Here is a 55983-nt window from a genome sequence, read left to right as displayed (position 1 = left end):
CACCTGGAACGAACCCGTCACCGACGAGCAGTACCACCGCCCCCGCAGCCGCTGACCCGCGCCGAACCGACAAGGACCTCCGATGACCGACCAGCCCCTCCAGACCGGCGGCGGGCGCCGTACCCTCGGTGACTTCGCCCCGAAGCTCGCCGAGCTCACCGACGACGTCCTGTTCGAGGACGTGTGGAACCGCCCCGAGCTCGCCGCCCGCGACCGCAGCCTGATCACCGTCGCCGCGCTCGTCGCCGGGGGCGACGCCGACCAGCTCCGCTTCCACCTCGGACGCGCGAAGGAGAACGGCGTCACCGAGACCGAACTCATCGAGGCGATCACCCACCTCGCCTTCTACGCCGGCTGGCCCAAGGCCATGACGGCGATCACGACCGCGAAGCAGGTCTTCGCAGCCTGACAATGGGGAGGAGCCGCCGGGCTCCTCCCCTCCCGGCAGCGTATGCGCACACGGACCCGGCACCCGGACCGGCCCGGGGACCGGCCCGGACGGAAGGAGGCATTCCCATGCGAGGAGCAGTCCGGCACGATACCGAAGCGGCCCTCACACTCCCAGCGGTGGCGTCCTCCCGGACATCGCGCGGACGGCAGGAGGTGCGGCCTTGAGCCGGATCCTGGTGACCGGCTCCGCGGACGGCCTCGGACGTGCCGCGGCCGACTCGCTGCTGTCCGCCGGACACGAGGTCGTGGTGCACGCCCGCAGCGAGGAGCGCGCGGCGGCCCTCGACCCGCTGGTCGGCCGCGGGGCGCGCCTCGTGGTCGGCGACTTCACGGACCGCGACGCCGTACGGCGCATCGCCGCCGAACTGAACGACGCGGAGCCGCTCGACGCCGTCATCCACAACGCCGGGGTCTGGAGCGGGCCGGCCGTCATGCCGGTCAACATCGTCGCCCCGTACCTGCTGACGGCCCTGCTCCGCGGCCCGCGGCGCCTGGTGTACCTCAGCAGCGGCTCGCACTTCGGCGGCCGGCCCCTGCTCGACGGTGTCGACTGGCGGGGACGGAGCGCGGGGTCGTACGCCGACAGCAAGCTGTTCGTCACGACACTCGCGACCGCGGTGGCCCGCCTCCGCCCCGGCGTGCTCGGCAACGCCGTGGACCCGGGCTGGGTACCGACGAAGATGGGCGGGCCGAACGCACCGGACGACCTCGAACTCGGCCATCGGACGCAGGAGTGGCTGGCCGCCGGCGACGACCCCGAGGCGCTCACCACCGGCGGGTACTGGTACCACCGCGAGCGGCAGGAGCCGCACCGCGCGGTCCATGACGAGGCGTTCCAGGACCGTCTGCTGCGGGCGCTGGCGCAGGAGACGGGTACCGCGCTCTGAAGGGGACCCGTGACCTCTCGGTGGTGTGGACCGGTCACTCCGTCGCAGGCAAGCACTCGGCGAGCAGGTCGACGACGTCGCGCCAGGCCCGCTGTGCGTGCCGTGGGTGGTGGCCGACGCCGGGCAGCACGGTGTGGTCGACCGGTGGGTGGTGGAAGGCGTGCAAGGCGCCGCCGTAGACCACGAGGCGCCAGTCGACGTCCGCGGCCCGCATCTCGGCGGTGAACGCGTCGCGTTGCGCGGGCGGCATGATCGGGTCTTCCGACCCGACCCCGGCCCACACCGGGCAGCGAATGCGCGCCGCCTCGCCCGGTCGGCCCGTGGTCAGTCCGTTGACTGTCGCGATCGCGCGCAGGTCGACGCCGTCGCGCCCGAGTTCCAGCGCGATCGCGCCCCCGGTGCCGTAGCCGACGGCGGCGATCCGGTCGGGGTCGGCGAGCAGCGGCATGCAACGGGCCAGCATCTCCTCGGGGTCGCCCACATAGCGCCCGCCGTGGAGGTCGAAGGCCAGCGCCACGTATCCCAGCTCGGCGAGCGCATCGGCCCGGCGGCGCTCGACATCGCTGAGCCCCATCCCCTCGGGTCCGATCAGGACCGCGGGCCGGCAGCCGACACCGGCGGGGAGCGCGAGGTACCCGACCATCGTGAGGCCGTCGGCCGGGTACTCGACCGCACGCGTGGTAATCGTCACCATGAGAGGGACGGTAGTGACCGTCGAGTCCGGTCGGGCGGTTGTTCTGCCGCCGGCAGAACAACCCGGGTGCGCTTCTGAAATACGGCGGAGCTACTCAAAACCGAGGATCGAAACGTCAGCCGAAGCCGGTGCGTCACTGCTGGCAGCTCCCGAAGGTGACGACGTACGTTCCGGCTCCGCTCGCGTCCGTGCCGGCCGGATCGGCGGCACCGGGCTGGGCCCAGCGCCCGATCTCACGCAGCCCGGGATCGAGGATGTTCGCCCGGTGCGGCGGTGAGTTCATCCACCAGTTGACGGCGGCGTCCGGCGTCCCCTGGCCTCCCCAACCGGTGTAGGCGATCTCGGCGAACCGCCAGGACACGGGGTTCGGGCAGTAGCCCGCTCCCTGGATACGGCTCTGCGGTGTCGAGCCCGTCTGCGGGTTGGTGTGCGGGTCCTTGCCCGGTCCCCACCACTTCTGCTCCACGGACGCCGAGGCGTGCTCGTGAGCCGCTGAAGTCAGGTTCTGGTTGTAGGTCAGGGCCGGCAAACCCTGTTGCGCGCGCTGGGCGTTGATGAGACACACGACCGCTTCCCTCACCTGGAAGTTGCGGCGGTTGGCAAGCTGGGTGTGACTGAGGCTCGGAGCGCGAGCGGAGGCCACGCAGTCCTGGGCCCAGGCCGGTGACGCGGTGAACGGTACGAGTGTCGTCGACAGTGCTCCGGCCACCGCGAGACCCACTGCGGTGGCGGTAAGCGAGGCCCGGTTTCTCATGGAAGTTCCACCTCCCGCGATCACGAACAGAAATGCCGATCGGCGCGCGGGGCTCCCCGAAACTTGGATCCACCTTTCAGACTGCCATCCGGCCACCCTGATCGCTATTCGGTGCGGGGCGGACCGGATCATCCGCGCACCGGACGTGCCACGCCTGCTGGCAGGCCAAGCGGGAGAGTGTCAGCGGGATTTGGCACGTCCGGTAGCGCGGTGCCGTCGCAAGTCACAGGCCGCCAGGGCGATTTCGCACTCGACCACCCTTCTCCGCCCGCAGACAGGGAGTACCGGCGGGGGCAGGGCGATCCGCGAGACGGAGTCGGCCCCACCGGCCGCTCCTCCTCCGTCACCGTCCGCGTTCGGCACCGACCGCTCCTCCTCCCTCACGGTCCGCGTTCGGTCCGCGATTCGCTGGTGTGGGCGAAGCGGCCCCTGCTGTTATTCAATGAGGTGTGCGGTCAGGGATCTCGGGACCCCCGTCGCACGGGTCCGAGTACGGCCCCGGCGCTGCGCCGGGGATTGCTGAGAGAGCTGCATGGACTCCACACCCTCCCCATCGTCCTCTTCGGCTTTCGACCTGGTCAGCAGGGCCTTGGGGCGCTACATCCCGCGCGGCGGAGCGGCACCGGACGCCGGTCCCGCCGACGCGCGGGCCGACCGCACCAGGCGCCGGCGCGGCGCGGAGGACCCGGCGGCCGGGCGTCAGGAGCAGATCCTCGGCGCGGTCAACCTGGACAGGGATCTGATCATCACCCGCTGCAATCTCGACGCCCCGGTGTTCGCCGGTCTCGACGCCGTGGTCGGCAAGCCGTTCGTCAATCTCCTGCCCCACGGGGACGTACCGACGGTCACCCGGCGGTTGCGTCAGGTCGTGGAGACCGGTGAGGCGCACGTGGCCCGGATCCAGCGCCTGCGGCGCGCCGACGGGTCGGAGCTGGTCGTCTCGATGAGCATCCTGCCCGCCGCGGCACCTGAGGAGGGACTGACCGTCTCCCTGATCGCGATGGCCAGGAGGCTGCACCTCTACGCCGCCGAGACCGCGATCGGCACCTCGCTGGACATCGGCGAGACCGCGCAGTCACTGGCGGAGTCCCTGTTGGCCTGGGGAGACGTGGCCGCCGTCGACCTCGACTTCGCCGTGTGGACGGGCGAGGGAGTCACCGGCCAGGCGAAGGGACGTATCCGGCTACGGCGGGCGGCCCTGGTGCCGGACCGGGCGTGGCCCGAGGGCTACGTGACCCCGGGCGAGGATCTCCCCGGCGACGCGAGTCGCCTACTGGCGCAGGCGGTACTGCGGGACGACGCCCCGCAGACCATCGTCATACCCGACCGGGAGGCGGTCGAGCGGGTGCTCGGCAGTCCACGGGTCGTGCGGGCCCTCGTGCCCGGTGACCGGTCGGCGGGTGTGGCGTGCATCCCGCTCGTCCTGGACGGCGCGCCGCCCGTCGTACTGGGCGTGGCGGAGGTCTGGCGGCGGGCGGACTTCCCCTTCCGCGACAACGAGCTGCTCGACCTACAGGAGCTGGTGGCCAGGACCGCCCACCACGTCGACCTGGCGCGTCAGCACCAGCGCGAGCACACGCAGGTGCTGGCCCTGCAGCGCCGGCTCCTGCCCCGGACCGGCGGCGACACCATCGAGATCGCCAGCGTCTACCAGCCCGCCACCCCCGACAGCGCGGGCGTCGGCGGTGACTGGGTGAACAGCTTCCCGCTGCCGGACGGCCGCACCGCGCTGGTGGTCGGCGACGTCGTCGGACACGGCCTGGGCGCCGCGGCGACCATGGGCCAGCTGAGCATGGAGGCGCGCGCGCTGCTGTCCGCCGGGCTCGCGCCGGACGAGGTACTGGAGCACCTGGACGAGACCGTCTCGCTGCTGGACGACGCCGACACCGGGCTGACAGCCGGCTACAGCGCCCTCGGCTCGACCTGCTGCATCGCCCTCTACGACCCGGTCAGCCACCGCGTGACACTGTCCAGCGCCGGCCACCTCCCGCCGGTCCTGGTCTCCCCGGACGGGCGTGCGGGCCCGCTTGAGGTCCGTCCCCACCCCGGCCTCGGTGCCGAGTTCGCGCTGCGGGAACCGTTCGACGTGCACACGTTCGGCGCGCCCCCGGGCTCCCTGCTCGCCCTGTACACCGACGGCCTGGTGGAGGATCCGGCCGTGTCGATCGACGAGGGCATCGGCAGGCTGGCGGACGCCGTGTCCACGGTGCACCCCTGGGACACCCTCCAGCGGGCGGCACGGCACGTCGTCTCCGCGCTGGCACCCGCGCGCCAGCGCGACGACGTGACCCTGCTGCTCGCCCGGATGATCGGCTACCGCAAGGGGGACACCGCGACCTGGCGGCTGCCCGCCCGCGACGACGCCCCCGCCCGTGCCCGCACGCAGGTCTCCGTGCTGCTGCGGCAGTGGCGCACCAAGGACGACACCCGGGACGACGTGGTGCTGCTGATCAGCGAGCTGGTCACGAACGCCGTGCGCTTCGCCACCGGCCCCGTCACGGTACGGCTGATCAGGTCCGGCCGCGGCCTGCTGTGCGAGGTGGGCGACACCGGCAGCGGCAGCCCGCGTCTGAGGCGGGGCGGCCTGCTCGACGACGGCGGTCGCGGCCTGCACATCGCGCACAGGCTCACCACCCGCTGGGGGGTCCGGTGGACGGACACCGGCAAGGTGGTCTGGGCGAGAGTCGCGACGTGACGCGGCTGCGCCTGTACGGGTGGTGCGGGCACCTGGTACCGGTACGGCCTGGTACCGGTACCGGTACGGGCGGTACGGCGCCGTACTACAGCCACTCCCCTTCCAGGGCGGTGGCGGTGAGGCCCGGTGCCGCCGCGTAGAGAACGGTGCGACTGCCCGGCTTCTGCCCGGCGTCATGCGCCCGCCGCAGGATGTCGAACACGGCGGCGCCTCCGCGGTTGCCGGTGGTGTAGCTGTCCCGGCTGTAGTCCAGCAGCCCCGACGGCCAGGTGTCGGGCATCGTCTGCTCCATGTACTCCAGCACCCGGGTCCCGCCGGGGTGCGCGAGCAGCACGTCGGGGTGCCAGGCGTCGGGGTGGTCCTGGTAACGGACGCGCAGCCACTCCCACATCGCGGTGACCGTCTCCTGCACGGCACGCGGCCCGCGCCGGTCCATCACGAAGTGGGTGCCGTCCGCCCGCGTCTCCAGGCGGTGCAGGTCCTGGGTGCCGGGCAGGGTGTGATGCCAGGCGGCGTCCAGCCGCAGCACCGACTCGCGCCGGGGGCGGCCCGTGACCACCGCGGCGACGGCGGTGTCCGCGAACAGCAACCGGACGATCAGCGACTCAAGGGTGTCGTCGGCGGGCTGGTACGTCGTGCTCAGCGCCTCCGAGATGACGACCAGGACCACTCGGTCGGGGTCCGCGGCCACGAGGTCCGCGGCCAGCGCCAGGGAGCGGGTGCCCGCGACACAGGCCCACTGCGTGGCCGGCAGCAGCATCACGTCGTTGCGGAGCGCCAGCTTGTTGGCCAGGGCTGTGTCCAGACCGGGCAGCGCCGGGGTGGTGGAGTGACTGGTGATCAGACAGTCGATGTCCGAGGCGTCCAACCCGGCGATCTGGAGGGCCCCGCGCGCCGCGTGCTCGCCGTAGGACCGCACGGCCTCCCAGGCCGGTCCGGTGCGCTCCTGGACGGTCTGCGGCGTGGGTATCGCCTCAAGTGCGGCGATCACGCGGTCCACGTCCTGCCGGCTGAACCCGTCGCGTGCCAGCGCTTCTTGGGCCGGCCCGACGCCGACAGCCCGCAGACCGCCGCCATCGCCGGGCGCGACGGCGGTCTCCAGCGGCAGCATCCACCCGCGGGTCTCGATGCCCGTACTGGCCGCGATGCCGTCGATGCGCGGCGCCCAGGCCGCGTGCGGGTGCCGGTCGCGCACCTCCGCCACGATCTGGCTGGTCTGCACGGGGTGCTCGCCGTGTATCACGGCAGGAGGACAGAGGTAAGCGGCCATGGGGCACCTTCCCAGCGGAACAGAAGGAACAGGAGGAACAGGGAGAAGGGTGGGATGTCACCGGTGTTGTGGCGTGAGTCACTGTGCGACGTCACGCCCAAGGGGACGCCGAAAGGCCCCACTTCGGGGTGCGGCATCCGTTTTCGAGCATGGACGGTAAAGGGACATTTCCGCTGTGATGCAGACAACTTAGGCGACAGTTGGCGTGCGTGAGACGGCACACATCGCCGCGTCAGGGGCTACCCGAGGGCAGGTGGAGGTGGCCGGCGGGCACTCAGTCGAACCGGATGTGCTTGATCCCTGTCCAGGCCCGCCGCGCACGTCCTCGCAGCGCTCCGTCTCTGTTCGGCGCGAGCGGCAGGCCGACGGCGGCGGCGATGTGCTCGGCCACCTCGGGCACGGTGAGATGGTCGGTCCATACCTGGTCCCCGAACTCCTCCGCACGCAGGCGCTCCAGGCAGAGGTCGAGTCTGGACACGGCGAAGCTCTCCCGGCGCAAGGGGGCGTCCTTGCCCGCGATGAACTGCGCAACGTGTCCGAAACCGCGCTCGCGCAGCCGACGCAGCACGGTCTCACGCTCGGCCAGCAGGGCGAAGTGCCGCACATCGTGGCCGCGTTCGCGCAGGCGACCCACGGTCTCGCGGAAGTACGCCGGCTCCACGATCGTCATGGGCACGATCACCGTCCCCTCGTGCTTGCTCAGGACGTGATCCAGTACTTCGAACACCCCCTGCCGCCAGACAGCGAGGTCCTGGAAGTCTCCGCGCAACGACGGGGGCATCATCCGGTGCAGACCGAAGCCGACGTGTTCGGGATCGCAGACGACACTGCCGGCAAGCCGACGCCGGAGTTCGTAGGCGGTCTGCGTCTTGCCGCCACCGAAGGGACCGTTGATCCACAGGAGCATGCACCCGACCCTAGAGGGCCGGGGCGGTGGTCAGTGGGATGACCCTGCCCGACCGGCCCGCTGATCGGCGAAGCCCGCGGGCCGCTGGTCAGACCATGAGGCCCGGCGCCGGTGCCGCGGCCGGTTCACCCGGGCCGACCCGCACCGTCGCGGCGCACTCACGGCCCCGGCGTTGGGGCCGTAACCGCGCGGAGACGCACCCGCGCCCGGGTCACCGGCCCCGTCGGCGTACCGGCTGGCGCAGGATGGTGCGCAGCCGGGACGGGGGAGCGGTGTGGGCCGGCACGAGGTAGATCTCGTGGTGCCTGCCCGCGGGGACGAGCCCCTGTGCGTCGAGATGGCGGTGGAGGGCGCCGACCGTCGCGGGCTCGTTCTCGATCGGGCCCTCGTGCAGCACCTGGACACACAGGCCCTCCCGCAGGGTGCGCGCCCCCAGGGCGGACACCGCGGCGGCGGATTCGGGAGTGGGGCAGTCCACGGTGAGTTCCGCGCGGACCGCCGCCAGTGTGGCGGCATCCACCGCGTGACGCTGTCTGAGCAGCAGAGTCCAGCGCCAGCTCGTGCGGTCGCGCCAGCAGGCCGGGTCGCCGCTGTGCAGGTTCAGGCCCGGATCGGTGCTCCACCACAGACCTTCCAGCGGGCTCGGCCCGTGGTCCGCGTCGCCGGGCCGAGGCCCGCCGGATGCCGCCGCCACCGCTGTCGCCGCCGCGTAGAGCGTGTCGATCGCGGCGGCGAACAGCTTGGAGTCCTGGGGATCGCCCTCCCCGTCGACGGCGAGGTACTCCAGCGGAGGCACTTCGAGCAGTGCGGGTACGGATGTTGCTTCGTAGAGTCCGTGATAGGGATGGTGCTGCGTGGTGTTGCCCAGGGACATGCGCGCGGTTCCTCGTGTTCGGGCTCTTGCCGGGATTCATGGGGCCGGCCCCGCGTCTTCGAGGCGCCGCGGAGCCCGCCTCTTGTGAGAACGCGCCAGTGCCACACAGGGCACGGGTGAGCGAATCAGTCATATAGGTCAAGCGGTCGAGTCCGGTACGAGTGTCCTTTGACTCGAACGGTCAACGTCCCGGGCCGACCCTCCCCCTGCCGCCGTCCAGCGATGAGGCTTCTCGTCGTGTCCCGGACGAGCAGAGAGGGGATCTGGATGCACGCCACTGAGGAGCCGTTCCACCCACCGCGGATGCGGAGCGGGGCATGAGCGGCGGACCGCGGCCCGCGCCGGGCGCCAGGACCCCGGACCCCGACTGGAACCCGACCCCGGTCGTGCCGAGCGGTGCCCCGGACGATGTGCCCGAAGCCTGGTTCAACCTCGTACCCAATCTGCCGGTCCCCCTGCCGCCTGCCAGGGACGGCGACGACGGCCAGCCCTCCCGGCTCGCGCTCCAGCGCCGGATCCGCCTCGCCGCGGTGCAGGAACAGGACGCGTCCACGGAGTCCTTCCTTCCCATCCCGCAGCGGGTCCGCGAGGAACTCGCGGCCATCGGCCGCCCCACCCCGCTGCTGCGGGCACGGGCCCTGGAGGCTCACCTTCGGACGCCTGCCCGGATCTACCTCAAACGCGAGGACGTGCTGCCCACCGGCAGCTTCAAGCTCAACTCGGCCATCGCTCAGGCGTACTTCGCCGCACAGCAGGGCGTACGGACGCTGGTGACCGAGACCGGAGCGGGGCAGTGGGGCCACGCGGTGGCCTGGGCGGCGCGGCTCTTCGGTCTGCACGCGGTGATCTTCTGGGCCGGCGTGTCGGCGCGGCAGAAACTCGGCAGGCACACGGTGATCAAGCTGCTCGGCGGCGAGGTGTACCCGTCGCCCAGCGAGCGGACGCAGGTCGGCAAGGCGCTGCTGCGCGACGGCCGCCATCTGCTGGGCTCCCTCGGCACGGCCATCGGCGAAGCCATCAGCTATGCGCAGGACCACCCCGAGACCCGGTACATCTCGGGCAGCAACCTGCCCCATGTGCTGGCGCACCAGTCCGTCATCGGACAGGAGGTCAAGGCTCAGCTCGCGGCGCTCGGCGAGACCCCGGACACCCTGATCGCCTGTGTCGGCGGCGGCAGCAACCTGGGTGGCCTGATGGGCCCTTACCTGGCGGACAAGGCCGAGCGCGGCGACGGACTGACGCTGATCGGCGCCGAGTCGGCCAGCGCACCCCGGCTGACCCGCGGCGAGTGGCGCTACGACCACGCCGACCCGGAGGGCATCACGCCGCTGACCAAGTCCTACACCCTCGGCCGTGACTACGAGCTGCCCGAGACCCATGTCGGCGGCCTGCGCCAGCACAGCGGCTCGGCGGTGGTCGGCGTGCTGCGCAGCCAGGGCCTGATCGACGCGGTCGCCTACGACGAGGCGGAGGCGTTCGAGACCGGCTCGCTCATGCTCCGCCACGAGGGCGTGCTCATCGCCCCCGAGTCCTGCCACGCGGTGCGCGCCGCCGTCGACCGGGCGATCGAAGCCCGTCGCACGGGCCGCGCCGAGACCATCGTCGCCTGCGTGAGCGGCAACGGTGCCCTCGACCTGGAGGGCTACACCGCGCACCTCGGTGACGGTGCCTGAATCCGCCCCCGTGCGCGGACCGCAATCGTCCGCCATCCCATGAAGGAGCGAAGTGGCCAGGGGAACCATCATCGAGCTGTCGAGCGGAGTGAGCCCCAGCTGTCCGTACTACCTGGGGGACGGCATCGCCGACCAGCTGCCGGCGTATCTGCACCGGCATGCCTTCGACGAGATCTACCTCGTCACCAGCGACCGGCTGCACGCCCGGTTCGGCAAGGAACTGGCCCGGACGCTGAGTGACGCGAACATCGCCGTCAACGTGCTGACCGTGCGCGAGGGGGAGTCCGCCAAGGGCTGGCAGCAGCTCACCGACCTGTGCGAGCGTCTGGTCGCGGCCGGCGTCACCAAGGACTCCGTGGTCATGGCGCTCGGCGGCGGCATGATCAGCAACATCGTCGGCCTCGCCGCGGGACTCACCTACCGGGGCGTCAGGTACGTCGAGGTCCCGACGACGATGCTGAACCTCACCGACGGCTCGCTCAGCAACAAGCAGGCCGTCAACGGTTCCCTGGGCAAGAACCAGTTCGGGATGTACCACGCGCCGCTGTTCATCTGGGCGGACGTCGCCTACACCCGCGAGGAGCCGGTCCGCCAGCACCGCAGCGCCATCACCGAGGCGATCAAGAACGGCCTGGTCAACGACGCGGCCTGGTTCGAGCGGCTGGAGAACCTGCTCACGCCGGACCTGGCCGCCGTCCGTGACGACCTGCTGGGCTTCTGCCACGACGTGGTGCGCAGCAAGCTGTCGATCCTCGCCCTCGACCCCGGTGAGCGGCACGCGGGCATCATGCTCGAATACGGCCACACCGTCGGACACGCCGTGGAGTTCCTCGGCAACGGCAAACTGCTGCACGGCGAAGCGGTCGGCATCGGGATGTGCGCCGCGGCCAAGGTGGGCATACGCCTCGGTGTGTGCGAGCCCGAGGTGCTGCACCGGCAGGAACACATCCTCAAGCAGCGGCTGGGCAGCGTCGTGGCTCTGCCCGAGGACCTGACGGCCGAGCAGATCGTCGAGGTCATCCTCAGCGACAACAAGCGCCGCGCCGGAGCCGCGATCCGCTTCGTGCTCGTGCCCCGCGTCGGCACCGTGCGCTGCGTCGACGGCGACTATGAGACGCCCGTCGCCGAACCGCTGCTCAAGAGCGTCCTGACCGAGGCCTGATCCACCGACACCACAGGGATGGGCTCATGAACACCACAGTGCACCACACACCCGAGGTGGAGGAGACGATCTACCGTCTCGACGGGCCGCTGCGCTGGGCCCTCGGCGAGGTCCAGGGACTGCTGCGCACGGCACAGGCCGCGCCGGGGCAGCGGGTCCTGGACGTAGGCGCGGGCACCGGGTACGCCACGATCCCCGCGGCCCGCGCGGTCGGCCCCGACGGCAGCGTCCATGGCGTCGACGGCAGCGCCCCGCTCCTCCAGGTGCTCGAACGCCGCGCCGCGAAGGAAGGGCTCAGCGCACGCGTGACCACACAGGTCGGCGCCCTAGCCCCCCTGGACGTGCCCACCTCCAGCGTCGACCTGGTGCTGTGCACCTACGTCCTGCACGAACTGGCCGAGGACGCGGCCCTGGCGGTCGCCGAGATGCACCGCGTCCTCAAACCCGGTGGCCGCGTCGCCATCGCGGACTACCGCAAGACCCCGGACATCGCGCGCAACCGGGAGATCGAGGCCTGGTACGCGCGGCAGCCCGACGGCGCGGGACCCGACGAGCGCCATCTGCGCTTCTCCCTCGAAGAGCTGGAGCAGATGCTGCGCGGCGCCGGCTTCCAGCAGGTCGAACTGCGCACCTGGCACGACTTCCACACCCACGCCATCGCCACCCGGTGACGGCCCTACCCTGCGAAGGAGCCCCTGTGCACCGCTTGAGCTACAACGCCAACGGTCTGCGTAACCTCACCGTGGAGCGGGCCGTCGAGGAAGTCGCCGAGGCCGGTTACGACGGCATCGAACTCTCCCTGCACCCCGCGCACATCGACCCGTTCTCCTTCTCCGACAACGAGGCGTCGGTCATCCGCAAGGCGCTGGAGCGCACCGGCATCGAAGCCTGCTGCCTGGCCGCGGGCGCCGACAACCTGCTCAGCGAGGAGCGGTTCGAGCCGTCGCTGGTCCACCCCGACGCCGCCGGCCGGGCCCGCCGCGTCGACCTGGTCAAACGGTCCATACGCATCGCCGACATGCTCGGCATCCCGCTGATCAACTTCGCCACCGGCAAGCGCAAGCCCGAGGTGGACCCCGCCGACGCGCGGCGCTGGCTCGTCGAGGGCATCACCGAGATCCTCGACAGCACGGACAGCGACGTCGTCCTCGCCATGGAACCCGAACCGGAGTTCTTCCTGGAGACCAACGCCGCGGTCGCCCAGCTCGCCCGGGAGCTGGACAGCCCGCGCTTCGCCCTCGCCCAGGACCTCGGACACTGCCGCGTCGTGGAGGAGGACTACCTCGCCTCCGTCGAACGCCACCTGCCGATCACCCCCGTGTTCCAGGTCGAGGACATCAAGGGCCGCACCCACTACCACGAGATCCCCGGCGACGGGGACATCGACTTCGTGGAGTTCTTCCGCATCCTGCGCCGCGGCGGCTATGAGGGCCACGTCAGCGTGGAGCTGTACAACCACAGCGACGTCTACCGGCACGCCCTGCGCCGCAGCCACGAGGTGCTCACCGCGGCCGCGGCCTCCGCCGAGTCCTCCTCGGAGGACTGACCACCGTGCGGCCGGCCACCACCGCCGGCCGTGCGACCCCCGCGCCACAGCTCCTGGCGCCCCGGGGCGCGCACGGACCCGGCCTCGTCCCGCTCTTCGACCACCACATCCACAGCGACCTGCGCAACGCCGACGACTACGAACTCATGGCGGTCAGCGGTGTGACGAGTGCGCTCGCCCCCTGCTCCAGCTCCCACGAGCGCCGCTCGTCGGGCGACGCGTTCGCCGCGCGGTTCGAGCGGCTCATCGAGGTCGAGACCGCCCGTGCGGCGGTGTACGGCATCGACCTGTACGTCGGGCTGGCCGTGCACGCCGCCGACATGACCGATCTGCGCAGCGCTCTGGAGGGCGTCGACGAACTCCACAAGCGGCTCGGCCACCCTCGGGTGAAGGCCCTGGGCGAGGTGTCGCTCCGCCACCGGACCAGCGACGAGGTGACGGTGCTGGAGCGGCAGTTGCGTCTTGCCGCCGACACGGGGACACCGGTGATGGTGGAGACCCCGCCGCCACTGGAGGCGTTCACGGCGATGCTGCCGCTGCTCGCCGGCGCCATCGAGCGCTCGGGCATCGATCCGGGGCGCGTCGCCGTGATGGACCTCGACGAGCACAAGCTGCGCCTGGTCCACGGACACGGTGGCTTCGACGGGCTCGGCGGCTACGGCCTGCCGGTCTCGCCGCGCACGGACGCGCTGTTCGCCGTGCGCCAGAAGGTCACCCACCGTGAGGTGATGCGCATCCTCGACAGCCGGGGGCCGGAGCGCCTGATGCTCAACACCGGCTTCCACTTCGGCTCCGCCGACCCGCTCGGCCTCGGCAAGACCGTCCATCGCCTCCGCCTCGGAGGCGTTCCGGAACAGACCGTGAGGGCTCTCGTTCATGGAAACGCTGCTGGGTTCTTCGACATCCCGCACCGGATCGGCTGACCGGGCGGCACCCGCCCGGCCCACGGGCCTGTCCGAGCACGGCCGGGACACGGCGGCCGTCCTCGCCGGCCTGGACGCACTGCGCCGCGACGACCACGACTACGCGGACGGCACGGTGTTCAACTCCATCTGCTCCGCGCCGCTCCCGGTGGCCCGGCAGGTCTTCGCCCAGGCACTCGACACCAACATGGGCGACAACCGGATCTTCCCGTCGCTGCGGCGCGCCGAGACGGAGGTGACGGCACTCCTCGGCGACCTCCTCGGGTTTCCCGACGCCGGGGGAGTGGCGACCTCCGGCGGGACCGAGGCCAACCTCCTGGCGGTTCTGGCCGCGCTGCGCCGGGACGGGCGGCGGGCCCGCACGGGCCGTCCCGCGCGGATCGTGCTGCCGGAGAGCGCCCACTTCTCCTTCGACAAGATCCTCGCGATGCTGGGCGTGGAGCCCGTGTACGCACCGCTCACACCCGACCTGCGCGTCCGCGTCGAGACGCTGCGGTCCCTCGTCACCGAGGACACCGCGCTCGTCGTCGCCACCGCCGGCACCTCCGAGGCCGGAGCCGTCGACGACGTCCCCGCCATCGCGGAGCACACCCGGGCCCTGGGCGTGCCGTTGCACGTCGACGCGGCGACCGGCGGCTTCCTCGTCCCCTTCGCCCGCGACCTCGGCCACCCGCTGCCGCCGGTCGGCCTCGACGTCCCGGGAGTCACCTCCGTCACCCTCGATCCGCACAAGTACGGCGGCGCGCCCATCCCGGCCGGCCAGCTCCTGGTACGCGACGCGGCGGACCTGGACCGGCTGCGCGTCGCCTCCCACTACCGCGGCACCCACGACCACCACGGTCTGCTCGGCACCCGCCCCGGCGCCGCCGTGCTCGCCACCTGGGCCGCGCTGCACACCCTGGGCCGCGCCGGCTACCGCACGCTCGTCGCTTCGGTGTTCGAGCGCAGGGAGCTCCTGCTCGGCCTGCTGCGCGGGGCCGGGTTCGCCGTCGCCCCCGCGCCGGACCTCACCGTCGTCACCGTGCGCCACCCGGCGCCCGGACAGCTCGTCGACGCACTGGAACGACGGGGGTTCATCGCCTCCGTCGCCCGCCGCTACGGGCTCCTGCGCCTGGTCGTGCACTGGCACCAGAGCGAGGAACAACTGCGGGCGCTGGTGGCCGCCCTGACGGACGCCGACCGTGAGATCGGGGGCGGCGCCGGATGAGGGTCATGTTCGTCTCCGTCAACAAGCTGAAGTCCTTCCGTCCGGTGCTGCCCATCGGCATGGTCACCGTGGCGACCCAGGTGCGGGCCGCGGGGCACGACGTACACGTCCTGGACCTGATGTGGGAGGAGGAGGACGAGAAGGCGGTGCGCGAGGCGGTCGCCGCCTTCCGGCCCGACGTCGTGGGGATCTCCATCCGCAACGTCGACTCGCAGAACATGCTGGAGCCGGTGATCTACACACCGCTCGCCCGGGAGGTCGCCGACTGGGCGCGCGCCGAGCGGCCCGGTGTCACCGTCGTCCTCGGCGGCCCCGGCTTCTCCACGGTGCCGGACGACCTGATGGACTTCGTGGGCGCCGAGTACGGCATCACCGGCTTCGCCGAGGAGTCCATGGTGCCGTTCCTCGCCCACCTGCACCGCGGCACCGAACCGGCGGACGTGCCCGGCGTGATCTTCCGCGTGCCGGACGGCTCCTACCACCGCCGGGACCCGGTCTTCGAGATCGACTACCGCAAGGCCGCCCGGCCCGACCCCGAACTGTACGACCCGCGCTACTTCACCTACTCCTACGAGACCCACGACCGCAGCGAGAAGGTGCCCGCCACCATCCAGACCAAGAAGGGCTGCGTGCTGGAGTGCGTGTTCTGCAGCAACTTCCTGGTCGACGGCACCGGCGTGAAGTTCGACGACGTCAAACGGGTGGCCGATGAGGTGGAGCGGCTGCGGGACGAGGGACTGGAGGTCCTGGAGATCGTCGACGGCGTCTTCAACCTGCCGCTGAACTACGCCGTCGAGGTGCTGCGGGAGTTCGTCCGGCGCGGCATCGAGATGCCCTGGTCCTGCATGATCAACCCGGGGAACGTCACCCCCGAACTCGTCGACCTCATGGTCCGCACGGGTTGCTACTACGTCGAGTTCGGCACCGACTCCTGCAACGACCGGGTGCTGCGCCGGCTGAAGAAGAACTTCCGCCAGCGGCAGATCATCAGCGCCCACCGGCAGTTCGAGCAGGCCGGGATCCGCGTCGAGCACTGTCTGTTCATCGGCAGCCCGGGAGACGACCGGGACTCGGTGCGGGAGACCTTCGACGTGATGTCCGGCCTGGTGCCGCCCGGCGCTCCCGAGGCCCACGCCTACTGGACCCTCGGCCTGCGCGTGTGCCGCGGGACCGCACTGCACACCACCGCCGTCGAGGAGGGCCTGCTCACCGGCGACGAGCGGTTCATCGTGCCCAAGTACTACGTGTCCCGGGACGTCATCGAGGACAGCGCCCTCCTCGACGAGATCCAGGAGCGGGTACTGGCCAACGACAACTGGTACCTGTGGTGGGGCCTGCGCACCATCGGCCTGCGCGAGCGCATCCGCATGGCACGCCAGGAGAGCGAGCGGATCGAGGCCGAGCTCCTCGCCCACCTGCCCGAGCGCCGCCCCGCCCCCCTGCCCGCCGCCCTGACCACCCGTGGGGAGGAAGGCCGATGAGCCGCGTCCAGGACCTCCTGCTGACCGCACCCGGCGAACTCCACGCCGCGCACCGGGTGCCGCCGCTGCCCGCGCTCGGCGCCGACGACGTCCTCGTCGAGGTGGACCGCATCACCCTGTGCGGCAGCGACCACCGCCTCTACGACGGCACCTACGGAGGCCCGCGCGCCTACCCGATCCGCTTCGGCCACGAGTGGTCGGGCCGCGTGGTGGACACCGGCCGCGACGGCGCCGCGCTGCTCGGACAGTGGGTCACCGGCGACTGCTCCCGCTGGTGCGGCGACTGCGCCGGCTGCTCCGGCGACCGGAACCTGTGCCGGCACATCGAGAAGTTCGGGATCACCGTGGACGGATTCTCCAGCCGCCTCAAAGTCGTCGACCGGCGCTACCTCTACCCCGACACCTGCGCGCTCGGCGCCGGGCTGCTCGCCCTCACCGAGTTCTTCGCCGTAGCCGACCATGGCCTGCGCCGCCTCGCCCCCGGTGCCGACGACGACGTCCTCGTCATCGGCGCGGGCGCACTGGGCCTCGCCTCCTACCTGATCCTGACCGGCCACTACGGGGTCCGCTCCGTACGGCTGCTGGAAGCGGACCCCGCCAAGGCGCAGCGGGTGCGGGAACTCTTCCCCGCCGCCCTGGTCGAGACCCCGCCCCCGCCCGACGACCGGGACACGGGCTACGCCGGGCTCGCCGAAGGCGCCGACCACCCGGTCGTCGTCGAGTGCTCCGGCAGCCAGGCCGGCCTGAACACCGCGCTGACCCTCGCCCGGCCGGGGGGCCGCGTCCTCTGCTTCGGCCTGCGCCGTAGCACCGAGATCCGCACGGACCTGCTCGTGGTCAAGGGGCTGACGCTCATCGGGTCGATCGGGGGCACGGGCAGCTTCCCGGCCGTCCACGCGTTCCTCGACGCCCACCGGGACCAGGCCGCCCGGCTGGTCACCCACCGATTTCCGGCCGACGCCGCCGAGCAGGCCTTCGCCGCCCCCGTGACGGGCGGACGGGCCGCTGCCCGGATCAAGACCCAGATCGTCTTCGGGGAGGAAGACCAGTGACCGAGACCACCGTCCCGCCCCACCTGCGCTACGACGAGATCCGCCGCGCGGCCTGCGCCGACCTGGAAGCGTTCGACAAGCTCACCCCCGACCGGGCGGCCGAGCTCCAGCTCGGCCGGCTGCGGGAGTCGGTGGCGCACGCCCTCACGGCCTCTCCCCACTACCGCCGGAACTGGGCCGCCCACAGCGGCACGCGGTTCGACACCCTCGACGACATCCGGAAGCTGCCGTTCACCACCAAGGGCGACCTGCGCGACGCCTATCCGTTCGGCCTGGTCGCCGCCGACCGGCGGGAGATCATCCGCTACGGCGAGTCGACCGGCACCACCGGCCGCCCCACGTCCGCCGTCATCACCTACGAGGACTGGATACGCGGCAACGTCGCCGTCGAGCGCTCCGTCAGCCATGTCTTCGGCCCCGGCGACCTCGTCTTCATCGCCATCCCCTACGAACTGGCCTTCGCCTCCTACGACCTCGACCGGGCGCTGGAACAGGCGGGCGCCGGCGTGGTCGCGGTCGGCACGCTCAGCCGGGTTTGCCCCTTCGAGCGCATGGTCGAGATGATGTGGACGGTCAAACCGACCGGTCTGGTGTGCACCCCCAGCCGGGCGCTGCGGCTCTACGACCTGCTCAAGGACAGCGGACGCGACCCCCTTGAGGTGGGCCTGCGCACCTTCATGTACGTGGGGGAGACCTGCTCGCCGGCCAAGCTCTCCAAGATCGCGGACCTGTGGGGGGTGCGCCTGTCCAACGCCTACGGCTCGACCGAGACCAACTCGCTCGGGCTCACCTGCGCCGAAGGCAGCCTCCACCTCACCGAGGACCGGCACCTGTTCGAGGTGATCGACCCCGAGACCACCGAGCCCGTCGCCGACGGGCACCCGGGCGAACTCGTGCTGACCAGCCTGGTCAGCCGGGCCATGCCGCTGCTGCGGTACCGCACCGGTGACTTCGTCACCGTACGGTCCGCGCCGTGCGCCTGCGGCAGTCCCCGCCGCACCCTCGACCACCACGGGCGGGTCAGCGAGCAACTCGTGGTCGACGGCAGGCGGATCAACAAGCTGGCGCTGGAGGACATCGTGCTCTCCACCCCCGGTTCCGGCCTGTACTGGGCGGCCGGGGTGACCGGCGCCGGCCTGGAGATCCGGGTCGAGGCCGACGGCGGCGACCCCGCGCGGCTGTGCTCCGACGTGGCCGAGCGGGTCGCGGCGGCCATCGGCATCACGCCCGTCGTCGAGCCGATCGACCGCACCCTGGTCCGACGTGCCATGGACCGGATGCTCAAGCCGGGCAGCCTCACCCTGGAAGACCTCGCGGCGGTGGCCTCATGACCGGCGCGACCGCACTGCGGACCGTCGGCATCGCCGGGACGGGCCGCCTGGGCACGGTGCTCGCCGCCCGTCTGAAGGACCGGTTCGCCGTGCTCCTGTACGACACGGACCGCGCCAGTGCCCGCCGCGCCGCCGCGACGACCGCCCTGCCCCTGACGGACGCCGAGACCCTGGTCACCGCCGACGCGGTGCTGCTGTGCGTGCCGCCCGAGGAGACGGACGACGCGCTGCTGGGCCTGGCCCGCCGCGCCGCGCGCGCCGGCCGCCGGCCGCTGTTCGTCAGCCTGGCGACGAGCGTGCCCACCGCGCGCCTGCGCTCCCTCCTGGCGCGCTCCCCGGACCTGCTCGGCATCGACGTCGTCGGTCTCAAACCGGTGTGCCAGTTCGCCGCCCTCGCCCGCGGTGTGCCCACCGTCCTGGTCACGGAGGACACCGGCCGCCTCGCCGAACTGCGTCACCTCGCCTCCGGCCTGGGCACCCTCCTGGTCGGCGACGAGAGCGTCGTCGGCCCCGTCAACCGGGCCGCCACCAAAGCCGCGCTGCGTGCCTGCGACGGGCTCGCCGACGAACTCTCGGCCCGGGGCGTGGACCCCCTCCTCGTCCGCGCCGCCGTGCGCAACGTCCTCGCGGGCACGGCCCTCGACCACCCGCCGGCACCCGACAACTCCTACACCCGCTCGGTGCTCGCGGAACTCGCGGCCGAGCAGGCCCACCCGCGGCCCCTGTCGCGGACCGTCCCCGCGACCACCGCCGAAACGAAGGGAACGCGCGCATGACCGCCCACGCAGTCGGCCGCGAGAGCCCGACCGCCCCCACCCTGAACCGCTTCGGCGGCGCCCACTGCGAGACCGCCGCCCTGCACAAGGTGCTCGCCCACCACGGCACGGAGGTGAGCGAGCCGCTGCTGTTCGGCGTGGCGGGTGGCATCAGCTTCATGCACATGCCCAAGGGCCCGGAGGGCCGTGCCTTCGTCGGAGGCCGCAACGGCCCCTTCCCCGACTTCACCCGCCGCATGGCCGCCGGCGTCGGCCTGCGCCTGGAGGTGGTACTCCCGCCCGACCCGGAGACCGCGTGGGAACAGGTACGCGGCCAACTGGCCCTCGGCAGCCCGGTGATCGTCTACGGCGATCTGTTCCACCTGCCGTACTACCAGGCCACCCGGCACTTCGGCGCGCACGCCTTCGTCGTCCTGGACCACGACCCCGACGCCGGGACCGTCACCGTCTCCGACCGGTGCGTCGCCCCCCGCACCCTCTCCCTGGACGACCTGGCCGCCGCCCGCGGCTCCGAGCACCCGCCGTTCCCGCCCCGCCACGCCTGGCTGCGCGCCGACTGGGCGGCGGCCCGTGAACCGTCCGCGGACGACATCCGGCACGGGGTGCGCGTGTCCTGCGCCGCCATGCGGAACCCGGTGGTGCCCACCTTCGGACTGCGCGGGCTGGCGGCCTACGGCGCGGGTCTGGACCACCTCGTGCGGCGCAGCCCGGCCGAGGACGTCGTCACCGCCCTCTGCGGCGCCTACGTCGACTTCGAGCTCGCCGGCACCGGCGGCTGCGGCTTCCGGGCGATGTTCGCCGACTTCCTCGCCGAAGCGGCCACCCGCACGGCGGACCAGGCGCTCGAACGGGCGGTGCCGCTCGCGCGAGGTGCCGTGGACGCCTGGCACGACTTCCTCGCCCTGCTCCTGCCGTCCTGGACCCCCGCGTTCACCGAACTGCGCGACACCCTCAACGAACGCGACCAGCGCCTGCTGCGCGGCAGCACGCAGGACCAGGACGCGGCAGCCGCCCTCGGAGCCCGGCTGCCCGAGCTGCGCACCGCCGCCGCCGAAGGACTCGACCCGCTGCGCGAGCAGCTCTCCGGGCAGCTCCGCTCGGCCGCGCAGCGGGTCGTCAAGGCCGAGGAGACCCTGTTCGACGTACTGAAGGAGGTGTGACCGCACGATGGCCACGGCCCCCTCGCTCGCCGTACGCGTCCCCGCGCGCCATCCGCGCTCCAGCGACAAGGAGCGCCAGGACTACGACCGCTACCTGGCCGAACGCGGCCGGTACAAGGGCGAGTTCCTGCGCGAGGTCATGGACGCGGCCGGCGCCGGCCCGGTGCTCGAAGCCGGATCGGGCTACGGCGGGCTCGGCGTGGAACTGCTGCGCCTGGGCCGCACCGAGCTGCACGCGGCCTGCGAGTCGGAGCACGCCGCCGCCCTGTACGAGCGCCGCCTCGCCGAGGCCGGCCTGCGGGCCACCGTCCACAGCATGCCCGGGGGAGTGCCGGACCCCGCCCAACCCCCCTGGAACACCCGGCGGTTCGCCGCCGTCTACAGCGCCAACGCCTTCGCCGCCTGGCCGGACCCGGCCGCCGTACTGCGCCGGCTGGCCCGACTGCTCCTACCGGGCGGCCAGGTCCTCGTCAGCGACCTGAGGCGCGACCCCGACCCGTTCATCCTCGAATACTCGCTCAGGGAGATGGCCGACGACACCTCGGAGGCGGGCCGCTACCGGCTGCGGACCTTCCTCACCTCGTTGCGCGGCGCATACACCCTCACCGAGGCCAGGGCCCTGCTCACCGCCACGGGCCTGAACGACTGGCGGGCCGAAGCGGACGGTCCCATGACGTTCGCCATCCGATACGGGAGGAACCCGTGACCGACACCACCATCACCAGGAACTTCCTCGACACACCCAGCTTCTGGCGCGAATACCCGGAACGGGACATCGAGTTCGTGCGCTGGTACCCCTGCGACGTCAGGCCCCTCACCGCCGACGCGATGTACGCCCAGCAGGAGAAGTTCCCCAAGACCACCTCGTTCTACGTGCACATCCCCTTCTGCAACCAGGTGTGCACCTCGTGCCCGTACAACAAGTTCAACACCCGCAACACCCTGGTCAGGCGCTACATCGAGGCGCTGAAGGCCGAGATCGACATGTACTCCCGGCTGCCGTACCTCAAGGACGTGGTCTTCACCTCCGGCTACTTCGGCGGCGGCACCCCCACCACCCTGCGCGCCGAGGAGCTCGACGACCTGCTCGGCTTCATGAAGCAGCGCCTCAACTTCAGCGACGACTGCTCCGTCACCATCGAGTCCACCCCCGTCGACGTGGACCAGCACAAGCTCGACGTCCTGCTCAAGCACGGGGTCAACCGCATGAGCCTGGGCGTGCAGACCTTCCACGACCCGCTGTTGCGCTACCTCGGCCGCGCCCGGGCGCACACCGGCGAGTCCGCCACCAGGACGATCGAGCTGATCGACCGCAGCGGCATGGAGAACCTCTGCATCGACTACATGATCGGCATCCCGGGCCAGACCCACGAGCTGTGGGCGCAGGACATCAGGACCCTGATGGACCTGCCCGTGACGTCGTTCTCGGTGTACAACTACGCGGTCCTGCCCGGCTCCGAGGTGTTCTTCGCCCTCCAGTCCGGGGCCACCCCGCCCTGCCCCAGCACGCACGAAGCCGACGAGATGTACCAGTACCTGCACACCACGCTGATGGACGCCGGGTACCTGGCCCTGACCTACAACGACTTCATCGAACCCATGAGGCCCGAGTGGGAGGCCAAGGGCGTCAGGACCTACCCGGTGCTCACCGACGGCTCCAAGCCCTACCGGGGCCTGGAGACCGACACCTTCTACCTCACCGACCACCTCTCCCAGGTGTGGGGCCGGTGCGGCGACATGGTGGCCATGGGCTCCGGGGCCTACGGCTACCTCAACAACCGGATGTACCTCACCGAGCCCGACATCAACGCCTACATCGAGACCTGCAACGCGGGCCGGCTGCCCGTCGTGATGGGCGCCTACACCGACGAGCACGAACAGCGCTGCCGCAGCCTCGTCCTCGGACTCAAACTGCTGCGCATGAAGCGGTCCGTCTACCGCGAGCGCCACGGAGTCGACCCCTACGAGTACTTCAAGGACAAGTGCGACGACCTGGCCGCCAAGGGCCTGATCGAGATCACCGACGAGGCCATCCAGGTGACGTACCCCAAGGGCTGGTACTACATCGACAACATCTGCAAGACGTTCTACTCCGACGCCAACTACCGCCTGCCGCAGCCCACGTCGGCAAGCACCGAGATCCTCAACTGGCAGATCGACCGTGCCGACGGACGGAAGGGGCTCCCCGTTGTCCAGCTCTGAGACCACTCCCGCGAAACTGCGGCGCCGGCCGCGCGGCCGCATCTTCGACCTGGCCGAACGGGTCCCGCAGAAGGACACGTTCGACGACGTCGACCAGTGCCGGGCCTACGACCGCAACATCCGCACCTCGATGATCATCCCGATGCAGCACATGATGAAGCTCATCGGCCCCCACTGCGGCGACGGCAAGGAGATCCTCGAAGTCGGCTGCGCCAGCGGCCTGATCTCGCTGCGGCTCGCCGCCCAGCACCCCGGCGCCCTCTTCACCGGCGTCGACAGCAACGACGCCTTCCTCGAAGTGGCCCGCGAGAACACCATCTTCTCCAACCTGGTCGGCTACGGCGGCGACTTCTCCTGCGAATGGGCCCGCCTGACCCGGCTGCCGTACGAGGACGACTCCTTCGACGTCGTCTTCAGCTTCTGCGCCGTGGCCCGCTGGGACAAGCCCGACCGGATCGTCAGCGAGTGCGCCCGGGTGTGCCGGCCCGACGGCATCGTGGTCCTCTACGACCTGGCGCGGGACGCCGACGAGGGCATGGTCTCCTTCGTGCTCCAGTACGCGGACGGGGACGCCGAGGCGTTCATGACGTCGCTGCGCGCCTCCTACAGCGAACCCGAGATGCGCGAACTGCTCGACCAGCGGGGCCTGGGCTCGTGGACGGTGGCCAAGGAGAACATCAACCTGATCACCTCCTCGCGACCGCTGCACGTCGGCTACAGCGTCGGCGAACCAGGCATCTACGACGCGGTGTTCACCGGCTGAACCCCCGTCGGCCTCCCGCCCCCCGCCACCGGACGTCCGCCACCCAGGAGCGCCTCCCATGACCCTTCGCAGACGGCTGCGCGTCGGCCTCGTCCAGCTGTCCGTGGCCACCAACCGCCGCACCGACAACCTCCGGCGCGCCGAGGCCCTGGTGCACGAGGCCGTGGACGACGGCTGTGAACTGGTCGTCCTGCCGGAGGCGTTCGCCACCGCGCTCAACCTGCCCAAGAGCCACGAGGTGGCCGAGCCCGTACCGGGCCCGGTCACCGAATGGCTCGCCGAACGGGCCAGCCGGTACGGCGTCTGGATCGCCGCGGGGCTCCTCGAACGCAACGGCGAGCACGTGCACAGCTCGGCCGTCCTCATCGCCGACGACGGCAGCCTCGTCGACGTCTACCGGCGCACCGTCGTCTACGACCTGGAGGCCCACTTCCTCACCGGGGAGGTGGGCACCCGGGTCGTGGACACACCGCTGGGCCGCATCGGCCTCGTCGTCGGCTACGACATCCAGTTCCCCGAAGTGCTGCGCGGTCTGTTCGCCGACGGCGTCGAGATCGTCGTGTGCCCGTCGATCCTGCTGCGGCCCTTCGCCGAGCCGGTACGGCAGATGCTGCTCGCCCGCGCGGCCGAGAACTGCGCCTACGTCCTGTTCGCCGGGGCCACCGGGGAGAACACCCTGGCCGGCCTCACCTACATGGGCCGCACGGCCGTCATCCGCAGCCCCATGGCGATCGGCGCCTACTCCCGTGACTTCCGCCGTCAGGAACCGGTCCTGGCCGAGGCCGACCGCGAGGAGTGCGTGGTCAGCGCCGACCTGGACCTGCACGAACTGCGCCGCATGCAGGCGGCGGCGCCCTTTCCCGCCGACTTCCGCCGCTCGCCGCTCGGCCAGGCGCTGATCGCCGCCTCCGCGCGGCCCGGCGCCCTACCCCTGGGAGATCCCCGGTGAAGCCCACCACGCGGCCCCGCGTCGCCCTCCTCCAGACGCTGTGGGACCTCGACCCCGACGTCAACCTCGACCGGACGATGGCCCTGCTCGACACCGTCGAGGCGGCCGAACTCGTCGTCCTGCCCGAGTTCTTCCTCGGCCCGCCCTTCTACTTCCCGGGCCGCGCCCACCTCAAGGGGGTCATCGACCAGACCGTGCCCGGCCCCGTCTTCGAACGGCTCGCCGCACAGGCCCGCAGGATCGGCGCGTACATCCTGTGCGGCACCGTGGTCGAACGCGACGGGGACCGCTACTACAACACCGCCGTGCTCCTCGACGACCACGGCGAGATCGTCGTCAAGGCCCGCAAGACCCACCGCTTCGCCGCCGAAATGGTGTCGGTGAGCCCGAGCGACGAGTTCGCCCTCGTCGACACCCCGTTCGGGCGGCTCGGCGTCTGCGTCTGCTCCGACTTCTGGATCCCCGAGGTGCCCCGCATGCTCGCGCTGCGCGGCGCCGAGATCATCGCCGTACCGGGAGCCGCGCTGCGCGGCAACATCCAGATCACCCGGCCCTGTCTCCAGGCCAACTCCTCCTTCAACGTGTGCTACACCCTCCTCGCCAGCGCCGTCGGCGGCGTCACGGGCGAACGGGCCGGCCGCCAGGTCTCCATCGAGGTCGCCGGGCACAGCACGGTCGCCGCTCCCGAGGAGCTCCTGGCCAGCCTCGACGAGGAGGAGGCCGTCCTGACCGCCCGGCTCGACCTGGAGTACCTGCGCACCATGCGCGAGGTCGACCTGTCGTTCAGGCGCAGCCTCTACTTCTGCCTGCACGGCCGCCGCCCCGAACTCTACGGCGGTCTCCAGCAGCCGTACGCCGGACACGAGGACCTCGAAACCCTGCTCAGCGACTACCTCACCCGGAGGTGAGCCACACCGTGCTGTTTCCTGTCAGCGAGGCCATTCCCACCGGGGCCGACCGGGAGCCGGTCCTGGAGAAGTTCCTGGACTGGGCCGACGGGGCCCACGACACCCCCGTGCCCGAGGTGCTGGGCGCCTTCTTCGGCCAGCCCCTCGACGCGCGGACCCTGCGCATCACCGGGCTGCACCACGTGGCGCTCTACATCGGGGACTACCGCCACGAGACGGACTTCGAGGACTGGCTGGAAACGGTCCGCGCCTGCCCGCGCGTCGGCCACGTGACCACCGGCCCCTCCCACATCGCGCCCCGCGCGTACGGCACACCCGGCCACTGGATCAACCTCCGCACCGACCTCGGCAACGAGGTGGAACTGTTCACCTGCCGCCGGCGCGACATATGGGCCGAACGGCCGGCCGAGCAGAAGACCAGCCTGATGTCGCACTTCGGTCTCTGCATCGACGCCCCCGGACACGTGCGGCCCCTGCTCGACTTCCTGGCCAGCTTCGACGGCATCCGGCTGCTCGCCTACGCGCCCGCCGACGAACTCGGCCACACCTACGGGCACCTGGTCCGCGAGGACACCGACCGCGTCCTCGAACTCGTGCACGCCGGCGCGCGCCCGGGAGGACCCGCATGACCGTCCAGGACCCCGCCCGCGTACCGGACAACGCCACCGGCCGGTTCTACGTCAACGTGGAGTGCACCGACTGCGACACCTGCCGCTGCGTCGCTCCCGACTTCTTCGCCCGCAACGACGAGGCCGGCTACTCCTACGTGCTGCGCCAGCCCGAGACCGAGGACGACGAGGACGCCGTGTACGAGGCGATGGACTGCTGCCCCGCCGACGCCATCTGCGAGGACGAATGACCCCCACGGCCCCGGCCTCGGTCCTGGGCATCGGCGGCAGCATGCGCCCCGGATCCACCAGCCAGACGCTGCTGCGCCGCGCGCTGCGCACCCTCGCCGCGGACGGCCACCCGGTACGGCTGCTCGACCTGCGCGAGCTGCAACTCCCCTTCTGCAACGGCGACAAGCGCGAACCCTGGCCGCACTTCCCCGACGTGGCCGTCCTGCGGGAAGCGGTCCGCACCGCCGACGGGATCATCCTCAGCGGCGCCGAGTACCACGGCGGCATCAACGGCGCGCTGAAGAACGCCATCGACCTGCTGGACTTCGAACACGCCGAGGGAAAGGTGTTCGGCGCCATCGTGGCCCTCGGCGGACGCAGCAACAGCAACGCCCTCAACGACCTCAGGATCACGGCCCGCTGGCTGCGGGCCTGGATGGTGCCCGGCCAGGTCGCCGTACCCCAGGGGCGCACCGCACTGAACGGCGGTGTCCCCGTCGACCCGGACCTGTACGACCGGATCGACGATCTCGCCCGGAGCGTCGCACGCGCCGCCGGCGCCCTGCGGACCACCACGGGCGGCATCCCGCTCGCCCGAGGCTGAGGGAAACGCGCATGCATGCCCCGCCCCCCGCCGCCCTGGCCGCCGAACTGCGGGCACGCCTGGAGGACAACGCCGTCCCCGGCCGGGCGGCCGGAGAGAAGCGGTACCTCCGCAGCGACCTGCACCACATCGGCGTACCCCTGCCGGCGATGCGGGGCGTGGTCCGCTCCTTCACCCGGCGGAGCGGGCAGGGGCTCGGGCACGCCGAGCTCGTCGACCTGGTCACCGACCTGTGGGCACAGCCCGTCCACGAGCACCGCTCGACCGCCCTGCTGCTCCTGGACGCCTACGCCCCCCTGCTGCGCCCCGACGACACCGCGCTCCTGGAGGACCTGCTGCGCACCTGCGCCACCTGGGCGCACACCGACCTGCTCGCCCCCTTCGCAGCAGGGCGGCTCCTGCTGCGCCACCCCCGGGAGACCACCCCCGCGGTGCTCCGGTGGACCGCCGACGAAGCACAGTGGGTCCGGCGCGGCGGCATCCTCTGTTTCCTCCCCGCCCTGCGCGGCGAGGACACCTTCACCCGCTGGTTCCCCGCCTTCACCACCGCCGTCGATCCCCTCCTCGACGACGACAGGTTCTTCGTCCGCAAGGCGATCGGCTGGACCCTGCGCGAAGGCACCAAACACCACGCCGCGGCGGTCACCGGCTGGCTCACCCCGCGGCTGTCCCGGGCCGCCTCGCTCACGGTGCGCGAGGCCCTCAAGCGGCTGCCCGACGACGCACGCGCCCCTCTGCTCGCCGCGCACGCCGCCGCGCACCCGCGGCGCGGCCGGCGCCACGCGCCCACCCGACGCCCGGAGGCACCCCAGTGACCGAACCCGAAGTGACGACCCTGGTCGAGGACGGCGTCCACCGCACCGTCTGCCGGATGTGCCACGGCGGCTGCGGCGCCCTGGTGGACGTACGGGGCGGACGCCTCACCCGCGTCGAGGGCGACCCGGACAACCCCAACAACCGCGGATTCCTGTGCGCCAAGGGCCGCGCGTCCCTCGACCAGCTGTACGGCACCGACCGGCTGACCCGGCCGCTGCTGCGCACCGGTCCGCGCGGCAGCGGGAGCTTCCGGCCCATCGGCTGGGAGGAGGCCCTCGACCGCGTCGCCGACGCGCTCGACCGCACCCGGACACGACACGGCCCCGAGTCGCTGGTCGTCGCCCAGGGCACGGACCGCAACTACCAGGAGTGGCTGTTCCGGTTCGCCAACAGCTACGGCACGCCCAACGTCCTCGGACCGGCCCACGTCTGCTTCTACCCACGGGTGATGGCGGGCATCCTCACCATGGGCGCCTTCACCTTCTGCGACTACGAGGGCTCGCCCGACGTCGTCCTGCTGTGGGGGTGCAACAAGTCCATGACCCACGGCGACGGCGTGATCGGCACCCGGCTCCTGGACGCCGTGCGCCGCGGCACCCGCATGATCGTCGTCGACCCCCGGCGCACCGCCCTCGCCAACCGGGCCCAGCACCACCTTCCGGTACGTCCGGGAGGCGACGCCGCACTCGCCCTCGCCATGATCCACACGGTCATCGAGGCGGACGCCTACGACCACGACTTCGTCCGGGACCACACCGTCGGGTTCGAGGACCTGGCCGACCACGTCGCCGCCTACGCCCCCGAGAAGACCGAGCACCTCACCGGAGTCCGCGCCGCCGAAGTGCGCGAGGCCGCCCTCGCCTACGCCTCGGCACCCGCCGCCGCCGTCGAACTGGGCACCGGCGCCCAGCAGAACCGCAATTCCTTCCACGTCTGCCGGGCCCTCGCCATCCTCTCCGCGATCTGCGGGAACATCGACCGGCGGGGCGGCGACGTGATCTTCGAGCCCCCCGGCATCATCGGCCGCCGCACCCTGCCCCTCACCGAGGCACTGCCGGCAGAGCAGCACCCCCAACGGCTCGGTGCCGACCGCCACCGCATCCTGTCGATGGCCGGCTGGGCACACCCCCGCGCCGTCTGGGACGCGATCCTCGACCACCGCCCCTACCCGGTCACGACCATGCTCGTGCACGGCAGTAACCTGCTGGTCAACTACGCGGACTCCGACCGCGTCCACGCCGCGCTCGACAGCCTCGGCTTCCTCGCCGTGGCCGACCTGTACCTGACCCCCACCGCGGCCATGGCCGACATCGTGCTGCCGGTCGGCGGCTGGCTGGAGAGGGACCAGATCGTCGAACACGCCCACTACGTCGCGGCGCGCCGCAGGTTCGCGCAGGTCGGCGAGTGCCGCTCCGACGAGGAGATCCTGAGCGGGCTCGCGACGCGTCTCGGGCTCGGCGACAACTTCTGGGACACCACCGCGGACTCCCTCGACGCCCGGCTGGCCCCCATCGGCATGGACTTCAAAGCCCTGACCGACCAGCACTACCGCGCCACACCGCTGACGTACGAGAAGTACCGCACCCAGGGCTTCGCCACCCGCAGTGGCCGCTTCAACATCCGCTGCGACGCGCTCCGCGCCTTCGGCTACGCACCGCTGCCCGTGCACCGCCCCGCCGCCGAACGCCCCGAAGACGGCCCGTACCTGCTCACCTCCGCCCACTCGCCGTTCTTCTTCAACTCCGAGTTCCGCAGCCTCGGGCCGCTGCGGGCCAAGGAACCCGACCCCGTCGTCGAACTCCACCCCGAGGCCGCGGCCCGCGAAGGGGTCCAGGACGGCGCCTGGGTGCTCGTCTGCGCCCGCGGTCGCACGGTCCGGATGCGCGCACGCGTCACCGACACCATCGCCCCCGACGTCGTCGTGGCCGCGGCCACCTGGTGGTACCCCGAGCGCGGCGCGGACGGCGGCTGGCGCGAGAGCAACCTCAACCGGCTCACCGGCGACGACGACGAGAACGAGGAGATGGGCTCGTCCAACTTCCGGGGGATCCGGTGCGCGGTCCGCCCGGAGCCCGACGCCTGAGGCGACGAGCGCGCCCCTCCCGGCCCACCCTGCGGAGTCTTCCGCTCCACCCCGCGTCCGTGACGATTCGCCATCCCGGTCAACTCCCGGCGGACCCCCGGAGAAGTAAGTGACCTTCGCGGACGCCTTGGCGCCGGGCACGGGCCGACGCCCCCGGCCGCTGGAAGACTCCGCCGCACGGACGGCCGCGGTGCCGTCACCGTCACGCGGACGAGAGGGGACACGGTGGAGGCAGCCCCGCGCGACAACAACGGTTCAATGGCGCTCGATCCGGCCTGGGAACACGAGCGCCTGCGTCTGGAGATGCTGGCGGCCATGACCGACCCGGCGACCATCGAGATCCTGGACGCCTGCGTGCCCGACCACCCCCGCGAGATCGTGGAGATCGGAGCCGGCGCGGGCACCGTGGCCCGCCACCTGGCCCGCCGCCACCCCGGCGCCCGGGTCTGGGCGACCGACATCGACCTGCGCCACCTGGACGGCGGCGGTCTGCCCAACCTGGTCCCGCTGCGGCACGACGCGGCCGTCGACCCGGCCCCCGTGCGGGGCGTCGACCTCATCCACTGCCGCTCCGTACTGATCTTCCTCGACGATCCCCAGGCGGTCCTGGGACGCCTCGCCGGCTGGCTCGCGCCCGGCGGCTGCATCGTCGTCGAGGAACTCGCCGGATTCCCCCCGTACGACCCCACCACGGTGGTCGGCGGCGCCCTGGACGCCGTGTCCCAGGTGCTGAGCCGGGATGCCGGCGCGGACCCGCAGTGGGTGCGCGACCTGATGGTCGACCCGCCCCAGCCGCTGGTCCGTCACGGACTGACCGACTGCGGCGCCCAGATGCGGGTCTACCCCTTCCGCCCGGGCAGCGCGGCGTCGGAGTTCTCACGGCTGACACTGGAGCAACTGAGGCCCCGGCTGCTCGGCCGCGGACACCTCACCGCCGCCCAGTTCGAGGCCGCCGTGTCCCGGCTCCGCGACGACGACCTCGCCGAGCCGTCCAGCTCCGTGCTCAGCGTCTGGGGACACCGCCCCCGCTGAGGCCGCCACCCGGGCGACCGCCCGGCATCCGATCACCGAGGAACGAAGCGAAGGGTGGACGATCATGCCTGCTCACCACCGCGCCCCCGGCCACCAGGACCGGTCCCACGAGCAGAAGATGCTCACCACATACCTTCTCAAGCCCGGACGGCACGAGGCAGCCCTGGGGGTCCTGGCCCGCCACTGGCCGCTCCTGCGCCGCCAGGGCCTGGTCACCGGCGAACCCTCCTGGATCGCCCACGGCCAGGGCGGCGACGGCCCCTTCATCGTGGAACTCGTCACCTGGGGCGTGCCGGGCGCCGTCGACCGCGCGTACCTCGACCCGGAGATCAACTCCCTGTGGCAGGAGATGTTCGCCCTCACCGAAGCCCGCGGCGCCCGCCCGCCCGTCGACTGGCCGGCCGTCACCCGGCTCACCGGGGGCGCCGCCCACGACACCCCCGCCGACGCACCCCTGCACACGCTGACGACCTACCAGGTGCGCGAAGGCCGTACCGAGCGGCTGGCCGAACTGCTGCCGAGCTACTGGGACGCCCTCGCCCGGGCCGGACTGCTCGCCCCCGGCGCGCCCGCGCTGTACGCCGGCGAGAACCTGCACGGCCCCTTCCTGACCGAACACCTCGCGTGGAGCGACCCGCACGGACCGGCGAAGGCATCCGGCGAACCGGCGGCGGGCGCCCTGTACGCCCGGGCCGCGGAGCTGGCCGAGGAACGGGGGGACCGGCCGGGCGTCGAGCGGTGCCCGGTGAAGCCGCTGCACTTCGGCTTCATGACAGAAACAGTGACTGGAGAAGACACGTGACCTCACCATCGGACCCCAGGCCCACGGGTACCAACCCGTGGGCGGCGCTGGGGATGCTCTGCCTCGGCGTCTTCATGACCCTGCTCGACGTCACGATCGTCAGCTCGGCCACGCCCAGTCTCATCGAGACGTTCGACGCCTCGATCGACCAGGCGGTCTGGGTCTTCAGCGCGTACATCATGGCCTTCGCCACCACCCTGATCCTCGCCGGGCGACTCGGCGACCTGCACGGCCCGCGGCGGATGTACCTGATCGGCCTCACCGTCTTCGTCACCGCGTCGGTCCTGTGCGGCGCCGCCCAGGCGCCCTGGCAGCTGATCCCGTTACGGGTGCTCCAGGGCGTCGGCGGAGCGCTCCTCGTCCCCCAGCTCATGCCCATGATCACCACGCTGTTCCCGCCGCAGAAGTGGGGAGCCGCCTTCGGGTTCACCGGCGCGCTGTCGGGACTGGCCGTGCTGGCCGGCCCGCTCGTCGGCGGATTCCTGGTCACCGGCGCCTCCTGGCGCTGGATCTTCTACGTCAACCTGCCCATCGGCCTGCTCACCTTCTTCCTGGTGCTGCGCTTCCTGCCCGACCCGAGGCCGGGACTGCGCCAACCGCTGGGCATCGGCTCCGTCCTGCTGCTCCTGTCCGGCGTCGGCGCCGTGGTCTTCGGCCTCGTCGAGGGTGAGCGGCTGCACTGGTCGGCGACGGTCTGGGCGATCATCGTGGTGGGCCTGGTGCTGCTCGCCGCCTTCTTCGCCGACCAGCGCAGGCGGCAGTCCGGTGTTCCGCTGGTGCCGTTCGTCCTGTTCCGTGCCCGCAGCTTCACCCTGATGAACCTGATCGCCGTCACCGTCGGCTTCGGTGTCGTCGGCGCGTTCCTGCCGCTGACGCTGTACTTGCAGAGCGTGCAGGGCCTGTCCGCGGCCAGGGCCGGACTGGTGATCGCCGTGATGCCGCTGGCGTCGGTCGCCACCGCCGTCATCAGCGGCCGGGTCATCGAGACGGCCGGTCCCAAACGCGTCCTGCTCGGCGGCCTGGTGTGCTTCTCCGCGGGCCTCGGACTCATCGCCTCGCAGGCCACCGCCCACGCCTCGGTCTGGCAGCTGGTGGGGCCGCTGGTGCTCGCCGGCGTCGGCACCGGCTTCACGTTCGCGCCGATGTTCAGCGTCGGCATGCGCGAGGTGCCGCCCCAGCTCAGCGGCGTCGCCTCCGGAACCGTCAACACCGTCCAGGAGCTCGGGGGCCTGCTCGCCAGCGCCGCCATCGGCGTGGTGCTGCAAGTCCGGCTCGGCGAGGGCCGGAACATCGCCACCGGCCGTCCCGTGGAAGCCGCGGGCCGGCCGACACAGGCGGCCCTGGACGCCTTCCACGAGACCCTGGCCGGCGCTATCCGCGTCAGCATGCTCATCCAGATGGCGGTCCTCGCGGCGGGCGCGTTGTGCGCGCTCGCCATCAAACCGGCCCCGCCCGCGGCGGAGCCGGCCGGACAGCCGTCCTCCGGCGAGCCACGGACGGCGGACGTCGACTGACCCGGCACCGGTCCGCTGCGACGTTCCCCTGCGCCGGCCCCCCCGATGGCCGGCGCAGGGGAACGTTCCGGGCCGCGCCGAGGGCTGTCCCGGCCCCGTCGCCCGTTCCCGGCCTCTCGCCTGTTCCCGGCCCTGTCGTCCGTTCTGGCTCTATCGCCCGTTCCCGCCCTACCGCGCCTTGACGAACCGTGCCCGCTCGGCCGGCGCCAGCCGCTCCGTCGCATAGCGCACGGTGATGCGCGGCAGCTCGTCGAGGTGCCGGTCGAGGAAGGCCACCATGAGCGGCTCGTCCCGGCGGCCGATCTCCCGCAGCATCCAGCCGAGCGCCTTGTGGATCAGGGGTTCCGGGTCCTCGCGCAACGTCAGCACCAGGTGGAACGTCGGTTCGAAACGCCCCTCGCGGATCAGCGCCAGCGTGGCCAGCACCGCGATCCGCCGGTCCCACAGCCAGGAGGACGCGGCGAGTTCGTCCAGGACCCGCAGGTCCCCCTCCAGCAGCCACGGCCCGAGCACGACGTGCGCGGAGCCGTCGACCAGGTCCCAGTTGTCCACGCACTCGGTACGCGCCAGATAGAAGTCGACCAGCGCCTTGCGGTCCGCGCCGCGCGCCGTGCGCACCTGCTCGGCCAGGACCAGCAGCCCGGCGAAGCGCTCCTCGTGGACACGGCTGCGCAGCAGCACGTCCACGTCGTCGAGGGACAGGCCGCGGTACGCGCGCGCCAGCTTGCGCAGCACCGGAACGCGCACGCCGAGCAGTTCGTCGTCCTCCGCGCGGCTGAGCACCCGCTCCTGCTGCGCCCGCACGGCCGGCTCCGCGAGATCCCGCAACTCGGCCCGTAATTCCTTGAGCGAAACGATCGTCATGACGGCGGACGCTAGCGCAGGACGCCCGCACGTGCCGCCCAGGCCCCCGCGAAGGAGCGGCTGGTCAACTTCGCCGCGGCCGGAACACCCGTAGTTGACCGTCACGCAGATCCTCGCCGCCCCGGCTTCCGCCCACGCGCCGCACGGACACATCGTGTGCGAGACCGTACGAACCATTTCGCAGATCGGACCGGCCACGCCGGGAGCCCACGAGCCGAAGGAGAACCCGATGCCGCGGAAGGCGTTCAAGGTACTGGTGATCGGCGCGGGTCTCGCCGGACTGACCCTCGCGCAAGGGCTGCGCGGACAGGGCGTCGACGTGGAGGTGTTCGAACGCGACGTCACCCCCGTCGACCGCTCGCAGGGCTTCCGCATCCACGTCAACCCGTTCGGGACCCGCGCGCTGCGCGCCTGCCTGAGCGACGAGTTGTTCGAGTTGTTCCTGGAGACGAGCGGCAGCGGCGGCAGGGGCCTGTGCTTCACCGACCACCGCCTGAGCCCCTTGCTCAGCCTGGAGGGGCCCAGCGACCAGGACCCGCTGCGCAACCACCGGTCCGTGTGCCGGGTGACGCTCCGTCACCTCCTGCTGCGCGGCCTGGAGGACGCGGTCAGCTTCGGCCGCCGGTACGAGCGTTACGAGGAGCGCGGCGACGGCCGCGTCATCGCCTGCTTCGCGGACGGGTCCACGGCCGAAGGCGACGTCCTGGTCGGCGCCGACGGCTGCCGGTCACGGGTGCGCACCCAGCGGCTGCCCCAGATGCGCGTGTCGGACACCGGGGCGATGGGCGTGGCCGGGAAGCTGCCCCTCGACGACCGGCTCCGCGGCTGGATCCACCCGCCGCTGCTGGCGTCCGCGCACATCGTGATGGGCCCCCACGGCTCCCGGATGTTCGCCGCCACGCACGAGTACCGCACCAGGCCGAGCAAGGCGCTCGGCCTGCCCGCCGCCGGAGGCGACCTGCTCTTCGACACCGACACCGACTACCTGATGTGGGCGATCACGGCCACACCGGAGCGCCTGGGCCTGCCGGCGCGGACCTCGCTCGGTCCCGAGCGACTTGCCCCGGCAGTGCGGCGCCTGGTCGACGACTGGCACCCGCTGCTGCGCCGGATGGTCGCCGACGCCGACCCGGACACCCTCACCGCACTGTCGGTGCGGACCGCCGAGTCCGTGCCCGCCTGGCAGCCGTCCCGGATCACCCTCCTCGGCGACGCCGCGCATTGCGCGACCCCGCTCGGCGGGATGGGCGGCAACATGGCCCTGCGCGACGCCGAACTGCTCACCCGGCACCTGGCCGCCGCCGCCCGCGACGACGAGCGGCTCGAACAGGCCGTGGGCCGGTACGAGTCGGCGATGCGCGCCTACGCCGCGGACACGGTCCTGAAGTCGAAGAAGAACCTGGAGCGTTCCCTCGCCGAGAACGCCGTCAGCCGGGCGCTGACCCGCGCCACCTTCCGCATGATCGACCACATGCCCCCCGTGAAGCGCCGTATGGCCGCCGAAGCGGGCGGCTGACCGGGCCGTGCGCCACCCCTCAGGCCCGCGCCGGCGCCGCCGGCGCGGGCCCCAGCGGTAGGCTCACCCACGCCAGCGTCCTGACCTCCGGCCGGCACCACGGAATCCGCTCGTACTCCACCAGATACGGCATCGGCGGCCGGTCGCCGTCGTACAGCCCCAGCATCACCGCGCTGACCGCCAGATGCATGAACGTGTAGGGGATCAGCTGCACGGGACCCGTGTGCGTGATCTGCAACCGCCGTTGCGCGGGAACCACCTGGAGCCCGATGCCGTCCGACGGTACGAAGCCCAGCGGCACCACCGTGCCCACGTCGAAGCGGATCGACGCGTCCTGGTAGAGCTCCGGATCGTCGTGGGTGATCTCCACCGGCTGCTGGGCATCCGGCTCGTACCCGTGGACCTCCAGCCAGTCCCGCAGCTGCCGCCAGCGGCCGGCCAGTGACGCATGACTGCCGAAGTGCCGCAGGAAGGCCACCACGCGACTGCCGCTGTCCACCTCGACCAGGCCGGAGCAGCCCGGTCCGGACGTCGGCCAGGGCGCGCTCGGCTCCCGGCGCCGCAGTTCGGCCGGCGTGCTCCCGAAGGCCTCACGGACCGCCCGCGTGAACGGCGCGTGCGCCGAATAGCCGCACCGGGCGGCCACCTCGTGCACCGGCCAGCTCGTGAACACCAGCCGGTAGGCCGCCAGTTCGAGGCGGTACCGGCGCACATACCGCTGCACCGACTCGCCGGTGGTGTCCCGGAAGATCTTCCGGAAATAGTGCGGAGCCGTGTGCACCTGTTTCGCGATGACATCAATGTCCACGTTGGACGAGGCGTCGCGCAGCCTGGCGACGATATGCGGAATGGCGGACAGCACTCTGCTGTCATGAAGCGCCACTGTCGTCACACGCATACCGCCACGACCCGTGCCCACGCCAGGCAGATATTCCGGCACTCGGAGCCCCCGTATCCGGAATGAGCGGCGCCACCCCGAAGAGAGGGCGGCCCGCGCAGTCACTTGAGGGCGGATCCTGCCACATGACGGAATGGCGTCAAAGTCGTTCCAAGGCCAAGTGCGGGAATACAGTCAGGCAGTGCACGGATACCGCTCCGGTATCCCGGACGACCTCGCGAAGGCAGGGGACATGGCCGGAAGACACGTCACCGAGACAGGAGCGACGCCCGCACGGGACACCGTGCTGACGTCCGGACAGCGCCTCTTCACGTTTGTCGAGTTCGGCCCGCTGCCGGTCATCTCCCTCCGTCACTCGGGCACCTTCCGTACACTCGCGCGGACTTGGCGCAATCTCATCGACTACACGGACTCCTGCGGCCTGACCCAGGGCATACAACTCGTCGGAGTCGTCTACGACGATCCCGCGTACGTCCCGGCCGAATCCCTCCGCTACGACGCCTGCGTCGCCGTTCCCGAAGCCGGACTGCGCCGGCTCCCGCTGCCGGCCGACAGCGGACTCCCCGTCCGTTACGAGACCCTCGGCCCCGTATGGTGCTGGCGCACCACCCACCGCGGTCGCTTCGGCACCCTGTCCGAGACCTATCGGCGTGCCCTGGACACCACCGCTTTCCAGCAACAGGGCGTCGTCGCCCCCTGCCTGAACCCGCCGTTCTACGAGATCTACCGCTCCGGCCTCGGCGCCGCCCAGGACGACGACGCCCGCATCGACATCCATCTCCCCGTCGGCTGACAGGACCGGCAACCGCCTCACCCGCAACCCGGCCGTATGAGCAAGCGGGTCAACTCCCGGACACCGCCGCGCGGTTCCAGGTGACCCTCACGCAGAACCGGACCGCCGTCCCTGGGCGACCGCCACCACCGCTGGAAAACTCTCGGATCCGTGACGCGGCCCACCAGCGGCCGTACCGATCAGGGGAGAGGAGCCGGCATGGCGACGGCCCCGGCCACCGGCGGCAAGGAACGACAGGCCCCGCCGGGCAGGAAGCTCAGGCCGCCGCTCTTCGGCGGCGCCCACTGCGAAACCTCCGCGTTCCGCAAGGCCCTGCACGCCCACGGCCTCGACATCAGCGAGGAGATGCTGCTCGGCCTCGGTGGCGGCATCGGATTCATGTACGTCCCCAAAGCCCCCGGCATGCCACCGTTCCTCGCCACCCGCAACGACCCCTTCCCGCTCTTCACCCGCCGCATGGCCGCCGGCGTCGGCCTGGAACTCGACATCGCCACCACCACCGACCCGCGCGCGGCCGGTGACCAACTCGCGGCGGAACTGGACGCGCACGGCCTCGCGGTCGTCTACGCCGACATGCACTACCTGTCGTACCTCAGCGCCGAACACCACTTCGGCGGCCACTGCCTCGTGGTCCTCGGCGCCGACGAGGAGAGCGGCTGGCTCCGGATCTCCGACCGCCCCGCCCGTCCCCGCACACTCGCCCCGGAGGAACTGGCCGCCGCCCGCGCCTCCCGGCACCAGCCCTTCCCGCCCCGGCACGCCCTGCTGCGCGCCTCGTGGGACCGGGCCGTCCCGCCGACCGAGGACCGGATCCGCTCCGCACTGACCGCCGCCGCCCGCGCCGGCCTGGAGCCGGCCAACGCCGCCCTCGGCCTCCAGGGCCTGCACATGCTCGCCGAACGCCTCGTCGCCACCGTCCGCGACTCGGCCACGCCCGAGGCCGTCACCGACACACTCGTCCAGGCCTTCATCGACCTACACCTCGCCGGAACCGGAGGCGACGGGTTCCGGAGCATGTTCCACGCGTTCCTCGACGAGGCCGCCGCGCTCCTCGACGATCCGCGGATCACCGACGCGATCCCCCTCGCCGCGGCCGACGCCGCCGCCTGGCAGCACCTGGTCGCGACCCTGCTGCCCGCGGGCACGGCACTCGGCGATCTCGCCGACGCGCACCGCGCACGCGAGGAACACATCCTCGCCGGCACCCCCGAGCGCCACGTGGAGGCGTCGGCCGTCGCCGCGCGCCTGCCCGCCCTGCGCGAGGAGGCCGTCGCCGCCGTCCCGGAGCTGCGCCAGGACCTGGCGACCGCCCTGCACGACGCCGTGCACGACATCATCGGCCACGAGACACGGCTGCTGCACCTGCTGGCACCCGCGGGCGGCGGGCAGTGAACCGCGGCGCGCGGACCACGCACGACAACATCACCGTGAGCAAAGGAGCACACGTGAGCGCGAGTTCCACCACCACGACAGACGTCGCACGACAACTCGGCGTCCTCACGGACCTGGTGACGCCCTGGGCCATGCGGGTGGCGGCCACCCTCCGGCTCGCCGACCACATCGGCGACGCCACCGTGCCCGTCGAGGACCTCGCCCGGCGCACCGACGCCGCCCCCGACACCGTGGGCCGCCTCCTCGAACACCTCGCGGCCCACGGCGTGTTCGAACAGGACGGCCCCGGCCGGTACCGCAACACCGAACTCTCCCGACGGCTGCGCCGCGACCACCCCATGACCGTCCACCCCTGGCTCGACGTCGAGGGCGGCATGGGCCAGTACGACATCGGTCTCAGCGCGCTCCTGACCGCGGTCCGCACCGGACAGGACGCCTACACACCCACCTTCGGCCGGTCCTTCTTCGAACACCTCAACAGCGACGCCCGCCGCGGCGCCGCCTACGACGAACTGATGGCGACGCTCACCGCCTGGACCCTGCCGGAGATCCTCCAGGCCTACGACTGGACGACGGCCGGCCACGTCGCCGACATCGCCGGCGGCAGCGGCGCGCTCCTGACCGGCCTCCTGCAAGCGCACCCGCACCTGCGGGGAACCCTCGTCGACGACGCCCGCGCCGTGAGCACGGCCACCGAGCGGTTCACCAAGGCGGGCGTCGCCGACCGGGCCACGGCCGTCGCCGGATCCATGTTCGAACCGCTGCCGCGCGGTGCCGACCTCTACCTCGTCAAGTCGACCGTGATGGGCTGGGGAGACGAAGGTGCCGCCGACATCCTGCGCCGCTGCGCCGAGGCCGCCCGCCCGGCCGGCCGCGTCGTCGTCGCCGAATTCCTGCGCGGAGCCCCGCGACTGGTGCCTTCCCTCGACCTGTACATGGCCCTGCTGGGCGGGAAGGAGCGCACGGAGGACGAGTTCCGCGCGCTGGGCCGCACGGCCGGGCTCACCCTGCGGGCCGTCCACCCCACGCCGTCCGGATACTGCCTGCTGGAGTTCACAGCCGACGCATAGGGTCGTGCCCACAACTGCCCGCAGCGACACCGACGGGACCTCCAGTGCAGAACGCGACACTCCTTCGTTCCCACGACCGGCCCATGGAGCCAGGTGCCTCCAACGTCCCGCACTGGACGGTGGTACGCGCCCAGCCCCTGCTCGTGCTCAGCCTCAGAAACCCGGGGGGAGCGGACACGTGGAGGGACACGTGGCGCCGGCTGACCGCTCTGGTCTTCTCCTGCGGCCTCGCGACCAGGGAGACCAAAGCGATCGAGGTCCACTACGACGCGGGCACGTCGCGCCGCTTCGACGCCTGCCTGTCCATCCCGTCGTCCAGGCTCGCGGCAGAGGTGACCGCCGACGACCTCGCGCAGGTGCCCGGGGCCAGGATGGAAACCGTCATGGGCCACGGACCGTTCCTGCACCACAGGCCCACCGCCGGGCACGACGGGCGGCCCGCACCGGCGGCATCCCTGCCCCCGGCCGCCGTCCCGCACCCCGCCTCGCTCGTCCCCGCCTGGCCCCGCTACCACGTCTACGCGTGCAGCCCGGCCCTGGCCGGGGAGACACCCGTGATCACCGACACCTACATCACCCTGACCGCGTCCGCACCCGCCCGGCCCTGACGCGCACGGTTCCGAGTGCGGTGGGACGGGGCCGACGAACCGTTCCCGTACCCGACCCCGGACGGAGCGCCACCATGACGACGCCCACCACCGCACTCGACTGGAACCGCAGCTACCGCAACGGCGACCACCACACCTACTGGGAACTCAGCCACCCCTCCGCCGAACTCGTCGGATTCCTGGCGGCCCGCGGGCCGGGCGCCGGACGCACCGCCCTCGACATCGGCTGCGGAACCGGCTGGGACGCCATCGCCCTGGCCGGCGCCGGATACCGGGTCACCGGCATCGACCTCAGCGAGGAGGCCCTCGCCCTGGCCAGGGCCCGCGCCGCGGAGGAAGCCCCCGAGGGCGCCCCGCCCGCCTTCCGGCAGGCCGACGCGCGCGACCTGCCGTTCCCCGACGGGACCTTCGACGTCGTCGTGGACCGCGGCTGCTTCCACCACCTCGGCGGGGAGGACCGCGCGTTGTACGCCGCTGAAACCGCCCGTGTCCTGCGTCCGGGCGGCTGCCTCTACCTCAGGGGCAGCCGCGTGGACAGCTTCCCGTTCAAGCCGCTCACCGCGCAGGGTCTGGCCGACGAGTTCGTCCGCTTCGGCTTCGCGGTCGGCCCCCTGCTGCCGTTCCACCTCCAGACGGACGCGATGAGCCTGCCCGCGTACGCCTGCGTACTGACCCGGACCACCACCAGCGACGGAGCGAACGCATGAGCACGACGACCTCGGCGCGCACGACGCGGACACCGGTTCCTCCCGCCGCCCCGGGCGACCCCGCGGTGGCACGCCTCGCGGCACTCACCGACCTGGTCACGCCGTACGCGATCCGCGCCGCGGCCACCCTCGGGGTGGCCGACCTCATCGCGGAGGGCGTCACCACGGCCGACGCCCTGGCCGAACGCACCCGGAGCGACGCCGACGCCCTGCGCAGGCTCCTGGACCACCTGGCGGCCAGCGGTCTCCTCGAAGAGCCTGAGCCGGGCCGCTACGCCCTCACCGACCTCGGGTCCGTCCTGAGGGACGACCATCCCGCGCGCACCCGTGCATGGCTGGACCTCGACGGCGGCATGGGCCGCTCCGACCTGGCGCTCAGCGGCCTGCTCACCACGGTCCGCACCGGCGAACCGGCCTACCCGGAGCGGTTCGGCGCGTCCTTCTGGGAAGACCTCGCCGCCGATCCCGCACGAGCCGCGTCCTTCGACGCCCTCATGGAGACGCACCTGGCGAACGTGGAGGCGGCGGCGGACGCCTACGACTGGAGCGGCGTCGGCCATGTGGTCGACGTGGGCGGCGGAACGGGGAAGCTGCTCACCCGCATCCTCGACGCGCACCGCGATCTGCGCGGCACCCTGGTGGAACTCCCCGGCACCGCCGAGAACGCCCGCCGCCGGCTGGCCGACGCCGGCCTCACCGACCGCTGCGCCGTGGTCCCCGGCACGTTCTTCGACCCCCTGCCCCCCGGCGCCGACGCCTACGTCCTCTCCTTCGTCCTGCACGACTGGAACGACCGCCGGGCCGCGCGGATCCTCGACCGCTGTGCCACGGCCGCCGCGCCGCACGGCCACGTCGTGGTGATCGAACGGCTGAAGGAGGACGGCGTGAAACAGCCGTGGGCGACCGCGATGGACCTGCGCATGCTGCTGACCGCGGGCGGCCGGGAACGCACCCTCGACGATTTCCGCGCCCTCGCGGCCACGGCCGGCCTCACCCTGCGCACCGCCGTACAGACCCCCACGGGCGCCTCGGTGCTGACCTTCACAACGGATCACCGAGGGAGCTGACGGCGGTGCGTGCCGAAGGCCGATGCGGTCGGTGGGGCACGAGCACCAGGATCCGGGGCTGGGCCGGCCTGGTGATGCGCGGCCTCGCCGCCACAGGATCCATCTGGGTGTCCGTACCTCTGGGCACGGCGGACGAAGGGCCGGCCCCCGGCCACCCCGAACGACTCAGCGCCGACACGCCGTTGACCGCTGCCGAACGGGCCCTGCGACGGCAACTCAGGGCCGTGGGACGCGCGGTCTGGTGGCTGCCCTGGGGGCCCGTGGCAGACGTCCGCCGACGGAAGTCGACAACGGCCGAGGCACCCAGGCGGTGACGCGCCCACCGTAGCCGGCCCGGTCGGTGCGGGATGCCGGGGCGCCGTTGCGGGACAGTCCCGTGCCTTGCTGCTCCCTGATGTGCCACGGCACGGCGCCACATGACCACCTCCCGACCCGCCACGGTCCCCGCAAGCGGACGGTCGCCGCGGAGACCGCCCGACGCACCAGTAGCCCGACGGCTGGGCCCGCGCCTGTTCCCACGCCCCCGCGATCACCCCGGCCTGGCATCGCGCCAGGTCGGCCGCTGATGCTCCCACGGCACCGGCCGTCGGCGCAGCGACAGCGGAAGACGACCGCGGCGGCCGGGCGGGACGGGGTCCACACGACCTCCGCCGCGGCCGGAGGGCACGATCCGCCGAGCTCCGGGGTGGTCAGCCGACGCGGTGCCGCGGGTCGCCGGGACGGAAGCCCAGCACGCAGCCGCGCGCCGACCGCCCGCACGAGGCCGTCGGCGGCGACCGCCACGCGCCGCCGGTGCGGGACCACCGCGCGGCGATGCGGCGCGTGCTGCCGTCCGCGAAGCGGGCCCGGTAGGCCGGGTGCAGGAGAATCAGTTCCATCCTGCGGCGCAGGCTGTCGCCGACGGCCACGAAGGCGCTTCGTCGGCGAGTTCGGGCATGGTCAGCACGGTGGGACCGGTGTCACGCCGGCACCCACGACGACGTGGTCGGTGCGTCCGGGCAGCGTGCGCGTCACCGGCCGGTCTCCCGCGCGCGGGAGCGTGGCACCCGGACGGGGGATCCCGACGGGCCCGCAGGGCGCGGGGCGGGCGGGGGCGCGACCGCATGGTGTTCCTTCGCCTGTGTGGGGTGCAGTGTTCCTCTCGTCATGGTCATGAGCGGCACCGTCACCACGTCCCCGCCGCGTGCGCCGGGCGGGTCCGCGGCACCGGCCCGCAACGCGGCCGGCCTGCTGCGGCGATGCCTCCCACATCGCCCACCCGCCGCATGGTCGGACCGCGCCCCAGGTCCGCCCGACCAGGCCCTCGAAGTCGCCGGACTGGATCAGCTTGTACCGCAGCGGCGCGAGGCCCCCTTCGACCGGGTCGCCGGCGGGGGGCCGTACGCGCAGGTGCCCCCAGGAACCGTCAGCGCGTCACCGAAGGCGCCGTGGCCACGCCCGGCAGCCTGCCCGCCGCCCCACCACACTGCTCCAACACCGACCCCGACACCGGCGACCTCATGGACCCCCGCACCCCACAGCCCGCCGACGGCCTCTGCTTCGGCTACGTCCTGCCTGCCGGTCGGACCGCACGAAGCCCTCGCCGAGTACACGGAGTTCTCACCCCGGGCCCTCACCGCCGGTGGCAGCACCCGCCCGTCCACCGGCCACACCTCCGCCGGTCTGCAACGCCGGCCCGATGCTCCGCTCGGCGCTCGAACCGCCCCTCCTGCCCCGCCGCCCCTTCGACTGACGCACCCGTTCCACTTTGCCGCCCCTTCGACCCATCACCGCGACCGCACCGACCTGGAGACCGCATGACGCTGCTGCGCGACGAGGACCTCACCGCCGCGTTCGACCACGCCGCCCGTGGCTACGACACGCTGGTGGCCGCCAACCCCGGTTACCACGCCCACCTCCGGCGCTCGGTACGCCGTCTCGGCCTGCCCGGGTCCGGAGCGGGCCTGCGCCTGCTGGACCTCGGCTGCGGCACGGGCGCCTCGACGGCCGCGCTCCGCGCCGTCCTGCCGGCCGCGCGCATCACCGCCGTCGACGCCTCCGCCGGCATGCTGCGGCGGGCCGCCACCAAGCCCTGGGCGGGTGGGGTGACCTTCGTTCGGGCACCGGCGGAACGCCTGGCCGAGGCGGGCGTGACCGGACCGTTCGACGCCGTCTTCGCGGCCTACCTGCTGCGCAACGTGTCCGATCCCGACGCCGTCCTCACCGCCGTACGGGACCTGCTCGTGCCCGGCGGCCGGCTCGGCGTGCACGAGTACACCCTCAGCGGCCGGCGCGTCGACCGAGCGGTGTGGAGCGTGGTGTGCCGCGGCCTCGTACAGCCCGCGGCGTCCGCCCTCGGGGACGGCGGGCTGTACCGCCATCTGTGGCGCAGCGTCGTCGAGTTCGACACCGTCGACCGCTTCGCCGCCCGCGTCCGCGCGGCCGGCTTCGAACACGTCCGGGCCCTGCCCCTGCCGGGCTGGCAGACCGGCATCACCCACACCTTCGTCGCACGGCGCGCGGAGAGCGGCCGATGACCGCGGCCGAGCCGCCGGACGGCACCCGACGGGGCCGGACCGACGGGAGGGATGCTGCCGGCGCCCCCGGCGGTCGGCGCGTCGACGGGGCCCGCCCCACCACCACACCCGTCGTCGGCGGGTGGTGAGCCAGGGGGAGCGCCCCCACGCGACGCCCCGTCACACGTCCGGCCCACGCCGCACACGGTCACCCGGCGGGAGGGGAAGGGATGCGGAAACCGGCGGCGCCACAGCACCCAGGGAGTGCCATGAACGAGTACCAGGGCGGGCCCGACCAGCGGCACCGCCGCCCGGAAGGTGTCGACGATCTGACCGTCGAAGCCCTCGGATCGCTGTCGAAGGCTCTGGAGACCACCGAGCGCGCCCGCGGCCACCTGTACAGCTTCCACCAGCTGACCGGCGGGGCCGACCTCGAACTGGAACGCGCGGTACGGCTGCTGCGCGAGGCCGGGCACGCCGGATGGGCGGCGAAGGCGGAGGCCGAGATCCTGGGCCGCGACGTCATCCCGGGTCACTGGACGTTCCAGATCATCGAGGCCTACAACGACACCTATTACCGGCCGTTCCGGGAACTGGAACGCAGCGTGGTGAACGCACTCGCGCAAGGCCGGGACCACCTGTACGAGGCGGAGATGAGGGAGGCGCGTCGCGCCCTCGGGCGCCCCGGCCGCACGGCGGGTCGCCCGGCCGCGGACGGCTGACCGCCACGGGCGAGGCGGCACGACCCGCCGAGCGACTCCGCATCATCCGAACCCTCCGCACCCGCTCCAGGACGGCGACCATGCAGACGTTCCTGCCCGATGCCGACTTCCGGCGCTCCGCCCTGATCCTGGACCGTCGCCGCCTGGGCAAGCAGCGGGTCGAGGCACTCCAGGTGCTGCGCGGCCTGACCGTTCCCGGGTACGGCTGGCGCAGGCACCCGGCCGTACGCATGTGGAGCGGCTACGAGGAGGCCCTCGTCCGCTACGGGCTCGAAGTGTGCCGGGTCTGGCGTGAGCAGGGGCACCAGGACAGCTGTGCCGCGTCGCTGGTCGCCGGATACGCCGCAGGCCGTCCGGGCGCGCACGTGCGCGATCAGCCCGCTCTCGCCGCCGCGGGCGAACTCCCGCCGTGGCTCGGTGACGAGGCCTTCCACCGCAGCCACCAGTCCGCGCTCGTCCGCAAGGACCGGGACACGTACGCACCCGTGTTCCCCGGCGTCCCGGACGACCTGCCCTACGTGTGGCCGTCCTCCGACCGGGAGGGGACGACCGCCTGACCGGGGTGTCGCAGGACGCACAGCCTGAGCGTCTTCCGCCCCGGCGGACCGGGTCGTCCCTGCCCCGAGGCGCTCGCTACGCTTCTGGCATGTCATCGCCAACACCGCCCGCTTACAACGTTTACCTCGGCCCACCCGCCCCCACCGCCCCGGCCCGCCGGTCGCACCGCTCCTTGGCCGCCGCCCTGGTCGCGGGGCTCGTGCTGGGCGCGGGCGGGGTCGGCACCGCCTGGGCGCTCAGCGGCGGGGACGGCTCCGCCGACAGCGGCGCGGCCGGCGACGCCCGCCGATCGTGCGAGGCTCTACAGGGCTTTCACGAGTCGGACCTCCGGGCCGACGGGGCCAAGAGGGACATCGCCTTCAACCGCCTTGGCGGCGCCGCCGTGCTGTCCGCCGCGGCGGCGGCCGGTGACCGCGAGTTCAAGCCGTTGGCCGAGGCCGTGCAGAGGGTGCAGAACCGGGTGGCCCGCTTCGCCGACGTCTCCGAGCCCGAGGCGCAGAAGGAACTGAAGACCGCCCGGTCCGTGTGCGCCGGTCTCTGACCGCCGTCCGGGCCGCCGTCCTGCCGGCCGTGACGGACCCGGGTCGCCCCGGGCTGCGACCTGCGCATGGCCGGCAGCGGCGGCGAACCGGCAGGCCGCTCACCGGCGTCGGGTCACATCCCCGACCCCGACCGGCGGGCGCGCAGCTTGCCGAAGAGCCGCTGGGCCTGGGCCCGGCGGCGCGGATCGGATGCGGTGCGGCGTACTTGTTCGATCGTGCGCCGACCCTGCGGACTGTTCGCGAACTGCTTGAGTCGTTGCAGAACTCCAGACATGACACTCCTTTCGCCAGGGGTGCCCTGCTCTCGTTGGGGGCCCCACGAGGTGCGGCTACCCGGAAACCGGTGGTCCAGCCCCTGCCGGGCCGAGGGGAAGCAGCCGCGCGCCACGCCGATACCGACGTGGCCGCTATCGCGTCGAGTGGGCGTTGCCGGTGCGGACATCGCCTCCCCGTGCCCTGAGGGGCGCGCCGGCTTCGGTGAGCACACGGTGCACGAAGCCGTACGACCGGCCATGAGCCTCGGCTATGGCGCGGATCGACCGCCCCTCCCGGTACTCCTTGGTGAAGGCTTCCGCCAACTCCCTGCGCGCGCTGCCCGTTATCCACTTGCCCTTGTTCATGGAGAATCTCCTCCTGCGTCGCCGAAACGTGATCACCGGCTTCCCGCGTCGACGCGACTCATGCGGGGCGAGTACGAGATCGGCTCACCGAGCTCCCGTGCCCCCAGCAGCCCGTCGCTCACTCCGCCGGCCGTGCCACTGCCCGCCAACGCGGGGCCTGGTCGTCAGGGACGCTCGGGGAGGGGAAGTGGAACGGCACGCCGAGGTGGCCGGCCAACGCCCGGCCGGCCTCGGCCGCGGCGGTTTGTGGAGGGGAGGCGTCACGACGGTGGTGGACGGTCGCCAAGTGGCCTTCCCCGTCCGGATCCTCCAGGACCGCGATCAGCAGCACGAACCAGTCGTGCACCGTGTCGCCGTCCCACAGAGCCTCGATCGCGGACACACGGCCCGGGAGAGCCGCGGCACGGGCGGCGAGTGAGGGGACGTCGAGCGGATCGGGCGGTGTGCGCCGCACCTGGTCGGCGAGAGCCTCGTAGCGGGCATGGACCACCCGCTCGGCCTCGGCCAAGCCCAACCCCAAAGGGCGCAGGGCGTCGTGTACGGACCTGACCGCCGGCAGGCGGCGGTCCCGCAGCACGTCGGCGTCGACCTCCCGGCGCGTCCGCTCCTCCAGACAGGCCCACCAGCCGCTCACCGGCTCACCGGCCGGAATTCCCGGGTGCGTGTCATGGCCCCGAACGTACGCCAGGCCGCCGTGCGACGCAGCCGGGTTCCGCGAGGAGTGACACCGGATGGTCCCGAACTCGGCTGCCAGGACGGCGGAAAGGCGACTGACGCTCCGCCGCCGCTTCGCACCACTCGGTGTCTCGTCCCGGAGTTCGGCGAGCCAGTGGCCGGCACGGGAAATGAGCGGGACCCGCCGGCCGGCCGGGAGCTACGGCGACGTGGTCCAGCGGGGTGCCGTCCGGGCCCACGCGGTGTCCCACGCGGCGAGGTTGCGGCGCTGGATGACGCGGCAGGCGGCGGCGTGGGCGGCGGCTGCGGTGGCGTGGACGCCGAGGGCGGCGATGATGGCCGATCCCATGGCGCGGCTGCGGACCTCGCCGGGGCTCAGCGGTGGGTCCGTGATCGTTCCGTCGGCGCCGACCCAGACGCGGACGGCGCTGCCCTTGGTCAGTGCGGGCTGGACCTCGGCGGTGGCGGTGCGGGTGTGCCCGTGGGCGTCGGTGAAGCGGACCTCGGCCGGGTAGCGGGTCTTCCTGGCTTCGGCGGAGCCGGGTTCGGGGTGGCGCCGGGCGTCCTGGAGGAGGATGGCGGTGGTGTGGTGGCGGGTGGCGGCCTGGTGCCGGGCGGTACGGGCGTAGTGGCGGTGGGCGGCGTCGCCGACGAGGACCATGGCGGCAGGGGTGGCTGCCAGCGCGGCCAGCAGCAGGCCGAGACCGGTCCACGCCTGGACCAGGTCGGTGCGGCGGCACAAGGGATTGCGTCTCAGGCGCCGGGGCATGACCACGGACGACTCCTCATGAGGTGGCGGTACGCGGCCGGACACGCGTCCTCCTCCCGGCGGTGGACGCGGCGGATGCGGAGCCGGGGGAACCGGGGCTGCGGGCGCGGCCCGAGGCTGTGTCTCGCGGATCATCCGGGGGCCCGGTGGGGGCGGGCAGCCGACGGGAGGGCGCCGGAGGCGGAGGGGTGGGTGTGGGCGGCTTGCAGGAGTCTGGCGGCGCCGCGGACCGATGCGGTGTGCGGGGCCCGGACCACGCGCATCGGCATGTGCGGCTGCTCGGCGAGGTGGCGGGTGATCTCGGGACGCAGGGCGCCCCCACCGGCCAGCAGGATGCCGCGGCGCACCGCGTCGGCGGTGAGCGAAGTGCGGTCCTGCCGCAGCATCGCCGTCAGCATCGAGGCCACCGCCCCGGCGATCTCCTCGGGTGTGGTCGTGTCGTCCAGATCGCTGGTGCCCAGGGCAGTGCGGCGCGCGTCGGTGACGTCGCCGTCGCCCAGCAGCACCACCTCGGTGAGGTGGGCGCCGATGTCCACCACCATCAGCGGACGGGACATGTCCGCGCCGGCCGAGACGGCGATGGCCCGGGCGCTGGGCACGGTCAGGACGCCGCGCGGCCGGAGCACGTCGACCGCGGTGCGGGCCTGGGCGCGGTAGGCGACGCCGTCCAGGACGGGAGCGGTGACGATGACCAGGGGGCGGACGAAGCGCGGCAGTCGGTGGGCGAGCAGGCGTCGCAGCATGCGGGCGCACCCCGGGGTGTCGATGATGGTGCCGTGCTGGATGGGGTGGACCGCGCCGGAGCCCGGGAAGGTCACGGTGGGTACGTCGACGACCACGCCCTTTCCGGCGATCCAGGCCCGGGTGCGGGCGCTGCCCATGTCCAGGGCGATGCCGCAGCAGCGCCGGCACAGCGGCCAGGGCCGGTGCCCGGCAGCGGTACCGAGGGGATGGCCGAGGCCGGTCATGGGGCGGCCTCCCTGACCTGCTGGCAGCGGGCGCAGTAGCGGCACTGCGGCACGATCATCAGCCGTTCCCGGTCGATGGGGCGCCGGCACAGGTGGCAGGTGCCGTACGAGCCGTCGTCCAGGCGTTCCAGGGCCGCCTCGACGTCGGCGAGAACCATGCGGGCGGATGCGGAGAGCTTGACGCGGACCTCTGTCTGCGCGGCGGCCTGCCGGTGCGGCCGGTCCTCGGCGCGTGAGGTGACGACCGGTCCGGCGAGTTGCCGCAGTTGCTCCTGGCGGAACAGTCGCTGCTCATGGAGGTGCCGGCGCAGTGCGGCGAGGTCCTCGGCCGACAGGTGGGTCGTGCTGTGGCCGATGGTCTGGTGGTTCACCACTTCACCCCTTCGGGGGGCAGGGGGCTGGGGGCCGGCGCGGGCGGTGGTCAGGTGGCGCGGCGTCGGCAGGCGACGCAGCAGCGGGTGTAGGGGAGGATCTCCAGCCGTTCCGCGGGGATGGGCTTGGCGCAGTCCTGGCAGGTGCCGTAGGTGCCGTCGTCGATGCGGGCGAAGGCTTCCTCGATCTCCTTCAGGACCCGCCTCATGGCGCTCTTCTGCTCGGACAGCAGGTACGCGTCCGTGGTCTGCGCGGTCTCGTCGAGGGCTTGGAGCTGGGCCAGCCGGGAGACGCGGGCGTGTTCCAGGAGCCGTCGGGCCTCGTCCGGATGGGGTACGGCCCGGGTGACGTCGAGTGACATGGTCAGTCCCTTTCGCGGCGGCGCTGCCGAGCCGGCGCTTCTCGTGGGCGGTGATCGTGTGCCTCCCACCCTGGCCGGGCCGGCGGCGGACACCTATCGGGCGCGCGCCCCATCTCGGCCGGGGCACGGGACCCATACGGACGGGCCATGGGTGGTGCGCGCCCCGGGAAATGGGGTCCAGGCCCCATCGACGCGGCCCGCGCGACGGGGGACGCTGGCCGCAGGCGCACCCGAGCGCCCCGGTACCGTGGACGCGGTGGGGCTGCGCGATGGCGACAGTGGAGGTGGAGCGAGGTTGTAGAAGGGGAGGCGTCGGGCCGGTGTCCTTGTTCTGGCGGATCTTCGCCCTGAACGCCGTCGTGCTGGGCACGGCGACCGCGCTGCTCCTGTGGGCCCCGGTGACCGTCTCCGTGCCGGTCCTGCTCACCGAGGCCGTCATCCTGGTCGGGGGCCTGGTCGTGATGCTGGTCGCCAACGCCGCGCTGCTGCGGCTCGGCCTGGCCCCGCTCGACCGGCTCACGAAGCTGATGACCACCGTGGACCTGTTGCGCCCCGGCCAGCGTCTGCCCGCTTCCGGAGGCGGCGAGGTCGCCGAGGTGATCCGCACGTTCAACGCCATGCTGGAGCGGCTGGAGCACGAAAGGGCCACCAGCAGCGCCCGGGCCCTGCTGGCCCAGGAGGCCGAACGCCGCCGCATCGCCCAGGAGTTGCACGACGAGGTCGGCCAGAGCATGACCGCGATCCTGCTGGGGCTCAAGCGGGCCGCGGACGACGCGCCGGCGGCACTGCGGGAAGAGCTGCACGAGGCGCAGGAGATCACCCGGGAGAGCCTCGACGAGGTCCGTCGCCTGGTACGCCGGCTGCGGCCCGGCGTGCTGGACGACCTGGGTCTGGTCAGCGCGCTGACCTCGCTCACCGAGGACTTCGCCACGCACACCGGGCTGCGCGTCAGCCGCCGCTTCGACGCCGACCTGCCCGCCCTCGCGCCGGAGACCGAACTGGTCCTCTACCGCGTCGCCCAGGAGTCGCTGACCAACGTCGCCCGGCACGCGGACGCCCAGCGGGTCACGGTCGCCCTGCGCCACGTCGACGACAGCGTGGTGCTGACGGTCACCGACGACGGCTCCGGCATCAAGGCCCCCCGCGAGGGCGCCGGCATCCGCGGCATGCGCGAGCGGGCCCTGCTCATCGGGGGCAGCCTTGAGATCACCCCGGCAGCCGGTACCGGCACCCGCGTCCAGCTCACCGCGTCCGTTCCCAGGAAGCAGCCCTGACCATGCCCGACGCCACGACCACCCCGACCGGGACACCGCCCTGGAGGGCGTCCCGGAACACGATCCGCATCCTGCTCGCCGACGACCACGCGCTGGTCCGCCGGGGTGTGCGGCTCATCCTCGACCAGGAACCGGACCTGGAGGTGGTCGCCGAGGCCGGTGACGGCGCCGAGGCCGTCGAACTGGCCCGCACCGGCGACGTCGACCTGGCCGTCCTGGACATCGCCATGCCGCGCATGACCGGCTTGCAGGCCGCCCGGGAACTGGCCGTTCTCAAGCCGGGTCTGCGGATCCTGATGCTCACCATGCACGACAACGAGCAGTACTTCTTCCAGGCTCTGAAGGCCGGCGCGAGCGGGTACGTGCTGAAGTCGGTCGCCGACCGGGACCTGGTCGCCGCGTGCCGGGCCGCGATGCGGGACGAACCGTTCCTGTACCCCGGCGCGGTCACCGCCCTGATCCGCAACTACCTGGACCGGGCCCGACGCGGCGAGGAAGCCCCCGATCAGGTCCTCACCCCCCGCGAGGAGGAGGTCCTGAAGCTGGTGGCCGAGGGGCACTCCTCGAAGGAGATCGCGGAGTTGCTGTTCATCAGCGTCAAGACGGTCCAGCGGCACCGCGCCAACCTGCTCCAGAAGCTCGGTCTGCGCGACCGCCTGGAACTCACCCGCTACGCCATCCGCGTCGGCCTGATCGAACCCTGAACCCCGTCCGATCCCCGCCGGCATTCGCCCGCTCCCGGACCGGTACCCGCGCCCGGCCGGCACCCGCACACCACGACGAGAGGGGAGGGGCATGCACCACCTCGCGCGCACCGCCCCCTGCCGACGAAGTGCCCGGCGGTTCGTCGTCGCGGTACTGGCGGCCGTCGCCCTGACGTTGCTGACCGCGGTCGGCCTCAACGGCCTGGTGGCTATGAGCGGTCCTGTGGCCGTGAGCGGCCCTGCGGGCGTTGGTGGCCTCGCGGTCACGAGTGGCCCTGCGGGCGTGGGCGGCCTCGCGGTCACGAGTGCTCCTGCGGGCATGAGCAGCCCCACGGCCATGACCGGCTTTGCGGTCACGAGCGGCCCCGCGACCACGACCAACCCCGCGACCACGAGCGCCCCCGCAGCCGTAGCGGCGGCAGCAGCGGGTCACCACTCGGACGCCGCGCCGCGCGCCGACGACGGGTGCGACACCGTCTGCACCGTCCGGGCGGCACCGCGCCAGGAGCAGCACCGGGAGCATCCGGCTCCGCGCTGCCACCTCGGCGCCTGTCCCCAGGGCACGGCCGTCGCCCCGCCCCGCCCGGCACGGCTCACGCAATCGACCGGGCACATCCCCGCCTCGGACCCTCACGCACCCCGTGATCGTGGACGGGCACCACCCCAGCCATCCGGCACCTGACACTTCCTCTCTTTCGTTCACCGCGCACCTCGCCCCCGGGCCGCGGCCGGTCTCCGGCCGCCGCCGTGGCCGTGGTGTGCCCGCCGGAGGCCCCCGTTGACCAGTTCCCCGCGGGTGAGAGCGTCGCTCGCCCTCGCCGTCATCGCCGTATCGCTGTACATCGCCGTCACCGTGCCGGTCCGCCTCGGACTCGATCTGCGCGGCGGCACCCAGATCGTGCTCCAGACCCGGTCCACCGCCACCACCAAGGCCGACCGCGCGGTCACCGACCGCACCCTGGAGGTGCTGCGCGGCCGTGTCGACGCGCTCGGCGTCGCCGAACCCACCCTCGTCCGCTCCGGCGACGACCGCATCGTCGTCGAACTGCCCGGCGTGCAGGACCCGAAGAAGGCCGCCGACGTCCTGGGCCGCACCGCGCAGCTCACCTTCCACCCGGTGCTCGGCACCGCCGACGGCGCGGACGACGGCTCCCGGCCCCTGCCCGAGCAACCCCGGGAATCCGTCCTGCCCGATGGGTCCGGCACGCCGCTGCGCCTCGGTGCCGCGGCCCTGACCGGCGCGCACGTCAAGGAAGCCGCCGCCCGCTTCGGCCAGCAGGGCGGCGCCGGATGGCACGTCACCGTCGCCTTCGCGGGCGCCGGCCGTGACGGCTGGGCCCGGCTGACCGGCGAGGCCGCCTGCCACCCGCCGGGCGCCCCGGAACGGCGGGTGGCCATCGTCCTCGACGGCAAGGTCATCTCCTCGCCGCAGGTCGACCCGTCCGTGGCGTGCGGGACCGGCATCCGCGACGGCGCCACACAGATCACGGGCTCCTTCGGCCCCGAGGAAGCCCGCGAGCTGTCCCTGCTCATCAACGGCGGAGCCCTGCCCGTGCCGGTCGAGACCGTCGAACAGCGCACCGTCGGCCCCACCCTGGGCGCGCGGGCCATCACGGCAAGTGCCTGGGCGGCGGCCATCGGTACGGCGCTGACCTCGCTGTTCATCATCGTCGTCTACCGGCTGATGGGGGCGCTGGCCGCCGTCGCCCTGGTCTGCTACGGCCTGGTCTCCTACGCCGCTCTGGCCGTGCTCGGCGCCACCCTGACCCTGCCGGGCCTGGCCGGCTTCGTCCTGGCGATCGGCATGGCCGTGGACGCCAATGTGCTGGTCTTCGAACGCGCCCGCGAGGAGTACGCGGCCCGCCGCCGCCCCAGTGCCCGCTCGGCGCTGACGGCCGGGTTCCGCAACGCCCTGAGCGCGATCGCCGACTCCAACATCACCACCCTGATCGCCGCGGCTCTGCTGTTCTTCCTCGCGTCCGGGCCCGTGCGGGGCTTCGGTGTCACCCTCGGCATCGGCGTGCTCGCCTCCATGTTCAGCGCCCTGGTGATCACCCGGGTGCTCGCCGAGTACGCCGCCGGCCGTCCCGGCCTGCGCCGCCGCCCCCACCTCACCGGCATCGCGACCACGGGCGCCGTCCGCGACCGGCTCACCCGACGCCGCCCCCACCTCATGCGCCACCCACGCCGCTGGCTGGCCGTGTCCGCCGCCGTGCTCGTCCTGGCCGCGTCGGGCGTCGCGGTGCGGGGCCTCGACCTCGGAGTGGAGTTCACCGGTGGCCGCCTCATCGAGTACGCCACCGGCGCCCCCGTAGATGCCGACCGGGCCCGCACCGCGCTCGCGGAGGCCGGATTCCCCCGGGCCGTCGTGCAGTCCTCCGGCGACAGCGGCCTGACCGTGCGCACCGACCCGCTGACCGACGCCGAGGAGGCCGAGGTGACCGGCGCCGTACGCGACCTCGCCGGCGGGGCGGACAAGGTCCGCGACGAACTGATCGGGCCCAGCCTCGGGAAGGAGCTGCGCCGTGGCGCCCTGATCGCGCTCGCCGTCGCCCTCGGCGCACAGCTCGTCTACCTGACGGCGCGCTTCCGCCTGCTCTTCGGCACCGCCGCGGTCGCGGCCCTCGCCCACGACGTGGTGGTCCTCGTCGGCGTCTTCGCCTGGCTCGGCAAGCCCGTCGACGGGGTGTTCCTGGCGGCCCTGCTCACCGTCATCGGCTACTCGGTGAACGACTCCGTGGTCCTCTTCGACCGCGTCAGGGAACTCGCCCGCGACGCCACCGGAAGACCGCTGCCCGGCATCGTGGACCAGGCGATCCTCCAGACCCTGCCCCGCACCGTGAACACCGGCATGGGCGCCGCCTTCATCCTCGCCGCCCTCGCCGTGCTCGGCGGATCCGCGCTCACCGACTTCGCCCTGGCCCTGCTCATCGGCCTCGCGGTCGGAACGTACTCCTCCGTCTTCACCGCCGCTCCCGTGGCCGTGGAGCTCCACCGGCGCGGCGACCGGACCCGCCCACCCCGCCGACCCTGATGCGGCCGGCGGATCGGGCCTTGGCCGCCCCGGCCGGCGACCGAGACCTTGAGGATTTCCGCCAGCACGAGGAAATTGGTCAGCAAGGCCGCGAACGAGCCGATCAGCGCCACCAGCCCGGAGTAGCGAAAGCTCTTCCACAGCCAGTGGTCAGCGGCTGCGACGGTGCCCAGCAGCGTGGTGAACGCCACGGCGATGAGTACGGCACCGGTGATGCGCCCGGCGAAGGTCAGCGCCCCGACGAAGTCGTCGATGCCGAACCAGCCCAACAGCCCGGTCGTCGCGAGGAGAACCGACACAATCAACGCCAAGGAGACCCGCGACGGCCTGCCTCTCGCCTTCGCCAGCGTCCGCTGCGCCCTCTGGCGCGAGTTGGCGGGTGAGTTGCCGTAGATCTTCACCAGACCACCGCCGGTAAGAGTCCCACGGCTCCGAACCGGCCCGTGTCCACGCTCTCCACGGGGTGCCTCCTTCACAGACCCGCAGCGGACCAGGAGATCTGCCACCGGCGACGCGTACTCATCCTCCGTGGTGATCGACCCGCTCGCCAGCCGCGTGCCTCCGGACGGGGAGCCGTGACCAAGTGGCCCTGGCAGTGCGGCCGTGGCGACGGCGAGCGC

The 55983-nt window shown here is 72.6% G+C and carries 58 protein-coding genes and 1 pseudogene (1 of these 59 only partly in view); 44 read left to right on the top strand and 15 right to left on the bottom strand.

Going from position 1 to position 55983, the window contains the following annotated elements; genetic code table 11:
- From AQJ11_RS07505 to AQJ11_RS07495, 3 genes are all read left to right on the top strand, one after another.
- Positions 1-55, top strand: partial view of a (R)-mandelonitrile lyase gene (locus AQJ11_RS07505; protein ID WP_059262328.1) — the 3' end only. The gene continues 353 nt to the left of window position 1, outside the view; the window shows 55 of its 408 coding nt (coding positions 354-408); the start codon falls outside the window, past its left edge; it ends in the stop codon at positions 53-55.
- Positions 56-82: 27 nt separating this feature from the next.
- Positions 83-409 carry a carboxymuconolactone decarboxylase family protein gene (locus AQJ11_RS07500; protein ID WP_014677021.1) on the top strand — a complete coding sequence of 109 codons (327 nt, stop codon included), beginning with the start codon at positions 83-85 and terminating at the stop codon, positions 407-409.
- Between the two features lie 202 nt (positions 410-611).
- The gene (locus AQJ11_RS07495; RefSeq protein WP_058083430.1) at positions 612-1337 is read left to right on the top strand and encodes an SDR family NAD(P)-dependent oxidoreductase; all 726 of its coding nucleotides are present in this window, start codon (positions 612-614) and stop codon (positions 1335-1337) included.
- Between the two features lie 34 nt (positions 1338-1371).
- On the opposite strand, the gene AQJ11_RS07490 is transcribed toward AQJ11_RS07495, so the two are convergent.
- Together AQJ11_RS07490 and AQJ11_RS07485 are read right to left on the bottom strand one after the other, a co-directional pair.
- On the bottom strand, positions 1372-2031 hold the full coding sequence (locus AQJ11_RS07490; protein ID WP_059262327.1) for a dienelactone hydrolase family protein: 660 nt from the start codon (positions 2029-2031) through the stop codon (positions 1372-1374).
- Positions 2032-2164: 133 nt separating this feature from the next.
- Positions 2165-2785 carry a CAP domain-containing protein gene (locus AQJ11_RS07485; RefSeq protein WP_244218147.1) on the bottom strand — a complete coding sequence of 207 codons (621 nt, stop codon included), beginning with the start codon at positions 2783-2785 and terminating at the stop codon, positions 2165-2167.
- Positions 2786-3317: 532 nt separating this feature from the next.
- Between AQJ11_RS07485 and AQJ11_RS07480 the strand changes: the two genes are divergently transcribed.
- Positions 3318-5480, top strand: coding sequence for an ATP-binding SpoIIE family protein phosphatase (locus AQJ11_RS07480; protein ID WP_059262325.1), 2163 nt, complete (start codon positions 3318-3320; stop codon positions 5478-5480).
- An 85-nt stretch (positions 5481-5565) separates the two neighbouring features.
- Here AQJ11_RS07480 and AQJ11_RS07475 read toward each other — a convergent pair whose 3' ends face one another.
- The 3 genes from AQJ11_RS07475 to AQJ11_RS07465 form a co-directional block, all read right to left on the bottom strand.
- Entirely contained in the window at positions 5566-6750 is a 1185-nt protein-coding gene (locus AQJ11_RS07475) for a beta-ketoacyl-[acyl-carrier-protein] synthase family protein (protein ID WP_059262324.1), read from the bottom strand.
- 274 nt (positions 6751-7024) lie between these two features.
- Positions 7025-7657, bottom strand: a complete 633-nt coding sequence (locus AQJ11_RS07470) for an AAA family ATPase (protein WP_059262323.1) — start codon at positions 7655-7657, stop codon at positions 7025-7027.
- A 211-nt stretch (positions 7658-7868) separates the two neighbouring features.
- Entirely contained in the window at positions 7869-8531 is a 663-nt protein-coding gene (locus tag AQJ11_RS07465) for a GyrI-like domain-containing protein (protein ID WP_059262322.1), read from the bottom strand.
- A gap of 317 nt (positions 8532-8848) precedes the next feature.
- Here AQJ11_RS07465 and AQJ11_RS07460 point away from each other — a divergent pair, with 317 nt between their 5' ends.
- The 24 genes from AQJ11_RS07460 (at position 8849) to AQJ11_RS07345 (ending at position 33354) form a co-directional block, all read left to right on the top strand.
- A complete protein-coding gene (locus AQJ11_RS07460; RefSeq protein WP_059262321.1) occupies positions 8849-10204 on the top strand; it encodes a TrpB-like pyridoxal phosphate-dependent enzyme in 1356 nt (451 codons plus the stop codon).
- 52 nt (positions 10205-10256) lie between these two features.
- Positions 10257-11366, top strand: a complete 1110-nt coding sequence (locus tag AQJ11_RS07455; protein WP_059262320.1) for a 2-deoxy-scyllo-inosose synthase — start codon at positions 10257-10259, stop codon at positions 11364-11366.
- A gap of 26 nt (positions 11367-11392) precedes the next feature.
- Positions 11393-12037, top strand: a complete 645-nt coding sequence (locus tag AQJ11_RS07450; protein ID WP_244218146.1) for a class I SAM-dependent methyltransferase — start codon at positions 11393-11395, stop codon at positions 12035-12037.
- 26 nt (positions 12038-12063) lie between these two features.
- A complete protein-coding gene (locus tag AQJ11_RS07445; protein ID WP_014677032.1) occupies positions 12064-12912 on the top strand; it encodes a sugar phosphate isomerase/epimerase family protein in 849 nt (282 codons plus the stop codon).
- A gap of 5 nt (positions 12913-12917) precedes the next feature.
- A complete protein-coding gene (locus AQJ11_RS07440) occupies positions 12918-13835 on the top strand; it encodes a TatD family hydrolase (protein ID WP_059262319.1) in 918 nt (305 codons plus the stop codon).
- A complete protein-coding gene (gene mfnA, locus AQJ11_RS07435; RefSeq protein ID WP_059262318.1) occupies positions 13789-15042 on the top strand; it encodes a tyrosine decarboxylase MfnA in 1254 nt (417 codons plus the stop codon). Before AQJ11_RS07440 ends, mfnA begins: the two co-directional genes overlap by 47 nt.
- A 5-nt stretch (positions 15043-15047) precedes the next feature.
- A complete protein-coding gene (locus AQJ11_RS07430) occupies positions 15048-16523 on the top strand; it encodes a B12-binding domain-containing radical SAM protein (protein ID WP_059262317.1) in 1476 nt (491 codons plus the stop codon).
- A complete protein-coding gene (locus AQJ11_RS07425; protein ID WP_059262316.1) occupies positions 16520-17575 on the top strand; it encodes a zinc-dependent alcohol dehydrogenase in 1056 nt (351 codons plus the stop codon). The genes AQJ11_RS07430 and AQJ11_RS07425 overlap by 4 nt, the downstream gene beginning before the upstream one ends.
- Entirely contained in the window at positions 17572-18906 is a 1335-nt protein-coding gene (locus tag AQJ11_RS07420) for a phenylacetate--CoA ligase family protein (protein WP_059262315.1), read from the top strand. Before AQJ11_RS07425 ends, AQJ11_RS07420 begins: the two co-directional genes overlap by 4 nt.
- Positions 18903-19682 (top strand): NAD(P)-binding domain-containing protein, encoded by a 780-nt coding sequence (locus AQJ11_RS07415; protein ID WP_059262314.1) that lies wholly within the window; start codon positions 18903-18905, stop codon positions 19680-19682. The genes AQJ11_RS07420 and AQJ11_RS07415 overlap by 4 nt, the downstream gene beginning before the upstream one ends.
- Positions 19679-20842, top strand: coding sequence for a BtrH N-terminal domain-containing protein (locus AQJ11_RS07410; protein WP_059262313.1), 1164 nt, complete (start codon positions 19679-19681; stop codon positions 20840-20842). Before AQJ11_RS07415 ends, AQJ11_RS07410 begins: the two co-directional genes overlap by 4 nt.
- 7 nt (positions 20843-20849) lie before the next feature.
- The gene (locus tag AQJ11_RS07405; protein WP_059262312.1) at positions 20850-21548 is read left to right on the top strand and encodes a class I SAM-dependent methyltransferase; all 699 of its coding nucleotides are present in this window, start codon (positions 20850-20852) and stop codon (positions 21546-21548) included.
- Positions 21545-23044 (top strand): coproporphyrinogen-III oxidase family protein, encoded by a 1500-nt coding sequence (locus AQJ11_RS07400; RefSeq protein WP_014677041.1) that lies wholly within the window; start codon positions 21545-21547, stop codon positions 23042-23044. Before AQJ11_RS07405 ends, AQJ11_RS07400 begins: the two co-directional genes overlap by 4 nt.
- The gene (locus tag AQJ11_RS07395; RefSeq protein ID WP_014677042.1) at positions 23031-23807 is read left to right on the top strand and encodes a class I SAM-dependent methyltransferase; all 777 of its coding nucleotides are present in this window, start codon (positions 23031-23033) and stop codon (positions 23805-23807) included. The genes AQJ11_RS07400 and AQJ11_RS07395 overlap by 14 nt, the downstream gene beginning before the upstream one ends.
- 58 nt (positions 23808-23865) lie before the next feature.
- Positions 23866-24756, top strand: a complete 891-nt coding sequence (locus AQJ11_RS07390; protein ID WP_059262311.1) for a carbon-nitrogen hydrolase family protein — start codon at positions 23866-23868, stop codon at positions 24754-24756.
- A complete protein-coding gene (locus AQJ11_RS07385; protein ID WP_059262310.1) occupies positions 24753-25664 on the top strand; it encodes a carbon-nitrogen hydrolase family protein in 912 nt (303 codons plus the stop codon). The genes AQJ11_RS07390 and AQJ11_RS07385 overlap by 4 nt, the downstream gene beginning before the upstream one ends.
- An 8-nt stretch (positions 25665-25672) precedes the next feature.
- Entirely contained in the window at positions 25673-26293 is a 621-nt protein-coding gene (locus tag AQJ11_RS07380; protein ID WP_059262704.1) for a hypothetical protein, read from the top strand.
- Complete coding sequence (locus AQJ11_RS07375; RefSeq protein ID WP_014677046.1) at positions 26290-26523, top strand: ferredoxin; 234 nt, start codon at positions 26290-26292, stop codon at positions 26521-26523. The genes AQJ11_RS07380 and AQJ11_RS07375 overlap by 4 nt, the downstream gene beginning before the upstream one ends.
- Positions 26520-27107, top strand: coding sequence for an NADPH-dependent FMN reductase (locus AQJ11_RS07370; RefSeq protein WP_058083448.1), 588 nt, complete (start codon positions 26520-26522; stop codon positions 27105-27107). Before AQJ11_RS07375 ends, AQJ11_RS07370 begins: the two co-directional genes overlap by 4 nt.
- An 11-nt stretch (positions 27108-27118) precedes the next feature.
- The gene (locus AQJ11_RS07365) at positions 27119-27922 is read left to right on the top strand and encodes a DNA alkylation repair protein (RefSeq protein WP_059262309.1); all 804 of its coding nucleotides are present in this window, start codon (positions 27119-27121) and stop codon (positions 27920-27922) included.
- Entirely contained in the window at positions 27919-30006 is a 2088-nt protein-coding gene (locus tag AQJ11_RS07360) for a molybdopterin-containing oxidoreductase family protein (protein WP_059262308.1), read from the top strand. Before AQJ11_RS07365 ends, AQJ11_RS07360 begins: the two co-directional genes overlap by 4 nt.
- A gap of 258 nt (positions 30007-30264) precedes the next feature.
- Entirely contained in the window at positions 30265-31038 is a 774-nt protein-coding gene (locus tag AQJ11_RS07355; RefSeq protein ID WP_244218145.1) for a class I SAM-dependent methyltransferase, read from the top strand.
- A 64-nt stretch (positions 31039-31102) separates the two neighbouring features.
- Positions 31103-31840, top strand: a complete 738-nt coding sequence (locus tag AQJ11_RS07350; protein WP_058083450.1) for a hypothetical protein — start codon at positions 31103-31105, stop codon at positions 31838-31840.
- Entirely contained in the window at positions 31837-33354 is a 1518-nt protein-coding gene (locus AQJ11_RS07345; protein WP_244218144.1) for an MFS transporter, read from the top strand. The genes AQJ11_RS07350 and AQJ11_RS07345 overlap by 4 nt, the downstream gene beginning before the upstream one ends.
- 168 nt (positions 33355-33522) lie before the next feature.
- Here AQJ11_RS07345 and AQJ11_RS07340 read toward each other — a convergent pair whose 3' ends face one another.
- Positions 33523-34218, bottom strand: a complete 696-nt coding sequence (locus AQJ11_RS07340) for a DNA alkylation repair protein (RefSeq protein ID WP_014677054.1) — start codon at positions 34216-34218, stop codon at positions 33523-33525.
- Between the two features lie 229 nt (positions 34219-34447).
- On the opposite strand from AQJ11_RS07340, the gene AQJ11_RS07335 reads away from it, so the two are divergent.
- Positions 34448-35734: an FAD-dependent oxidoreductase gene (locus AQJ11_RS07335; RefSeq protein ID WP_244218143.1), complete on the top strand. Its 1287-nt coding sequence runs from the start codon at positions 34448-34450 to the stop codon at positions 35732-35734.
- Positions 35735-35753: 19 nt separating this feature from the next.
- Here the strand turns inward: AQJ11_RS07335 and AQJ11_RS07330 are convergent, their stop codons facing one another.
- Complete coding sequence (locus tag AQJ11_RS07330) at positions 35754-36596, bottom strand: AraC family transcriptional regulator (protein ID WP_014677056.1); 843 nt, start codon at positions 36594-36596, stop codon at positions 35754-35756.
- A gap of 217 nt (positions 36597-36813) precedes the next feature.
- Between AQJ11_RS07330 and AQJ11_RS07325 the strand changes: the two genes are divergently transcribed.
- The 7 genes from AQJ11_RS07325 to AQJ11_RS52625 all read left to right on the top strand — a co-directional run bounded on the left by AQJ11_RS07325 (position 36814) and on the right by AQJ11_RS52625 (position 42583).
- Entirely contained in the window at positions 36814-37425 is a 612-nt protein-coding gene (locus AQJ11_RS07325) for an AraC family transcriptional regulator (protein ID WP_014677057.1), read from the top strand.
- 198 nt (positions 37426-37623) lie between these two features.
- A complete protein-coding gene (locus AQJ11_RS07320) occupies positions 37624-38817 on the top strand; it encodes a BtrH N-terminal domain-containing protein (RefSeq protein ID WP_059262304.1) in 1194 nt (397 codons plus the stop codon).
- Positions 38818-38870: 53 nt separating this feature from the next.
- Positions 38871-39887, top strand: a complete 1017-nt coding sequence (locus AQJ11_RS07315; RefSeq protein WP_244218142.1) for a methyltransferase — start codon at positions 38871-38873, stop codon at positions 39885-39887.
- A gap of 83 nt (positions 39888-39970) precedes the next feature.
- Positions 39971-40495, top strand: coding sequence for a hypothetical protein (locus AQJ11_RS07310; protein ID WP_244218141.1), 525 nt, complete (start codon positions 39971-39973; stop codon positions 40493-40495).
- Positions 40496-40569: 74 nt separating this feature from the next.
- Positions 40570-41202 carry a class I SAM-dependent methyltransferase gene (locus AQJ11_RS07305; protein WP_014677061.1) on the top strand — a complete coding sequence of 211 codons (633 nt, stop codon included), beginning with the start codon at positions 40570-40572 and terminating at the stop codon, positions 41200-41202.
- Positions 41199-42269, top strand: a complete 1071-nt coding sequence (locus AQJ11_RS07300) for an acetylserotonin O-methyltransferase (RefSeq protein ID WP_244218140.1) — start codon at positions 41199-41201, stop codon at positions 42267-42269. The genes AQJ11_RS07305 and AQJ11_RS07300 overlap by 4 nt, the downstream gene beginning before the upstream one ends.
- Before the next feature lie 74 nt (positions 42270-42343).
- The gene (locus AQJ11_RS52625) at positions 42344-42583 is read left to right on the top strand and encodes a DUF6059 family protein (protein WP_398780462.1); all 240 of its coding nucleotides are present in this window, start codon (positions 42344-42346) and stop codon (positions 42581-42583) included.
- 510 nt (positions 42584-43093) lie between these two features.
- On the opposite strand, the pseudogene AQJ11_RS52620 reads toward AQJ11_RS52625, so the two are convergent.
- A pseudogene (locus tag AQJ11_RS52620) lies at positions 43094-43374 on the bottom strand (hypothetical protein); the annotation flags it as partial.
- A 691-nt stretch (positions 43375-44065) separates the two neighbouring features.
- Here AQJ11_RS52620 and AQJ11_RS07290 point away from each other — a divergent pair.
- The 4 genes from AQJ11_RS07290 to AQJ11_RS07275 all read left to right on the top strand — a co-directional run bounded on the left by AQJ11_RS07290 (position 44066) and on the right by AQJ11_RS07275 (position 46585).
- Positions 44066-44785, top strand: coding sequence for a class I SAM-dependent methyltransferase (locus AQJ11_RS07290; protein WP_059262302.1), 720 nt, complete (start codon positions 44066-44068; stop codon positions 44783-44785).
- A 248-nt stretch (positions 44786-45033) separates the two neighbouring features.
- Positions 45034-45486: a hypothetical protein gene (locus AQJ11_RS07285; protein ID WP_059262301.1), complete on the top strand. Its 453-nt coding sequence runs from the start codon at positions 45034-45036 to the stop codon at positions 45484-45486.
- Between the two features lie 80 nt (positions 45487-45566).
- A complete protein-coding gene (locus AQJ11_RS07280; RefSeq protein ID WP_059262300.1) occupies positions 45567-46043 on the top strand; it encodes an MSMEG_6728 family protein in 477 nt (158 codons plus the stop codon).
- Positions 46044-46132: 89 nt separating this feature from the next.
- Complete coding sequence (locus AQJ11_RS07275) at positions 46133-46585, top strand: hypothetical protein (RefSeq protein ID WP_244218139.1); 453 nt, start codon at positions 46133-46135, stop codon at positions 46583-46585.
- 113 nt (positions 46586-46698) lie between these two features.
- On the opposite strand, the gene AQJ11_RS49730 is transcribed toward AQJ11_RS07275, so the two are convergent.
- The 7 genes from AQJ11_RS49730 to AQJ11_RS07245 form a co-directional block, all read right to left on the bottom strand.
- Positions 46699-46860, bottom strand: coding sequence for a hypothetical protein (locus tag AQJ11_RS49730; RefSeq protein WP_167360851.1), 162 nt, complete (start codon positions 46858-46860; stop codon positions 46699-46701).
- A gap of 133 nt (positions 46861-46993) precedes the next feature.
- Positions 46994-47206, bottom strand: coding sequence for a helix-turn-helix domain-containing protein (locus AQJ11_RS07270; RefSeq protein WP_059262299.1), 213 nt, complete (start codon positions 47204-47206; stop codon positions 46994-46996).
- A gap of 118 nt (positions 47207-47324) precedes the next feature.
- Positions 47325-47840 (bottom strand): hypothetical protein, encoded by a 516-nt coding sequence (locus AQJ11_RS07265; RefSeq protein ID WP_059262298.1) that lies wholly within the window; start codon positions 47838-47840, stop codon positions 47325-47327.
- A gap of 240 nt (positions 47841-48080) precedes the next feature.
- The gene (locus AQJ11_RS07260; RefSeq protein ID WP_059262297.1) at positions 48081-48656 is read right to left on the bottom strand and encodes an Rv1733c family protein; all 576 of its coding nucleotides are present in this window, start codon (positions 48654-48656) and stop codon (positions 48081-48083) included.
- A 125-nt stretch (positions 48657-48781) separates the two neighbouring features.
- Positions 48782-49618, bottom strand: a complete 837-nt coding sequence (locus AQJ11_RS07255; protein WP_059262296.1) for a rod shape-determining protein — start codon at positions 49616-49618, stop codon at positions 48782-48784.
- Positions 49615-49992, bottom strand: a complete 378-nt coding sequence (locus AQJ11_RS07250; protein ID WP_059262295.1) for a TraR/DksA family transcriptional regulator — start codon at positions 49990-49992, stop codon at positions 49615-49617. Before AQJ11_RS07250 ends, AQJ11_RS07255 begins: the two co-directional genes overlap by 4 nt.
- A 47-nt stretch (positions 49993-50039) precedes the next feature.
- Positions 50040-50351: a TraR/DksA family transcriptional regulator gene (locus tag AQJ11_RS07245; RefSeq protein WP_059262294.1), complete on the bottom strand. Its 312-nt coding sequence runs from the start codon at positions 50349-50351 to the stop codon at positions 50040-50042.
- A gap of 320 nt (positions 50352-50671) precedes the next feature.
- Here AQJ11_RS07245 and AQJ11_RS07240 point away from each other — a divergent pair, with 320 nt between their 5' ends.
- From AQJ11_RS07240 to AQJ11_RS50295, 4 genes are all read left to right on the top strand, one after another.
- Positions 50672-51625: a sensor histidine kinase gene (locus tag AQJ11_RS07240; protein ID WP_059262293.1), complete on the top strand. Its 954-nt coding sequence runs from the start codon at positions 50672-50674 to the stop codon at positions 51623-51625.
- A gap of 2 nt (positions 51626-51627) precedes the next feature.
- Positions 51628-52329 (top strand): response regulator, encoded by a 702-nt coding sequence (locus tag AQJ11_RS07235; protein ID WP_014677076.1) that lies wholly within the window; start codon positions 51628-51630, stop codon positions 52327-52329.
- Between the two features lie 778 nt (positions 52330-53107).
- The gene (gene secD / locus AQJ11_RS07230) at positions 53108-55363 is read left to right on the top strand and encodes a protein translocase subunit SecD (protein ID WP_059262292.1); all 2256 of its coding nucleotides are present in this window, start codon (positions 53108-53110) and stop codon (positions 55361-55363) included.
- 165 nt (positions 55364-55528) lie between these two features.
- Entirely contained in the window at positions 55529-55756 is a 228-nt protein-coding gene (locus AQJ11_RS50295; protein WP_208616457.1) for a hypothetical protein, read from the top strand.
- Positions 55757-55983 lie beyond the last annotated feature (227 nt).

Source organism: Streptomyces corchorusii (assembly GCF_001514055.1).
Lineage (GTDB): Bacteria > Actinomycetota > Actinomycetes > Streptomycetales > Streptomycetaceae > Streptomyces > Streptomyces olivaceoviridis.
Note: the sequence above shows the minus strand (reverse complement) of the source record. Positions and strands in the feature narration are given on the sequence as shown.

What these genes read in the sequence shown, in the direction of transcription:
- AQJ11_RS07500 (WP_014677021.1), top strand. Translation starts at nt 83, where the DNA reads ATGACCGACCAGCCCCTCCAGACCGGCGGCGGGCGCCGTACCCTCGGT.
- AQJ11_RS07490 (WP_059262327.1), bottom strand. Translation starts at nt 2,031, where the DNA reads ATGGTGACGATTACCACGCGTGCGGTCGAGTACCCGGCCGACGGCCTC.
- AQJ11_RS07485 (WP_244218147.1), bottom strand. Translation starts at nt 2,785, where the DNA reads ATGAGAAACCGGGCCTCGCTTACCGCCACCGCAGTGGGTCTCGCGGTG.
- AQJ11_RS07480 (WP_059262325.1), top strand. Translation starts at nt 3,318, where the DNA reads ATGGACTCCACACCCTCCCCATCGTCCTCTTCGGCTTTCGACCTGGTC.
- AQJ11_RS07475 (WP_059262324.1), bottom strand. Translation starts at nt 6,750, where the DNA reads ATGGCCGCTTACCTCTGTCCTCCTGCCGTGATACACGGCGAGCACCCC.
- AQJ11_RS07470 (WP_059262323.1), bottom strand. Translation starts at nt 7,657, where the DNA reads ATGCTCCTGTGGATCAACGGTCCCTTCGGTGGCGGCAAGACGCAGACC.
- AQJ11_RS07465 (WP_059262322.1), bottom strand. Translation starts at nt 8,531, where the DNA reads ATGTCCCTGGGCAACACCACGCAGCACCATCCCTATCACGGACTCTAC.
- AQJ11_RS07460 (WP_059262321.1), top strand. Translation starts at nt 8,849, where the DNA reads ATGAGCGGCGGACCGCGGCCCGCGCCGGGCGCCAGGACCCCGGACCCC.
- AQJ11_RS07450 (WP_244218146.1), top strand. Translation starts at nt 11,393, where the DNA reads ATGAACACCACAGTGCACCACACACCCGAGGTGGAGGAGACGATCTAC.
- mfnA (WP_059262318.1), top strand. Translation starts at nt 13,789, where the DNA reads ATGGAAACGCTGCTGGGTTCTTCGACATCCCGCACCGGATCGGCTGAC.
- AQJ11_RS07430 (WP_059262317.1), top strand. Translation starts at nt 15,048, where the DNA reads ATGTTCGTCTCCGTCAACAAGCTGAAGTCCTTCCGTCCGGTGCTGCCC.
- AQJ11_RS07425 (WP_059262316.1), top strand. Translation starts at nt 16,520, where the DNA reads ATGAGCCGCGTCCAGGACCTCCTGCTGACCGCACCCGGCGAACTCCAC.
- AQJ11_RS07415 (WP_059262314.1), top strand. Translation starts at nt 18,903, where the DNA reads ATGACCGGCGCGACCGCACTGCGGACCGTCGGCATCGCCGGGACGGGC.
- AQJ11_RS07410 (WP_059262313.1), top strand. Translation starts at nt 19,679, where the DNA reads ATGACCGCCCACGCAGTCGGCCGCGAGAGCCCGACCGCCCCCACCCTG.
- AQJ11_RS07405 (WP_059262312.1), top strand. Translation starts at nt 20,850, where the DNA reads ATGGCCACGGCCCCCTCGCTCGCCGTACGCGTCCCCGCGCGCCATCCG.
- AQJ11_RS07390 (WP_059262311.1), top strand. Translation starts at nt 23,866, where the DNA reads ATGACCCTTCGCAGACGGCTGCGCGTCGGCCTCGTCCAGCTGTCCGTG.
- AQJ11_RS07375 (WP_014677046.1), top strand. Translation starts at nt 26,290, where the DNA reads ATGACCGTCCAGGACCCCGCCCGCGTACCGGACAACGCCACCGGCCGG.
- AQJ11_RS07370 (WP_058083448.1), top strand. Translation starts at nt 26,520, where the DNA reads ATGACCCCCACGGCCCCGGCCTCGGTCCTGGGCATCGGCGGCAGCATG.
- AQJ11_RS07365 (WP_059262309.1), top strand. Translation starts at nt 27,119, where the DNA reads ATGCATGCCCCGCCCCCCGCCGCCCTGGCCGCCGAACTGCGGGCACGC.
- AQJ11_RS07355 (WP_244218145.1), top strand. Translation starts at nt 30,265, where the DNA reads ATGGCGCTCGATCCGGCCTGGGAACACGAGCGCCTGCGTCTGGAGATG.
- AQJ11_RS07350 (WP_058083450.1), top strand. Translation starts at nt 31,103, where the DNA reads ATGCCTGCTCACCACCGCGCCCCCGGCCACCAGGACCGGTCCCACGAG.
- AQJ11_RS07340 (WP_014677054.1), bottom strand. Translation starts at nt 34,218, where the DNA reads ATGACGATCGTTTCGCTCAAGGAATTACGGGCCGAGTTGCGGGATCTC.
- AQJ11_RS07335 (WP_244218143.1), top strand. Translation starts at nt 34,448, where the DNA reads ATGCCGCGGAAGGCGTTCAAGGTACTGGTGATCGGCGCGGGTCTCGCC.
- AQJ11_RS07320 (WP_059262304.1), top strand. Translation starts at nt 37,624, where the DNA reads ATGGCGACGGCCCCGGCCACCGGCGGCAAGGAACGACAGGCCCCGCCG.
- AQJ11_RS07310 (WP_244218141.1), top strand. Translation starts at nt 39,971, where the DNA reads ATGGAGCCAGGTGCCTCCAACGTCCCGCACTGGACGGTGGTACGCGCC.
- AQJ11_RS07305 (WP_014677061.1), top strand. Translation starts at nt 40,570, where the DNA reads ATGACGACGCCCACCACCGCACTCGACTGGAACCGCAGCTACCGCAAC.
- AQJ11_RS07300 (WP_244218140.1), top strand. Translation starts at nt 41,199, where the DNA reads ATGAGCACGACGACCTCGGCGCGCACGACGCGGACACCGGTTCCTCCC.
- AQJ11_RS52625 (WP_398780462.1), top strand. Translation starts at nt 42,344, where the DNA reads ATGCGCGGCCTCGCCGCCACAGGATCCATCTGGGTGTCCGTACCTCTG.
- AQJ11_RS07290 (WP_059262302.1), top strand. Translation starts at nt 44,066, where the DNA reads ATGACGCTGCTGCGCGACGAGGACCTCACCGCCGCGTTCGACCACGCC.
- AQJ11_RS07285 (WP_059262301.1), top strand. Translation starts at nt 45,034, where the DNA reads ATGAACGAGTACCAGGGCGGGCCCGACCAGCGGCACCGCCGCCCGGAA.
- AQJ11_RS07280 (WP_059262300.1), top strand. Translation starts at nt 45,567, where the DNA reads ATGCAGACGTTCCTGCCCGATGCCGACTTCCGGCGCTCCGCCCTGATC.
- AQJ11_RS07275 (WP_244218139.1), top strand. Translation starts at nt 46,133, where the DNA reads ATGTCATCGCCAACACCGCCCGCTTACAACGTTTACCTCGGCCCACCC.
- AQJ11_RS49730 (WP_167360851.1), bottom strand. Translation starts at nt 46,860, where the DNA reads ATGTCTGGAGTTCTGCAACGACTCAAGCAGTTCGCGAACAGTCCGCAG.
- AQJ11_RS07270 (WP_059262299.1), bottom strand. Translation starts at nt 47,206, where the DNA reads ATGAACAAGGGCAAGTGGATAACGGGCAGCGCGCGCAGGGAGTTGGCG.
- AQJ11_RS07255 (WP_059262296.1), bottom strand. Translation starts at nt 49,618, where the DNA reads ATGACCGGCCTCGGCCATCCCCTCGGTACCGCTGCCGGGCACCGGCCC.
- AQJ11_RS07245 (WP_059262294.1), bottom strand. Translation starts at nt 50,351, where the DNA reads ATGTCACTCGACGTCACCCGGGCCGTACCCCATCCGGACGAGGCCCGA.
- AQJ11_RS07235 (WP_014677076.1), top strand. Translation starts at nt 51,628, where the DNA reads ATGCCCGACGCCACGACCACCCCGACCGGGACACCGCCCTGGAGGGCG.